Annotated in this window: 53 protein-coding genes; 36 read left to right on the top strand and 17 right to left on the bottom strand. The window is 61.2% G+C overall.

Annotated features, from left to right (window positions below):
- Positions 1 to 113 precede the first annotated feature (113 nt).
- The 3 genes from KTJ78_RS13030 (at position 114) to KTJ78_RS13020 (ending at position 4,890) form a co-directional block, all read left to right on the top strand.
- Complete coding sequence (locus tag KTJ78_RS13030; RefSeq protein WP_369808103.1) at positions 114 to 1,871, top strand: sigma-70 family RNA polymerase sigma factor; 1,758 nt, start codon at positions 114 to 116, stop codon at positions 1,869 to 1,871.
- A 329-nt stretch (positions 1,872 to 2,200) separates the two neighbouring features.
- Positions 2,201 to 3,742: a SpaH/EbpB family LPXTG-anchored major pilin gene (locus tag KTJ78_RS13025; RefSeq protein WP_217136527.1), complete on the top strand. Its 1,542-nt coding sequence runs from the start codon at positions 2,201 to 2,203 to the stop codon at positions 3,740 to 3,742.
- Positions 3,743 to 3,882: 140 nt separating this feature from the next.
- On the top strand, positions 3,883 to 4,890 hold the full coding sequence (locus tag KTJ78_RS13020; RefSeq protein ID WP_217136525.1) for a class C sortase: 1,008 nt from the start codon (positions 3,883 to 3,885) through the stop codon (positions 4,888 to 4,890).
- A 9-nt stretch (positions 4,891 to 4,899) separates the two neighbouring features.
- Here KTJ78_RS13020 and KTJ78_RS13015 read toward each other — a convergent pair whose 3' ends face one another.
- Complete coding sequence (locus KTJ78_RS13015) at positions 4,900 to 6,345, bottom strand: PucR family transcriptional regulator (RefSeq protein ID WP_217136523.1); 1,446 nt, start codon at positions 6,343 to 6,345, stop codon at positions 4,900 to 4,902.
- A gap of 121 nt (positions 6,346 to 6,466) precedes the next feature.
- Here KTJ78_RS13015 and KTJ78_RS13010 point away from each other — a divergent pair, with 121 nt between their 5' ends.
- The 4 genes from KTJ78_RS13010 to KTJ78_RS12995 all read left to right on the top strand — a co-directional run bounded on the left by KTJ78_RS13010 (position 6,467) and on the right by KTJ78_RS12995 (position 10,524).
- A complete protein-coding gene (locus tag KTJ78_RS13010) occupies positions 6,467 to 7,570 on the top strand; it encodes a zinc-binding dehydrogenase (protein WP_217136521.1) in 1,104 nt (367 codons plus the stop codon).
- 12 nt (positions 7,571 to 7,582) lie between these two features.
- A complete protein-coding gene (locus KTJ78_RS13005) occupies positions 7,583 to 9,007 on the top strand; it encodes an APC family permease (RefSeq protein ID WP_217136519.1) in 1,425 nt (474 codons plus the stop codon).
- Positions 9,008 to 9,082: 75 nt separating this feature from the next.
- Complete coding sequence (locus KTJ78_RS13000; protein ID WP_217136518.1) at positions 9,083 to 9,625, top strand: YaeQ family protein; 543 nt, start codon at positions 9,083 to 9,085, stop codon at positions 9,623 to 9,625.
- 65 nt (positions 9,626 to 9,690) lie between these two features.
- Positions 9,691 to 10,524, top strand: coding sequence for an endo alpha-1,4 polygalactosaminidase (locus tag KTJ78_RS12995; RefSeq protein ID WP_369808102.1), 834 nt, complete (start codon positions 9,691 to 9,693; stop codon positions 10,522 to 10,524).
- Here the strand turns inward: KTJ78_RS12995 and KTJ78_RS12990 are convergent, their stop codons facing one another.
- Entirely contained in the window at positions 10,525 to 10,977 is a 453-nt protein-coding gene (locus KTJ78_RS12990; RefSeq protein WP_217136514.1) for a DUF1801 domain-containing protein, read from the bottom strand.
- A gap of 175 nt (positions 10,978 to 11,152) precedes the next feature.
- Between KTJ78_RS12990 and KTJ78_RS12985 the strand changes: the two genes are divergently transcribed.
- Positions 11,153 to 11,863 (top strand): DUF1361 domain-containing protein, encoded by a 711-nt coding sequence (locus KTJ78_RS12985; protein WP_217136512.1) that lies wholly within the window; start codon positions 11,153 to 11,155, stop codon positions 11,861 to 11,863.
- Positions 11,864 to 11,878: 15 nt separating this feature from the next.
- On the opposite strand, the gene KTJ78_RS12980 is transcribed toward KTJ78_RS12985, so the two are convergent.
- Positions 11,879 to 12,901, bottom strand: a complete 1,023-nt coding sequence (locus tag KTJ78_RS12980) for an NYN domain-containing protein (protein ID WP_217136509.1) — start codon at positions 12,899 to 12,901, stop codon at positions 11,879 to 11,881.
- A gap of 44 nt (positions 12,902 to 12,945) precedes the next feature.
- Positions 12,946 to 13,257, bottom strand: a complete 312-nt coding sequence (locus tag KTJ78_RS12975) for a thiamine-binding protein (RefSeq protein ID WP_217136508.1) — start codon at positions 13,255 to 13,257, stop codon at positions 12,946 to 12,948.
- Between the two features lie 213 nt (positions 13,258 to 13,470).
- Here KTJ78_RS12975 and KTJ78_RS12970 point away from each other — a divergent pair, with 213 nt between their 5' ends.
- From KTJ78_RS12970 to trxA, 5 genes are all read left to right on the top strand, one after another.
- Positions 13,471 to 14,028, top strand: a complete 558-nt coding sequence (locus KTJ78_RS12970; protein ID WP_217136506.1) for an OsmC family protein — start codon at positions 13,471 to 13,473, stop codon at positions 14,026 to 14,028.
- Positions 14,029 to 14,186: 158 nt separating this feature from the next.
- Positions 14,187 to 16,925 carry an ABC transporter ATP-binding protein/permease gene (locus KTJ78_RS12965; protein ID WP_217136504.1) on the top strand — a complete coding sequence of 913 codons (2,739 nt, stop codon included), beginning with the start codon at positions 14,187 to 14,189 and terminating at the stop codon, positions 16,923 to 16,925.
- Complete coding sequence (locus KTJ78_RS12960; RefSeq protein ID WP_217136502.1) at positions 16,922 to 18,658, top strand: ABC transporter ATP-binding protein; 1,737 nt, start codon at positions 16,922 to 16,924, stop codon at positions 18,656 to 18,658. Before KTJ78_RS12965 ends, KTJ78_RS12960 begins: the two co-directional genes overlap by 4 nt.
- Positions 18,659 to 18,666: 8 nt before the next feature.
- Positions 18,667 to 19,011, top strand: coding sequence for a hypothetical protein (locus KTJ78_RS12955; protein WP_217136500.1), 345 nt, complete (start codon positions 18,667 to 18,669; stop codon positions 19,009 to 19,011).
- A 145-nt stretch (positions 19,012 to 19,156) separates the two neighbouring features.
- The gene (trxA, locus tag KTJ78_RS12950; RefSeq protein ID WP_217136498.1) at positions 19,157 to 19,540 is read left to right on the top strand and encodes a thioredoxin; all 384 of its coding nucleotides are present in this window, start codon (positions 19,157 to 19,159) and stop codon (positions 19,538 to 19,540) included.
- A gap of 9 nt (positions 19,541 to 19,549) precedes the next feature.
- Here trxA and KTJ78_RS12945 read toward each other — a convergent pair whose 3' ends face one another.
- Positions 19,550 to 19,816, bottom strand: coding sequence for a hypothetical protein (locus tag KTJ78_RS12945; protein WP_217136496.1), 267 nt, complete (start codon positions 19,814 to 19,816; stop codon positions 19,550 to 19,552).
- Positions 19,817 to 19,904: 88 nt separating this feature from the next.
- Here KTJ78_RS12945 and KTJ78_RS12940 point away from each other — a divergent pair, with 88 nt between their 5' ends.
- On the top strand, positions 19,905 to 20,369 hold the full coding sequence (locus KTJ78_RS12940; RefSeq protein WP_217136494.1) for a MarR family winged helix-turn-helix transcriptional regulator: 465 nt from the start codon (positions 19,905 to 19,907) through the stop codon (positions 20,367 to 20,369).
- 50 nt (positions 20,370 to 20,419) lie between these two features.
- Complete coding sequence (recQ, locus tag KTJ78_RS12935; RefSeq protein WP_369808101.1) at positions 20,420 to 22,276, top strand: DNA helicase RecQ; 1,857 nt, start codon at positions 20,420 to 20,422, stop codon at positions 22,274 to 22,276.
- Between the two features lie 4 nt (positions 22,277 to 22,280).
- On the opposite strand, the gene KTJ78_RS12930 is transcribed toward recQ, so the two are convergent.
- Positions 22,281 to 22,949, bottom strand: coding sequence for a tyrosine-protein phosphatase (locus KTJ78_RS12930; protein ID WP_254259698.1), 669 nt, complete (start codon positions 22,947 to 22,949; stop codon positions 22,281 to 22,283).
- A 283-nt stretch (positions 22,950 to 23,232) separates the two neighbouring features.
- Between KTJ78_RS12930 and KTJ78_RS12925 the strand changes: the two genes are divergently transcribed.
- Positions 23,233 to 24,660, top strand: coding sequence for a DEAD/DEAH box helicase (locus KTJ78_RS12925; RefSeq protein WP_217136577.1), 1,428 nt, complete (start codon positions 23,233 to 23,235; stop codon positions 24,658 to 24,660).
- On the opposite strand, the gene KTJ78_RS12920 is transcribed toward KTJ78_RS12925, so the two are convergent.
- Positions 24,657 to 25,313 (bottom strand): pentapeptide repeat-containing protein, encoded by a 657-nt coding sequence (locus KTJ78_RS12920; RefSeq protein ID WP_217136490.1) that lies wholly within the window; start codon positions 25,311 to 25,313, stop codon positions 24,657 to 24,659. The two genes, KTJ78_RS12925 and KTJ78_RS12920, sit on opposite strands and share 4 nt — an antisense overlap.
- A 172-nt stretch (positions 25,314 to 25,485) precedes the next feature.
- On the opposite strand from KTJ78_RS12920, the gene KTJ78_RS12915 reads away from it, so the two are divergent.
- A complete protein-coding gene (locus KTJ78_RS12915) occupies positions 25,486 to 26,001 on the top strand; it encodes a flavin reductase family protein (RefSeq protein ID WP_369808100.1) in 516 nt (171 codons plus the stop codon).
- A gap of 6 nt (positions 26,002 to 26,007) precedes the next feature.
- Here KTJ78_RS12915 and KTJ78_RS12910 read toward each other — a convergent pair whose 3' ends face one another.
- From KTJ78_RS12910 to KTJ78_RS12900, 3 genes are read right to left on the bottom strand one after another with little or no spacing between them, the layout of a single operon-like run.
- On the bottom strand, positions 26,008 to 26,868 hold the full coding sequence (locus tag KTJ78_RS12910; RefSeq protein WP_217136488.1) for a nitronate monooxygenase: 861 nt from the start codon (positions 26,866 to 26,868) through the stop codon (positions 26,008 to 26,010).
- A 15-nt stretch (positions 26,869 to 26,883) separates the two neighbouring features.
- A complete protein-coding gene (locus tag KTJ78_RS12905) occupies positions 26,884 to 27,522 on the bottom strand; it encodes a hypothetical protein (protein ID WP_217136486.1) in 639 nt (212 codons plus the stop codon).
- A 15-nt stretch (positions 27,523 to 27,537) separates the two neighbouring features.
- Positions 27,538 to 28,260, bottom strand: a complete 723-nt coding sequence (locus tag KTJ78_RS12900) for a glucosamine-6-phosphate deaminase (protein ID WP_369808099.1) — start codon at positions 28,258 to 28,260, stop codon at positions 27,538 to 27,540.
- A 209-nt stretch (positions 28,261 to 28,469) separates the two neighbouring features.
- Here KTJ78_RS12900 and KTJ78_RS12895 point away from each other — a divergent pair, with 209 nt between their 5' ends.
- Positions 28,470 to 29,888 (top strand): M23 family metallopeptidase, encoded by a 1,419-nt coding sequence (locus KTJ78_RS12895; RefSeq protein ID WP_217136483.1) that lies wholly within the window; start codon positions 28,470 to 28,472, stop codon positions 29,886 to 29,888.
- A 129-nt stretch (positions 29,889 to 30,017) separates the two neighbouring features.
- Here the strand turns inward: KTJ78_RS12895 and ppa are convergent, their stop codons facing one another.
- Positions 30,018 to 30,503: an inorganic diphosphatase gene (gene ppa, locus KTJ78_RS12890; protein WP_217136481.1), complete on the bottom strand. Its 486-nt coding sequence runs from the start codon at positions 30,501 to 30,503 to the stop codon at positions 30,018 to 30,020.
- A 63-nt stretch (positions 30,504 to 30,566) separates the two neighbouring features.
- On the opposite strand from ppa, the gene tilS reads away from it, so the two are divergent.
- The 12 genes from tilS (at position 30,567) to cls (ending at position 43,061) form a co-directional block, all read left to right on the top strand.
- A complete protein-coding gene (tilS, locus tag KTJ78_RS12885; RefSeq protein ID WP_217136479.1) occupies positions 30,567 to 31,607 on the top strand; it encodes a tRNA lysidine(34) synthetase TilS in 1,041 nt (346 codons plus the stop codon).
- 13 nt (positions 31,608 to 31,620) lie between these two features.
- Positions 31,621 to 32,178 carry a hypoxanthine phosphoribosyltransferase gene (gene hpt / locus KTJ78_RS12880; RefSeq protein ID WP_217136477.1) on the top strand — a complete coding sequence of 186 codons (558 nt, stop codon included), beginning with the start codon at positions 31,621 to 31,623 and terminating at the stop codon, positions 32,176 to 32,178.
- Positions 32,179 to 32,282: 104 nt separating this feature from the next.
- A complete protein-coding gene (gene ftsH / locus KTJ78_RS12875) occupies positions 32,283 to 34,436 on the top strand; it encodes an ATP-dependent zinc metalloprotease FtsH (RefSeq protein WP_217136475.1) in 2,154 nt (717 codons plus the stop codon).
- A gap of 10 nt (positions 34,437 to 34,446) precedes the next feature.
- A complete protein-coding gene (gene folP / locus KTJ78_RS12870) occupies positions 34,447 to 35,673 on the top strand; it encodes a dihydropteroate synthase (protein WP_217136473.1) in 1,227 nt (408 codons plus the stop codon).
- Positions 35,670 to 36,194 carry a 2-amino-4-hydroxy-6-hydroxymethyldihydropteridine diphosphokinase gene (folK, locus tag KTJ78_RS12865; protein WP_254259697.1) on the top strand — a complete coding sequence of 175 codons (525 nt, stop codon included), beginning with the start codon at positions 35,670 to 35,672 and terminating at the stop codon, positions 36,192 to 36,194. Before folP ends, folK begins: the two co-directional genes overlap by 4 nt.
- Positions 36,191 to 36,724 carry a DUF3180 domain-containing protein gene (locus KTJ78_RS12860; RefSeq protein WP_217136471.1) on the top strand — a complete coding sequence of 178 codons (534 nt, stop codon included), beginning with the start codon at positions 36,191 to 36,193 and terminating at the stop codon, positions 36,722 to 36,724. The genes folK and KTJ78_RS12860 overlap by 4 nt, the downstream gene beginning before the upstream one ends.
- Before the next feature lie 10 nt (positions 36,725 to 36,734).
- Positions 36,735 to 37,238 (top strand): PH domain-containing protein, encoded by a 504-nt coding sequence (locus KTJ78_RS12855; protein WP_369808098.1) that lies wholly within the window; start codon positions 36,735 to 36,737, stop codon positions 37,236 to 37,238.
- Entirely contained in the window at positions 37,235 to 38,854 is a 1,620-nt protein-coding gene (locus tag KTJ78_RS12850) for a PH domain-containing protein (protein WP_217136467.1), read from the top strand. The genes KTJ78_RS12855 and KTJ78_RS12850 overlap by 4 nt, the downstream gene beginning before the upstream one ends.
- A complete protein-coding gene (locus KTJ78_RS12845; RefSeq protein ID WP_369808097.1) occupies positions 38,851 to 39,549 on the top strand; it encodes a DUF2520 domain-containing protein in 699 nt (232 codons plus the stop codon). The genes KTJ78_RS12850 and KTJ78_RS12845 overlap by 4 nt, the downstream gene beginning before the upstream one ends.
- A gap of 61 nt (positions 39,550 to 39,610) precedes the next feature.
- Positions 39,611 to 41,155, top strand: coding sequence for a lysine--tRNA ligase (gene lysS, locus KTJ78_RS12840; protein WP_369808096.1), 1,545 nt, complete (start codon positions 39,611 to 39,613; stop codon positions 41,153 to 41,155).
- A 55-nt stretch (positions 41,156 to 41,210) separates the two neighbouring features.
- Positions 41,211 to 41,381 (top strand): hypothetical protein, encoded by a 171-nt coding sequence (locus KTJ78_RS12835; RefSeq protein ID WP_217136460.1) that lies wholly within the window; start codon positions 41,211 to 41,213, stop codon positions 41,379 to 41,381.
- Positions 41,382 to 41,576: 195 nt separating this feature from the next.
- Positions 41,577 to 43,061, top strand: coding sequence for a cardiolipin synthase (gene cls / locus KTJ78_RS12830; protein ID WP_217136570.1), 1,485 nt, complete (start codon positions 41,577 to 41,579; stop codon positions 43,059 to 43,061).
- Positions 43,062 to 43,117: 56 nt separating this feature from the next.
- On the opposite strand, the gene KTJ78_RS12825 is transcribed toward cls, so the two are convergent.
- From KTJ78_RS12825 to KTJ78_RS12805, 5 genes are all read right to left on the bottom strand, one after another.
- Positions 43,118 to 43,345: a helix-turn-helix domain-containing protein gene (locus KTJ78_RS12825; RefSeq protein WP_217136459.1), complete on the bottom strand. Its 228-nt coding sequence runs from the start codon at positions 43,343 to 43,345 to the stop codon at positions 43,118 to 43,120.
- A complete protein-coding gene (locus tag KTJ78_RS12820; protein WP_217136457.1) occupies positions 43,345 to 43,989 on the bottom strand; it encodes a hypothetical protein in 645 nt (214 codons plus the stop codon). Before KTJ78_RS12820 ends, KTJ78_RS12825 begins: the two co-directional genes overlap by 1 nt.
- The gene (locus KTJ78_RS12815; RefSeq protein WP_217136455.1) at positions 43,989 to 44,642 is read right to left on the bottom strand and encodes a hypothetical protein; all 654 of its coding nucleotides are present in this window, start codon (positions 44,640 to 44,642) and stop codon (positions 43,989 to 43,991) included. Before KTJ78_RS12815 ends, KTJ78_RS12820 begins: the two co-directional genes overlap by 1 nt.
- Positions 44,642 to 45,385 carry a hypothetical protein gene (locus tag KTJ78_RS12810; RefSeq protein WP_217136453.1) on the bottom strand — a complete coding sequence of 248 codons (744 nt, stop codon included), beginning with the start codon at positions 45,383 to 45,385 and terminating at the stop codon, positions 44,642 to 44,644. The genes KTJ78_RS12815 and KTJ78_RS12810 overlap by 1 nt, the downstream gene beginning before the upstream one ends.
- 404 nt (positions 45,386 to 45,789) lie before the next feature.
- Positions 45,790 to 46,725: an endonuclease domain-containing protein gene (locus tag KTJ78_RS12805; RefSeq protein ID WP_217136451.1), complete on the bottom strand. Its 936-nt coding sequence runs from the start codon at positions 46,723 to 46,725 to the stop codon at positions 45,790 to 45,792.
- Positions 46,726 to 47,472: 747 nt separating this feature from the next.
- Here KTJ78_RS12805 and KTJ78_RS12800 point away from each other — a divergent pair.
- The 4 genes from KTJ78_RS12800 (at position 47,473) to KTJ78_RS12785 (ending at position 52,083) form a co-directional block, all read left to right on the top strand.
- Positions 47,473 to 49,998, top strand: a complete 2,526-nt coding sequence (locus KTJ78_RS12800; RefSeq protein ID WP_217136449.1) for an ATP-dependent Clp protease ATP-binding subunit — start codon at positions 47,473 to 47,475, stop codon at positions 49,996 to 49,998.
- A gap of 76 nt (positions 49,999 to 50,074) precedes the next feature.
- Positions 50,075 to 50,587 carry an amino-acid N-acetyltransferase gene (locus tag KTJ78_RS12795; protein WP_217136447.1) on the top strand — a complete coding sequence of 171 codons (513 nt, stop codon included), beginning with the start codon at positions 50,075 to 50,077 and terminating at the stop codon, positions 50,585 to 50,587.
- A 27-nt stretch (positions 50,588 to 50,614) separates the two neighbouring features.
- A complete protein-coding gene (locus KTJ78_RS12790; RefSeq protein ID WP_217136445.1) occupies positions 50,615 to 51,277 on the top strand; it encodes a hypothetical protein in 663 nt (220 codons plus the stop codon).
- A 116-nt stretch (positions 51,278 to 51,393) separates the two neighbouring features.
- The gene (locus tag KTJ78_RS12785; RefSeq protein ID WP_217136443.1) at positions 51,394 to 52,083 is read left to right on the top strand and encodes a DedA family protein; all 690 of its coding nucleotides are present in this window, start codon (positions 51,394 to 51,396) and stop codon (positions 52,081 to 52,083) included.
- A 47-nt stretch (positions 52,084 to 52,130) separates the two neighbouring features.
- On the opposite strand, the gene KTJ78_RS12780 is transcribed toward KTJ78_RS12785, so the two are convergent.
- Positions 52,131 to 53,576 (bottom strand): helix-turn-helix domain-containing protein, encoded by a 1,446-nt coding sequence (locus tag KTJ78_RS12780; protein WP_217136441.1) that lies wholly within the window; start codon positions 53,574 to 53,576, stop codon positions 52,131 to 52,133.
- 133 nt (positions 53,577 to 53,709) lie between these two features.
- Here KTJ78_RS12780 and KTJ78_RS12775 point away from each other — a divergent pair, with 133 nt between their 5' ends.
- Positions 53,710 to 54,891: a CaiB/BaiF CoA transferase family protein gene (locus KTJ78_RS12775; RefSeq protein WP_217136439.1), complete on the top strand. Its 1,182-nt coding sequence runs from the start codon at positions 53,710 to 53,712 to the stop codon at positions 54,889 to 54,891.
- Positions 54,892 to 54,921: 30 nt separating this feature from the next.
- On the top strand, positions 54,922 to 56,082 hold the full coding sequence (locus KTJ78_RS12770; protein ID WP_217136437.1) for an acyl-CoA dehydrogenase family protein: 1,161 nt from the start codon (positions 54,922 to 54,924) through the stop codon (positions 56,080 to 56,082).
- Positions 56,083 to 56,160 lie beyond the last annotated feature (78 nt).

The raw sequence follows: 56,160 nt of genomic DNA, 5'->3' as shown, positions 1-56,160 counted from the left end.
TCAATCTGATAAATACCTGTGAGTGTATTACTCTCATATAGTCGCAATTTGGCTTGAATAGAGACTCTTGAGCACCCTGTTTCCGAGAAAAAAGTGGGAAACTCGCTGCTAGTATGTGCGATGTGATGGGAGACCAAGGGGAATTGGAAGAGCAGCCTATCTCAGACCAAGAGCTTTGCGACACTATTCGTCGCGGAGAAGCGTGGCCACTCGCCACACTCTGGCAGAGATACCACGGCATGGCTCTCTCTTGGGCGCGCCGTAAAGATCCAGTTCACGCCGAAGATGCTGTAGCTGATGCCTTTGACGCGGTTTATCAGAGTCTCCTGCAAGGCAAAGGGCCCACCGATTCGTTTGGAGGGTACTTATACAAGACGATCAACTCGCAGCTCGGGCGTTACTGGGAAACAGGTAAACGAGAAGGCGCTCCGCACGACGAAGAACGCTTCGATCCGCTTCTTGTCGCTGGTGATGAGCAGCTTTCAGAAGCCGAGCAGCGTAGTGCGGCGCTCGCGGCGCTCGAAGACTTGCCGCTGCGTTGGAAGCGAGTGATTCTCGAAGTTGATGTTGCCGGAAGGCCGGTGCAAGAGGTCGCTCTTGACCTCGATATGTCACCGAACTCGACCTCGGTTCTGCTGAAGCGGGCCAGGGAAGGGCTCAAGAAGTCGTGGCTCACGAAGATGCACCCGCCACGCGGTCTCGACGCCGATTGCGCAGCGTGCGTGGCCGACTTCAACGAGATTCGATGGGGGCGCAAGAAGAGCAAGCGTCGCGCCGAAGCCGAGATGCACCTCCACAGTTGCACCAAGTGCAACACGCGTTGGAAGAGCTTTGCCGAACAGGCAAGCATCATTGGCATGGTGAGTGCGGGTGTGTTGACCCTCGACAAAGCCGGGCGACGCAAGGCAGCAATTGCGTCGGCGATCGCGGTGACCGTGACCGTCGCCGGTGCCGTCGCTGTCGTCGCCGGAGTGGTGGGGCCGCTCGGCGGAGACACAGTGATCGAGCCGAAGAAACCTGTGTCGGTGGCCGAGACCCCTGACAAACCTTCGGCTGGTGAAGCTAAACAGGGCTCGACTGACCGTCACACCGGTGCTGGTGAGCAGCGGCCCGGAGGTGACGAAGATCAGGGCAGCGGGGAACCCGGAGCTTCTGCACCTGAGAACGGCGAGTCAACGACTCCGGGCCAGACAGTCGAGCGGCAACCAAATACGGGCGGATCGACGGGCCAGGATCAGGTGCTAGAAACACCCTTTGGCTACACAGAGTTCACGAACCAGGCCGAGGTCAACGTGAACGACCTCGATCTCGATGGCAACGGTAAGCCGGGTGCCGAAACGAATGAGGTGCGAACCCGTTGGGGGTCGGCGAGCTTTCTCAAAGTCGATGCCGAACACCCCGGTAAGGGCTTGGAAGGGGCCGAATTTCGAGTGCTCTCCAGCGAAAAAACTGTCGACTGTCGGCTCGACGACGACCTCACCCTGGTAACGATCGACGGTGGCTCGGAATATCGTGTTCGCTCCGATAAGAACGGTCTGATTGAGGTACCGGGGTTATGGGTTGGTGACGACGAACTCAATGGTGGTACCTACTCGAACGGTCTGTCGCAGCGCTGCTATGTGCTCGAAGAGGTTATCGCGCCGAAGGGCTATCAGCTTCCTGAAGGCAATTCAGCGCGAACTGAGATGATCATTGGACAAACTTCGGCCGAAACCGGAGGTGCACCGAAAACGATTACCAACGTTGCCAAGCCCGGCTTCTTGTCGATGACCGGAAGTACGGGGCTGTGGATCACGCTCGCTTGTGGCTTGTTGCTTGTTTCCGCGGGTGGCGTTTTCGTGACGAAGAGGCAGCGAAAGAACTCGGCGTAAAACGCCGAGAGAAGTAATTTTGAACACTCGTGACGCGGTTCGAAAAAATATTTTTTCCGAACCGCGTCACATTTGTTTCACCCCGCTCTCTTAATTGTCGAAGGGCTTTGCTCAAGAAGCTCTGAGATGGAAAAGGGGAGAGCAGTGGGGGCTGTATTGGCTGCTGGGAATACCAGGAAACATGCCGTGGCATCTCACGTTCTTTTCTCAACCGTTTGGGCACGTCGAGAACCTCGAATCGTGCTCTCTGTTTGAGCAAACTTGGGGGATTTCTTTGCCCCGAAAACCAAGGTCACCGAGGTGTTGGTGGTTGAGAAAGGAATGGATTGATGGCTGGTATGGGTGTGGGGCGCGGTTTGCGTCGTGGTTTGGCGGTGACTGCGGTTGCTGCGGTTGGTGCGGCTGGGTTGTTTGCGGGGGCTTCGGCTGCGCAGGCGGTCGAGATTAAACCTGATTTGCAGGGTTCGTTGACGGTGCATAAGTATGAGAACCCGGGTCAGGGTGAGATGCATCCTGATGGTTCGGGTACGAAGCCTTCGTCGAACCCGATTGATGGGGTGGTGTTTGAGTACTGCCCGATCGAGAGTGTTGATTTGTTTGATGGCACGAACGAGGGCTGGGATGCGTTAACGGTTCTGGGGAAGAATGCTGACGCGTTGAAGGGTGCCCGTTCGGGGCAGACGCTGGGTTCGTACTCGTTGGGTGAGTGCCATGAGCTTCCCGCGACGGTTGATGGTGTTGCGTCAAGTGGTGCCATTGATTTGGGTGCGTACCTGGTTCGTGAGACGAAGGTTCCTGAAAAGGTGACGAAGAAGTCAGAACCGTTTATCGTGACGATCCCGACGCCCGCGACGGGTGAGAAGGGTGATGGTGCGTCGTGGGTGTATGACGTGAATGTGTACCCGAAGAACGATGTGGGCGATAAGCCTTCGAAGACGATTCAGAATCAGCCCGAGAACGGGTTCGTGGTGGGTGCTGATGTTGATTACCGGGTGTCGCAGGTACTTCCCGCGGTGACTGATGATCAGTACACGAAGCTTGTGGTGACCGATACGCTTGATGCCCGTTTGAAGGGTGAGGGTATCCCGGTAGTGCAGGTGAACGGGGTAACGGTGACGACTGGGTACACGGCTGCGTGGACGGTTGATGGTGAGGGCCGGTCAGTGTTGACGGTCTCGTTTGATGAGGCGGGTCTTGCCGGGCTGAAAACGGGTGACACGGTGACGGTTGATTTTGTTGCGGTTGTGGAGTCGTTGGGTGATGGTGAGATCGCGAACCAGGCGTTTGTGAATGTGAATGATCTTGATCTTGATGGTGACGGGAAGCCGGGTACTCCGACTGATGAGGTGTGGACTCGTTGGGGTGGTCTGAAGTTGCAGAAGATTGATGCTGGTAAGGCTGGTAAGGGTCTTGAAGGGGCTGAGTTTAAGCTTCTGATCAGTGAGGTTGCTTCGGGGTGTGTTGCTGATAAGAGCCTGCCTGCGGTGACTGGTGCTGATGGGAAGGAACTGAAGCTGGTTTCTGGTGCTGATGGCACGATCACGGTTCCTGGGTTGTGGATTGGTGATGACGAGCTTCAGGGTGGCACGATGACGAATGGTTTGAAGGAGCGTTGCTACGTGCTTGTTGAGACGAAGGCTCCTGCCGGGTTTGTGTTGCCTGATGCTGATGGGGCTCGTACCGAGGTTGTTGTGAAGCCTGGTGCGGTGACGGAGTTTTCTGCGAAGGTGAAGAACGTTCAGCAGGAGGTGCCTGAGTTGCCGATGACTGGTGGTGCTGGTCAGGTGTTGTTGGTTGTTGGTGGTCTTGCGTTGGTGGTGGTTGCTGCTGGTTCGGTGATGATCACACGCCGCAAAAACACGGCCGCGTAGTCACAGCGACTCGTTGAGTGTGAAGGGTGCCCGCGCGGTACGCTTCTTCTAAGCAGCCGGTCTGACGAAGTAATCCCCCCCCGCTTCGTCAGACCGGCAAACCCTATGGAAACGTCAATACTTGTGTTTGAGGAGACAGCATGAGCCGCCACGCTAGTACAGCGACAGCCCAGGCCGGGCACAACGCTGAGCAGGGCGAAGCCCAAACCGCTTACTCGCCTAACGGTCGTGCTGCAAAACGACGTGCCGAGCGACGCCGTAAGCCTCCCTTTGGTGCTTGGGTGACCTTCGTATGCTGGGTGCTCGGGGTTGGGGTGCTCTTGTATCCCTCTGCCTCGGCGTGGCTATCGCAGGTGAACCAGTCATCGCTCGTTGGTGTTTACGACGAAGAGTTAGCGAACGTAAAGCCTGATATCGCCACCCAAATTCATCAGGCACAGCGGTACAACGAGGAGCTTTCATCAGGGGCGTTGCTCGAAGCCGGCGCAAACGTTGCCGTTGGCTCCGGCGAGCTGCGCGATAACGAGCTTCGCTACAGCGACCAGCTTGCAACCCGGAGCGGGGTCATGTCGAGGTTGCGTATTCCCTCAATTAAGGTTGACCTGCCGATTTACCACGGCACCGACGAAGATACGTTGCTCAAGGGGCTTGGGCACCTCGAGGGCACGTCACTGCCCGTTGGCGGCGAGAGTACGCGGTCGGTTATTACTGGCCACCGGGGGCTCGCAAGCGCCCGAATGTTCACCGATCTTGACCAGGTCACAGAGGGCGATACGTTTACTCTCGAGACGTTTGGCGAGGTGCTCACCTACCGTGTTCGAGACGTAGTTGTCGTTGAGCCGGATCAGACCGAGACGCTGCACCAAGAGCCTGGTGAAGACCTTGTCACCCTCATTACCTGTACGCCGCTCGGCGTGAACACGCACCGAATTCTCGTGACCGGTGAGCGCGTATCGCCGACCCCCCAGACTGATCTTGATGCTGCTGGCAGGCCGAGCGGGTTGCCGGGGTTTGCCTGGTGGGCTGTAGGGTACGGCGGCGCTATTCTGCTTGGTGCTGCCTACCTGGTTTGGTCAGCGAGAGGCCCTAAAAAAGCCGCGGATCCTGTCGCAGCTGCCCTTCCCGAAACCGATGGCGTCGAGGGCTGACCGCAAACGCTACCGGGCCTGCTGCAAGCTCCGTAACGCGAGCCAGATGGTTGCGCGGTCGTCGGCCGACTGGAGCGAGAGGCCAAGGAGCTGCTCAGCAAGGTCGATACGTTTTGCGAGAGTTTGGCGGTGTATCCCGAGCTGACGAGAAGCATCGCTCCATGAACCGTGGTACTGCACGAAGACAGTGAGCGTCTCGAGGAGTGTTTCGGCCTGAGGGCCCGCGTGAATCAGAGGATCGAGTACCGAAGCAAGCAATGTTTGCTGCGATGCAGTGAAGTGCGTGAGGGCGTGGCGCATCGAGCTGAGCTCGTGAAAGTGCAGAACGTGTTGGTCCTCGGTGCTCGTTGCCGAGAGTGCTTGACGAGCTTGCTGCAGACTCGCTTCGAGTTCGGCTTGCGGTAGAAGCGAGCCAATTCCCAGATGTAGCCTTTCGTCTCGATAAGCCCGAAACTCACGGGTCTTTTCTTCGAGTGAGGCAAGTACAGCCTCGGTGGCAAAACCAAAAACTTCTGACCCCGTTCCATAAAAGAGGTGCGGAAAGCCGCTCTGCGTAAGCCATCTCGCCACCATGTTTTCGACGTCAGTGTATTTCGTCTTTGACGAAAATACAAAGGCGGCGAGATGCGAATCGGTGATGGTCCAATCTGAGAGCAGCTCGCTCGCATCGGCCCCGCCGCGCACGAGCGTGTCTACGATAGCTTTGCGGCCGAGACGCTCGGTTTCTGACGGGTCGGTTGTGCGAAGCATGAGCGCGATGATGTTTGCTGCCAGTGCCGCGATAGACCTGGCCCTGTACGAGCTCGATCCGCGAGATGCGATGACGAGTCGGGCGCTCGTGCGCCCGCTCGACTCGATGACGTGCACCTGTAGGCCGGGGTAACGCACCTTCACTGGGCGATTGAGTACCACTGAGATTGCGTCGTCGATGTGCAGGCGACCCGCAGCAACGCTTGTGAGCACCTGGCCGTGCGCGTCGAGGAGCACTGCCCAGCCGTCGATGAGCGATGAGAGCTGGTTGAGTACACCCTCAACGCCACCCACGCTCGCAACCTTGGTGAGCACCCGTGCCGCGGTTGTGAGCATGCGGTCGTCAGCCGCGAGGTAGTTCGTGAGCACTGTTTCGAGCGAGGTGAAGAGATCGGACGGGGGAACCTTCGCGCCGAGCATGGCGGCAAATCCAGTCTCGGCAACAGCGGTTTCGAGCTCTGGGCTGTGCTCTGAAGAGGCGAGAATACATCGGCGCAGGAGGTCGCACTGTTCGCTGTCGGGGGTTTCAAGCAGCGTTTCGATCTGCTCGGCTGAGCAGGTGACGAGGGTGTGATGTACCTCAGAGCCCTTCACGATGAGCTCGTCAAACCGCACCACTTCGGCCACGGTTTCGTCGAGATCGTGCAGCCCGTGAATTGATTCTGGACTGAAGCGGGTGATGAGTTGTCTCAGGGTCAGTGCCATGCAACAGAGTGTACAAGATGATGATGGATGCTTTGCAGAATCATCATTATGTGCATTGTGCCTTCGGGGCATTGCTTTATAAGCTCAGGTGTCTTCACGCTCCAACAGAGAGGTTACAGTCATGAAAGCAGTCGTCTTCCGAGGGCCAGAACACGCCATCGAGTACACCGATGTTGAACTCGCAGCCCCGAAGCGGGGTGAGGTGCGGGTCAAGATCGTGGCAGCCGGAGTGTGCCACTCAGACTTGCACGTCAAGCGTGGCGAGTGGGAGGTAGCAGCACCGCTCGTTATGGGTCACGAGGGCTCGGGCATCGTCACTGAGCTCGGCGAGGGCGTCACGTCTCTCTCTGAGGGTGACCATGTTGTGCTCAGCTGGGTGCCACCGTGCGGCGAGTGCCGCTTCTGCAAGTCGGGCTACGAGGCCCGCTGCCAGCTCGTTGCCGACCTTGTTGCACCCCAGGGGGTGCTCTTCGACGGCACCTCGCGCATGAGCATCGGCGATGAGACCATTCAGCACTACCTCGGCGTCTCGTCATTCTCAGAAGAGGTCATCGTTCCTGCTTCAGGCGCAATCAAGGTGCGCGATGACGCACCGCTCGATGTGCTCGCACTCGTGGGCTGCGCTGTTGCAACCGGCGTTGGCGCCGTCACGAACACCGCGGGTGTCGAGCCGGGCTCAACCGTCGCCGTGATCGGTTGCGGCGGCGTCGGCCTCAACGTTGTCCAGGGTGCACGCCTCGCGGGCGCCGAGCGCATCGTGGCGATCGATCTTCGCGAAGAGAAAACCGAGATGGCAGTGCAGTTTGGGGCGACCGACCGCATCAACGCTTCAGATGGCGACGTTGTTGAACAGCTCAAAGAACTCCTGCCCGATGGTGTTGACTACGCCTTCGACGCGATCGGTCGTGTTGAGACGACCGAGCAGTCGATTCAGATGCTCAGCCTCGGTGGCGCATCGGTGATCGTTGGCTTGCCTCCCACAGGGGCAAAGGCAAGCTTCGAGCCGCTCGTGCTCGCCGAAGCAGACCAGCGCATCCTTGGCTCGAACTATGGGTCGGTGCGCCCATCAATCGATATTCCTGCGCTCGTCGATCGCTACATGGACGGCCAGCTGATTCTCGATCCGCTCATCTCGGGACGCGTGCCCCTCTCGCAGGCAGCACAGGCCCTCGAAGAACTGCAGGCCGGTAGCGCGCTTCGCACCCTGCTCATTCCGGAAGCATAAGGGGCGCCATACATGTCAACGACGAAACCTCAGGTTGATTCGGGCCTGCGCGAGGGGGTCATGTCGGGCCCTGAGCTCGCAGCCCAGGCCATCGCGAGCATTGCCCCGAGCGCCGTGATCGCCTTTACCGCCGCCGAGATTTTCATGGGCGCGGGCACCGGAACGCTCTACGCGTTCGCCCTCGCGACCATCGTGATCTTGTGCGTCGGCTACATCGTCTCGATGTTTGCGAAGCTCTTCCCATCGGCAGGCTCGCTCTACACGTACGTTGCCAAGGGCCTCGGCCCGGTTGGCGCCTTCACCGCTGGCGCTGCCCTCATGATCGGTTCGTGGGGCATCGCCACTGGCTCGCTTAACGGCTCGGTCTCGTTCTTCATGGACACCCTGCGCTTGCTCGGCTTCGACGGAGTGCAGGGAACCGGCTGGACCGTGGCACTCACGATTCTTATCGGTGGCACCGCGGTGTTCTTCACGATTCAGGGCATCAGGGCCTCGGCTCGCGTCTCGTTTGTGCTCGAGATCATCTCGATCGTCATCATTCTCGTGTTGCTCATCGCCGGCCTGTTCTGGGCGGTCAAGGCAGGCTGGAATCCGTCGCACTTCAAGCTCTCTGAGACGCCGTTCGAGGGCGTTGGCGCCGGTATGGTGCTCGCAATTCTCGGCTTTGTCGGCTTCTCGTCGGCCGATGCTCTCGGTCGCGAGGCGAAGAACCCGAAGGTCGCGATTCCGCGCGCCATCATGTGGAGTGCTCTTGGCGTTGGCATTCTCTACATCTTCTCGGCATACACACAGATCGTCGTTTTGGGCGATGACCTCGCGACTGTTGCCAGCCCGCTCGAAGCGATCAACGAGAAGATCGGTATGCCCGTCTGGTTCGGCCCGCTGCTCGTGTTCGGTGTTGCAGCTTCGTTCTTTGCCGTCGTTGTCGCACCTCTGAACGTCGTGGGCCGCATCATCTACGTCATGGGTAAAGAGGGCGTGCTGCCCGGAAGCTTCGGTCGCACGCACGAAAAGCACCTCACGCCTCACCGCGGTCTGCTCGTCGCCGGCGGCCTCACGATCGCCGTCGATGTTGTGCTCATCCTCTTCAAGAACGAGCCGATGGACATGCTGGTGTGGATCGATACCTATGGAACGTACGGCTATATGCTCTCGTATTCACTGGTTGCGATCGCTGGCGTTGTCTACCTGCGTAAGCAGGGCATCAAAAACCGTCTCGTACCCATCTTTGCCACCGTCTCGGTTGCCGCGATGGCGTACGTGTTCTATGCCAATATCTGGCCGGTTCCAGCGTTCCCGATGAACGTTATCCCGTACCTCTTCCTCATCACCATGGTGCTCGGATTTGTGCGCTTCGGCTATGCATCCAAGCGCGACCCCGAGATGAAGGGACGCATCGGTAACACCCACACCGAGATGATGGAGGGTATCGGCTAGCGTCGCGCCTTTGCTTCCGACGAGGGGCCGCTGCTCGAGAATTCTTGGGCAGCGGCCCCTTGCTACACTCGGTGCATGGCTATTGGCGCGACGATGTATACCTTCGACGTGCAGCTGGCAGATGTCGATCGTGGTGTGTACGAAGACTTTGCCCTGCGCGTTGCGAAGCACCCTTCTGAGACCGACGCGTTCATGGTGACGCGGATCATCGCGTACTGCCTCGAGTACGGTGAGGGCATCGCCTTTGGCTCAGGCGGAGTTTCGTCGACCGACGAGCCCGCGGTACTCGTGCGCGATCTGACGGGCGCGATTGTGACGTGGATCGAAGTTGGCGTTCCAAGTCCCGAACGTCTGCACAGTGCGAGCAAGGCGGCCGAGAACGTTGCCGTCTATACCCACCGAGATCCAGAAAAGCTTCTTGCTTCGCTCGCTGGGAAGAAGATTCACCAGGCTGAAACAATTCGAATGTATAGCCTGGAGCCCGGCTTCATTGACGCGGTTGCTGCCAACCTTTCCAGGCGTAACACCGTGTCGGTTTCACGCACCGAGGGGCAGCTCTACCTCGAGTTGCACGGTGAGTCTCTGCACACCGAGATCGGCGAGCACGCCATCGGCTGAGGCTGCTGGAACGTGCAAGGCGCCGTGCGAACGGTACGGCAATGTTCGCGTGCAATAATGACACGGTGAAACGCCCCGCAACACTCACACGCTCAGCGCTCGCAGCAGCTGTGTTGCTGCTAGCGCTGACGTCGTGCACCCATGCCGATGCACGGCCCATAGCAGCGGCCAGCGGCTTTCCTGAACGAGGGGTTGCCGATTACCAGCTCGGCGGCGCGTACGACCCGCCAGAGACAGTGACGATTGTGGAACGCGATAGTGCTGACGATCCGGCGCCTGGGCGGTACAACATTTGTTATGTCAATGGCTTTCAAACCCAGCCTGCCGAGGGCGAAGCCTGGCTTGAGCTTTCATCGAGCGTTGTTCTGCGCGACGATACCGGGAATCCGGTCTTTGATCCGGCATGGCCAGACGAGATGATTCTTGACACCTCGACCGAGGTGAAGCGTGAGGCGATCGTGGCTCAGCTCGAACCGGTATTAACCGAGTGCGCAGAAAAGGGGTTCGATGCGGTTGAATTCGATAACCTCGACACGTTCTCTCGCTTCGACGGCCTGGTGACCGAAGCGGGTAACCTGGCGCTCGCAACCTTGCTCGTCAACGCTTCACACGAACTTGGGCTTCAGGCTGGGCAAAAGAACACCCCGCAACTCGGTGAGAACGGCCGCGATCAGGCGGGCTTTGACTTCGCTGTTGCTGAGGAGTGTGTTCGTTTCGCTGAGTGCGACGCCTACACCGAGGTGTACGGCAAACGCGTGATTGACATTGAATACTTTGACGACCTTAAGGGGTCGCTCGAGGCGACCTGTGCCGACCCTGACCGCCCCGACATGACGATCGTGCGTGACAGAGATCTCGTGCCAGCGGGGAGCGCTGAGTACGCCTATCACGTGTGTTGATTAGCCATTCGCAGGGCTGAGGTTCTTGGTTGCGACGTCTGCCGCGCGTGCCTCGGCGAGGGTGTTGCTCAGGAGCTTGGTCAGCGCTGAACGGTCGATCGCGGCGAGGCTTGTGAGATACAGGCAAGCCTTGCTTGCGCGGTGCTTGCCAAGTCGGTCGAGCAGCTCGGGCCACCGGTCAGCGAAGCCGGCAGTGAGGTAAAACGTGTGGTTCGAGGGGCCGGGAGCGAAAGCGAGCAACGGTGCGATGCCGCTACGGCCGCCCTCGGTCTGGTACGTCATCTCGCCAAAGCCTATGATGCGGCCGGCCCAAACGATGGGGTCATGGCCAGTAAGGTTGCGCATGAGCGTGACGATTTCATCGACCTCGGCCCGGCGTTTACCGGTCGCCCGGTCAAGAACTGGTTCGACTGGGGCATCTGACGGGCTCATAGCCGGTGCCTTTTGTGCCATGACTCGTGCCTTCCTGAACCTCGGGGTAGGGCATTTGGATTTGAGTATATCGAGCTACCAGCACATCACGGGTGCGATTAAACTTGGCGAGGCCGGTTAGCGTCGCGGGGCGTGCGACCCCGGTACTCGCCGGTATCGGTGAGCGAGTGGAGAGGAAGCGCGAATGATCGGTGGCATGCTGATTGGGGCGGCCGCGCTCAACGTGTATGCGGTGCTGCTTGTTGTTTTTCGGGCGGTCGGCTTTCACACAAAGCTCTATCGACCCATGCTGTGGAACGTGTGGCTCTCGATTACCCCGATTCTCGTCATGGGTATTGGCGGCCTCGTCTCGCTGCTCCTGCTGGGTGTGAGCACGTCCCTCGGGGTGCTCAGCACAGTGTTGTTCGGCATCGCATGGTTGCTTCTCTTGCCGAACGCGAGCTACCTCATCACCGAGCTGAACTTCTCGCACCGACGAGAGAACGATCCGGTACCGCTCTGGTACGACATCATCCTGGTTATTTCGCTCGCGATGTCGGGCGTGCTGAATACGATTATGAATGTCTTTCTTGCGCACCTCATGTACGCGGCGAGGCTTCATGGAGACGCGGCTTCATCGCTCCTGAAGCCAGACGCGCTTGGCTTTGTTGGGCTCGTGCTCCTGCTACTCGGCTTCGGCATGTACCTCGGGAGGTATCTGCGGCTCAATAGCTGGGACATTCGCAGCCCGAAACGCCTCGCCGCAAAGGTGTGGGGTCACTTTCGAGAGCCCGCAAACCTCAGGGCGGGTGCCGCGTTCACGCTCACTTACGCGGTCTTTCTCGGTGTGATGTACGTCGCGGTAGCGGGAACTGCCGTGCTTGGGCTTGCGATGCTCGAAGAGGTGCGCAGCGCGGTGCTTCCGTGACCGCGCAGGCCTGCACTAAGCCTGTTCTTTGAAGCGAACGAGCCGTTCGTGGCCGCTCTCTTCAAGCTCGACGACCTGAGATCTTGACTTGAGGAAGTCTGAGAACGAGCGAAAGCCGAGCGCCTTCTCATTAAATGATGGGTCCATGCGGCGCATCTGTTGCTTCACTGCCGAGCTGTGCAGCCAACCCGAGTCTTCCTTCTCGAGGCCGAGCCAGAGTGCCCGTATGAGCAGCCCCGTGACGGCGGTATCGCGCTGCTCATCATCGTCTTCGTCGTGGAAGTCGGTGTCGCCCTCGTGCCGAGGCGAGGGGTCTTTCTGGGCCGCAGGCTCGCTCGCGTTCTGCGATCGCTTCTTCTGCGTGCCAGCGCTGGGATCCGCTGCGGTTTCGGTCGCGGCCTCTGACCTGGCGCGTGCCTCGGCCCCACCCTTGGCCCCCTTGTTGCGCCCGGTGTGGCTTACTGGCTGGGGAAGCTCGATGCCGGGTAACGACTCGTAGGTCGCAAACTCGTCAACGGCCGCAGCGAGCGACTTCGCGGTCGAGCCAGCGACTCCGATGCCCACGACGTAACGGCCGAGGCGCTTGCAGCGCTGCGCGAGCGGTACATAGTCTGAGTCGCCGGCGACAATGACCATGTGGCTGAGGTCATCGAGCCGAAACATGTCTTCAACCGCGTCGACCGCGAGACGAATGTCGGCCCCATTCTTTGCGTATGCGGCGGCTGGAAAGAGCTGCACGAGATCGACGGCGCGAGCGACCAGCTGATTGCGGTACTCGGCATTCATGGGTGACGACCAGTCGGCGTAGGCCCTCGTGAGCACGAGCGTGCCAAACGATGAAGCGTAGTCGATGAGGGCACCAACATCGACTCTTGCCGCGCTCAGACGCTCAGCGATCTCGGGGTCGTTCGGGTTTTGCGCAATGCTCTGCCGGTCTCGGCTGAAGGCATTGCGCCCGTGCACTCGGTCGTACCAAGAGATGATGATGTTATCGAAATCGAGATAAACCGCAACGCGTCCCTGCTCAGTATCAGCCATAGGTCTAGTGTGACAGGTGATGCTGTGAGGGTGAGACCGAGTGCCTAGCTCTCGAGGTCGTGCACGGCGCTTTCGAGGCGCACGAGTTTGCCCTCGAGCTCGCCCTCGTACCCCGGGCGAATGTCGGCCTTGATGACGAGTGAGATTCGTGAGCCAAACGGGGCAACGGCCTCTGTGGCGCGCTTGATGACATCGAAGACCTCGTCCCACTCACCCTCGATCTCGGTGAACATCGACGAGGTTTTGTTCGGGAGCCCTGAATCGCGAACCACCTTGACCGCGGCTGCCACGGCATCGTGTACCGAGCCATCACTGCGTCCGGTTCCTGAAGGGGCTACTGAAAAGGCGGCAATCATGTCTTCCTCGCACTCTGCATCGTTGGCTGGCTTGCTAGGGCTGCGATGGCGGCCCCTCGCAGGTACTGTAGCAGGGCTCGAAGCACGTGATGAAGTCCCGTTGTGTGACGGAGTGTGACGCTCTATAACCGTGTGTTACGCGGAGGCTTGATGAAGAGGGCTGTTCTTCTGCACACTGAACACCACAGCAACGATGAGCAGTAAGGAAGACCAATGACCACGAGCACCCTCACCACTGAAACGACCATTCTGCCGGTCACGAGCGAAGAGCGATCGGAGCGCCTCGGCGGCGTGCTGAGTTGGTCGAAGGGGCTCGCCGAAAAGCCCGGCAACGCCGGTCTCGCGGTGAGCGTCTCAGGCGAGAGCGCTGGTGCGGTCGCGACTTCGTTGCGTGCGAGGCAGCATTCATTGACCGTCGACGAACCGCCAACACTCGGTGGTGATGATCTGGCCGCGAACCCGGTTGAGTACGCGCTCACGGCGCTCATCGCGTGCCAGGTCGTCACCTACCGCTTGTGGGCTGAGAATCTCGGCATCTCGGTTGAGCACCTTGAGGTGACTGCCGAGGGCAACCTCGACACGAGAGGGTTCTTCGGGGTCGACGATGCCGTGCGCCCCGGTTTTCAGGGCATTGATGTCACGGTCAAGGTCACAGGACCAGAAAGCGCTGAGCGTTACGCCGAGCTGCAAGCCGCCGTCGAAGCGCACTGCCCAGTGCAAGATCTCTTCGCAAACCCGACGCCAGTGCGAGCTCACCTCGTGACGGCGTAACGTGCTCGGGCTTCGGCCCGGGTCAGGGCGGTCACTCGGTGGAGCGAGTGACCGCTTTTTTCTTGCGCGAAAAGCCGATCTAACTTAGGCTGACCTAAGTAAAGCCTGGAGTCTCTTGGACCCGGGCATCGACGGTTACTGCGGCGCGAGGAAGAAGCATGGCAAAGCGAGGAATACAGGGGGCCGTGTTGCGCGGTCTGGGAGCGCGCGACTACGAGGTGACCGTGACTGCGACCGAGCTTCTCGCGCCGCGGTTCTTGCGGGTGCACTTCACGACACCCACGCTTCTTGACGAGATTGAGATCGCACCCACCTCGTGGCTGCGCTTTTGGTTTCCCGACCCCGATGATGGTGATATCGAGTACCAACGTGGGTATACGATCAGCACCGCCGACCCCGAGGCAGGCACCTTCACCGCAGACTTTGTCTTGCACGATCCGGCTGGCCCTGCCTCGCTCTGGGCGCTCACTGCCGAGCCCGGCATGACCCTCACCGTCACCCCGCTCGGGTCGACGAAGTTTGAACTCCCTGAGCAGTTGCCCGAGGGGTACCTGCTCGTGGGTGACTCGGCCTCGATGCCTGGAATCAGTCAGATTCTCGCCACGATTCCCGCTGAGGTTCCGGTCGAGTTATACCTCGAAGAGCACCACCCTGACGATCGCCTTATTCCGCTGCATTCGCACCCGAGGCTCACCGTGCACTGGGTACACCGGGACTCGCCTGAATCAATGGCCGAGGCAATCGAGGCGCGTGACTGGTCGAACTGGTCGTCGTGGGCGGCCCACGAATCAGGATCGCTCAAGCGACTGCGCACGCGGCTTCGTGACGACTTTGGCTTCCCGAAGAGCGAGAGCTATCAGATCGCGTACTGGATTGAGGGTCGCGCGATGGGTAAGAAGCGCGAAGCGGTGAGCGTTGCCGATCTTATGCCGCAGGTCGAGCAGGTCGAGCAGGCGGCTGCGGCTGAGATGACCACGACTACCGCCTTGAGTGAGGCAGGCGCAGACGAGGCCGCCGTGGCCGACGTTGCCTTGAGCGGGGGTGTCGCAGCCGAGGCCGCCGTGGCCGCGCCGACCGAGGCGGCCCCAGAACCTGCAACTCCCGCAAAGCGCGGCACCTGGCGAGCGAATGCGGCCGGCACCCTGCTCGCACCGCTCAAGCCGATCTTCATCGTGGCCGGGGTCGTGCAGGGCATCGTCACGGTGCTGCAGCTCGCCCCGTACTTCTTGCTCGTTGAACTCGCGAGACTACTCATCTCTGGTGCAGAGGCGCAGCGGCTCTGGACGCTCGGCATCTGGGCGGCCGCACTCATGGCTGCGGGTGCCCTGCTGGCCTCGGCGCTGCTCCTGTGGCTACACGCCGTCGATGCGCGCTTTGAGCGAGACCTGCGTGCCCGGTTGCTCGGCAAACTTGGGCGGCTGCCGCTCGGCTGGTTCGAGCACCGTACCGCGGGTCAGGTGAAGCAACTCGTGCAAGATGACACCCTCGCCCTGCACTACCTCGTCACGCACGCGGTACCCGACGCCGTTGCTGCTGTCGTGGCTCCCATCGCGGTACTCGGCTACCTCTTTGTGGTCGACTGGCGGGTAGCCCTCGTGCTCTTTGTCCCGGTGCTCGTCTACATCGTTTCGGTGTACATCATGATCATGCAGTCGGGTGAAAAGACGAGCCAGGCGTCGAAGTGGGTCGAGCGCATGAACAGCGAAGCGGGCGGTTATCTCGAGGGACAGCCCGTGATTCGAATCTTTGGCGGATCGGCCGCATCAACCTTCAAAGCACGCCTGAGCGAGTACATTGCCTTCTTGAACGACTGGCAACGCCCGTTCATCGCCCAGAAGACGATCATGGATCTCGCGACGAGGCCCGGCACCTTTGTGCTCATCATCGTGCTCATGGGTACGGCCCTCGTGACCGGCGGATCGATGCAGCCCGTGAACCTGCTCCCGTTCCTGCTCCTTGGCACGACCTTCGGTGGTCGCCTCATCGGCATCGGTTTCGGGTTGTCGGGTCTTCGCTCGGGGCTGCTCGCTGCCCGGCGGCTGCAGGTCGCGCTCGACGAGCCAGAGCTTGAGACGGCTCCAGGGGTGAAGCTCCCTGCGGCGCGGAGCTCAGAGCAAGGCCGCCAGGCCAATACCGGGCGCGTGTGCTTTGACCGGGTGATGTTTGAATACCGCGCCGGGGTGCCGGTACTGCACGATATTTCGCTGACGCTCGAGCCCGGAACGATCACGGCGCTCGTTGGCCCGTCTGGCTCCGGCAAATCGACACTTGCGTCGCTGCTCGCAAGGTTTTACGACGTGAGTGCGGGCAGCATCACGATCGAAGGCCGCGATCTCAGATCGATGCAGCCAGACGAGCTCTACCGCCTCGTGAGTTTTGTGTTCCAAGACAGCCAGCTTGTGCAGGGCACGGTCGCCGAGAATATTGCGCTTGCTCGGCCGGATGCTTCGCGCGAAGAGATTATTCGTGTGGCAACGGCAGCACAGATCCACGACAGAATCGAACGAATGCCGAACGGTTACGACACGCTTGTTGGAGCGAGTGCCACGCTCTCTGGAGGCGAGAAGCAACGGCTCACGATTGCGAGGGCGCTGCTCGCTGACACTCCGGTCGTTGTGCTTGACGAGGCGACCGCTTTTGCCGACCCAGAGTCTGAATACCTTGTGCAGCAGGCCCTCAGCCGGCTCACCCGCGGGCGTACCGTGCTCGTGATCGCGCACCGGTTACACACGATCACCGAGGCCGATCAGATTGCCGTGCTCTCGAAGGGGCAGATTGCCGAGATGGGTAATCACGAGACGCTCTTGTCGCGCGGGGGAGTCTACGAGGCTCTCTGGCGGGCTGGGCAAAGCTCACCAACGACCGAGCCCGCTGCAAACCCGGAGGCTGCACGATGATTCGCACTTTTCTCTCGCTCGTTCCCGCAGGCTTGCGTCGCACCGTTCGGGCGCACACGGCGCTTACCGTAGTGAGCGTCATCGCGCGCGCGTTGGGCGCGGTGCTTCTCGTTCCGCTCGTCGCAGCGCTTTTCTCGGCCGAACCGGCAAAGGCTTGGCCGTGGGTAGGGCTGCTTGCAGCGGTCACCCTCCTTGGGTGGGTCATTGACTGGACCGTCGCGAAGCTTGGCTTTGCAATCGGCTTCACCCTGCTCGAAACGGGCCAGCAGCAGCTCGCTGACCGGCTCACTCGGGTGAAGCTTGGGTGGCTGAATCACGAGAACACTGCGAGGTCGCGTCAGGCGATCGCGGCAACGGGTCCCGACATGGTCGGACTTGTCACCTATCTCATCACCCCTCTGGTCACTTCGGTGCTGCTGCCAATCGTTATTGGCATTGCCCTGCTGCCCATTTCGATGGTAACCGGCTTCGTGGCCCTTGCGCTTGTTCCCGTCTTGCTCGGCACCTTCTGGCTGGCCGGCCGGCTCACCCGTGCGGCCGACCGCGAGGCCGCGGCTGCGAACAGTGCCTTTACCGAGCGTCTCGTCGAGTTTGCGCGCACGCAGCAGGCGCTTAGAGCTTCGAGGCGGGTTGCGCCGGGGCAGAGTCATGCGGGCGAAGCGCTTGAAGCGCAGCACCGCTCAATGACCAAGCTCATTCTCATGCAGATTCCCGGCGAGATTCTTTTCAGCATCGCAAGCCAGATCGCCCTCATCGCGCTCGCCGCGACCGTGGTGTGGCAAACCGTTTCGGGCAACCTGCAGGTGCCTGAGGCGATCGCCCTGATCGTCGTGATCGTGCGCTATCTCGAGCCGTTTACCGCGCTCGCTGAGCTCAGCGGAGCGCTCGAGGGGGCCAGCGGAATGCTCAGGGACATTCGCGCGGTACTTGAAGCACCGGCCGTGCAGCACGGCGAGAGCGAGGAGCCCGCCGCCGGTGCCGTCGAGGTCGTTTTTCACGACGTGAGCTTTGCGTACGATGCCGCAACCCCTGTGCTCGACAAGTTCAGTGTTCGTCTTGAGCCGGGCTCAACCACCGCGATCGTGGGGCCTTCAGGCTCGGGCAAGAGTACCGTTCTCGGGCTGCTTGCAGGCCTGTACGAACCCACCGCTGGAACGATCAAGGTGAACGAGACCCCGCTTGACGCGCTCACAGCTGACGCACGCGAGCGGCTCGTGAGCATGGTGTTTCAGGAGCCCTACCTCTTCGACGGAACGCTTGCCGCCAACGTCGCCGTGGGCAATCCAGCTGCGAGTGATGAAGAACTCGGCCGCGCGCTCTCGCTCGCAAGGCTCACCGAGGTTACGAACGCTCACCCTGATGGCGTTGCGCTTGCCGTTGGCGAAGGCGGATCGCGGCTTTCCGGCGGCGAACGCCAACGCGTATCAATCGCCCGTGCCCTGGCGAAGCCCGCTTCCATCCTGCTCATCGACGAGGCCACGAGCGCGCTCGACACCGAGAACGAGGCCGCGGTCGCCGAGGCGCTCACGGGCGACGAAACCCCGCGCACCAGAGTGATCGTCGCACACCGCCTCGCGAGCATTCGCGCGGCTGATCGCGTGCTCTTTCTCGAGGGCGGTCGCATTGTCGAAGATGGCAGCATTGAGGCGCTCATCGAAGCCGACGGAAGGTTTGCAGAATTCTGGCGCAGGCAGATGAGTGCGTCTGATTGGCGGGTTGGTGCCGTGGAATAATAAGCGGTATGAAGAAGAACACTGTGGCGCTCGCCCTCGCGGCAACCGCCTCGATTTCGCTGCTGACGGGCTGCGCCCCAGAACCCACGACGGGAACGGTCTCGGTGCAGCTGCGTGCACTCTCGAAAGACCTCGGGTTTGACGAGGTGATCGTTACGGTTGTTGGGCCCGATGACAAGAAGTTACACGCCGAAACGCTCACCGAGGGTGTTTCGATGAGCTTTGAAGACATTCCCTTCGGGTGGATCACGATTGATGCGGCAGGTGTCTGCTCGGTGGGCGGTGAACTCTCGGCTGAGTCATTAACGCTCGGCCTTGTGGTCGACGGTAAGCACTGCGAGGTCACGAACTAGGGTATCGACCGGTGGCTCCCAGGCTGAAGCTTTCGGTTGCTTGCAGTCGGTCCTGGCGCTGTAGTACCCTTGACCCCAGATACCCCCAGGGGTATCCCGAATGGAGGAGTCTGCCTTCACGGGGGAGCGAAAGGGAAGTGCGATCATGGCGACGCGAAACATTGGCCAACACGATTTTGCTGAGGTTGTTCAGGCCGAGGGCATGGTGCTCGTTGATTTCTGGGCGGCCTGGTGTGGCCCTTGCCGCGCTTTCGGGCCGACCTTCGAGAAGGCCTCTGAAGCGAACCCAGACATCGTCTTTGCCAAGGTTGATACCGAAGCGGAGCAGGAGCTTTCTGCGGGGTTGAATATCACGTCGATTCCGACGCTCATGCTCTTTCGCGACGGCATCCTGCTGTACTCACAGGCCGGCGCGCTTCCTGCTGCGCAGCTCGATGAGCTCATTGAGGGTGCGAAGAAGCTCGATATGGATGACGTGCGCAGGCAGATCGCCGAGGCTGAGCAGAAGGCTGCCGAGAAGGCTGAGTGACGTGATGCGCTAGCGTTTTGCGAAACGCGGCGCCAGCCCGAAGGCCATCCAGAGCCCGACTGCGTCGAGCACGATGCCGCCGCTGAAGAGCCAGACGGCGGTGTCGGGGTGCGAAAATGCAAGGCTCATGACCCAGAAGCCGCCAAAGACCAGCACGCTCGACATGATAAAGAGCAGCACTGAGGCGATGCTTGCTCGCGGCTGTTCGGGGGTTGCGAATGATGCTGATGCGGTGCGGCTCTCGGAGGTTTTGGTGTTGTCTGGCTGAGGCGACATGATGATCCTTGCGTTAATGATTGATGCACAAACTATTCATGCGTTATGTAATGGTACATTATTTTTTAAGACGCGAGATAATTGAGCAATGAGCACCAGCGATCCACTGTCTTTAGAACGACAGGTCTGCTTTGCGCTCACGGTCGCCTCGCGCAGCATCGTTGCGGCCTACAAGCCGGTGCTCGATCCGCTCGGTATTACGCACCCGCAGTATCTCGTGATGCTCGCGCTCTGGGGCAACGAGCCGCAGGCGCTGTCTGACCTGGGGGTTGAACTCAAGCAAGACCCCTCGACGCTTTCACCAATCATTAAACGGCTCGAAGCGCAGGGGCTCGTCACCCGTCAACGAAGCGCCGCCGATGAACGCAAGCTTGAGATCACCCTGACGAAGCAGGGCCGCGATCTCCGTTCACAGGCGCAAAGCGTGCCGATTGCGATGGCCGAGCGGCTTGGCATGAGCCCTGAGAAACTGCAGCAACTGCACGCCTCAATGATCGAGCTCACTGAGGCGAGCCACCGTTCGCTTGCCGGTGACGAGGGCGGCGCGCGCTAAGCAACCCTCGCTAAGCTGGCACGGCAGCCGTTTCAGCAGGAGGAACCATCGTGACGCTCACGCCCACCGCAACCGAGCACGCAGCCGCACGCGGCGCGCTCGAGACGATCTTTGGGTACCCAGATTTTCGCGGATCGCAGGAGTCGATCGTCGGTCACGTCATCGCTGGCGGTGACGCCGTTGTGCTCATGCCAACGGGCGGCGGTAAATCGCTGTGCTATCAAATTCCCTCACTCGTGAGGGAGGGCACCGGTATCGTGCTCTCTCCGCTCGTCGCGCTCATGCATGACCAGGTCATCGCCCTGCGGCAGGTAGGCGTGCGTGCAGCCGCACTGAACTCGGCCATGCCGCTGGAAGAACGGGAGGCGGTTGAAGAGGCCTATCTCACGGGGCAACTCGAGGTGCTCTACCTCGCTCCCGAGCGTCTTGGCAGCGGGAACACGGTTGACTTTCTTTCACGGGGTCGTATCGCCCTGTTTGCGATCGACGAGGCTCACTGTGTGTCGCAGTGGGGCCATGACTTTCGCCCCGACTACCTTCGTCTGGGGGAGCTCGCAGAGCGCTGGCCAGACGTTCCGCGCATTGCTCTCACGGCGACCGCGACGCCCGCGACCCACGCCGAGATTACCGAACGCCTTCACCTCGAGGGCGCCGAGCACTTTGTCTCAAGCTTTGACCGCGAGAACATTCGGTACCGCATTGTTCCAAAGGTGAATGCTCGGGCGCAACTCATTTCGTTCATTCAGCGTGAGCACTCGGGCGAGGCTGGCATCGTGTATGCGCTCAGCCGCAAACGTGTTGAACAGACAACCGCAGCGCTTCGCGATGCCGGCATCGATGCGGTGGCATACCATGCGGGGCTTCCAGCAGAGCAGCGCATGAGCGCACAGCAACGATTCTTGAGCGAAGATGGTGTTGTCGTCGTGGCGACGATCGCCTTCGGCATGGGCATCGATAAACCTGACGTGCGCTTCGTCGCGCACATCGATCTACCCAAGTCGGTCGAGGGTTACTACCAGGAGACCGGGCGTGCGGGGCGAGACGGTCTGCCGTCTGAAGCGTGGATGGCTTACGGGCTCGCCGACGTGGTGCAGCAGAGACAGTTCATCGAGTCGGGCGATGGCGACGCACAGACGAAACGCAACCAGGGCCAGCATCTTGATCACATGCTTGCGCTCTGCGAGAGTGTGACCTGCCGACGTCAGTACCTCCTGCAGTATTTCGGAGAGCAGAACGTTCCTGATGCGTGCGGCAACTGTGACGTTTGCCTCGATCCGCCAAAGCTCTGGGATGCGACGATTCCAGCGCAAATGCTGCTCTCAACCGTGATTCGTACCCAGCAGGAGCGCGGCAGACAGTATGCCGCTGGCCAGCACATCGATGTTTTGCGCGGGGTGAGTTCTCCGAGGGTGACCGAGATGCGCCTCGATGAGCTTTCGACCTGGAACATTGGAGCAGAGTGGTCGCAGGCCCAGTGGCGGGGCGTCGTGCGGCATCTTGTTGCTGTGGGGCTGCTCGAAGCCCAGGGCGAGTGGGGCGTTCTTTGGCCGAGCGAGACCGCCAAGCCCGTGCTGCGCGGTGAGCAAGCGGTCATGATGCGAGAAGAAGTCATCTCACGGGCAGATAAAAGCGTCTCGCGAAGTTCGGGGCCTGCAAAACGTTCGGCCGCTGCAAAAGACCTCGATGAAGATCAAATCGCGATCTTCGAACGGTTGCGTGAGTGGCGAGCGGCCGTTGCGAAGGAGCAGCAGGTACCCGGTTATGTGGTGTTTAACGACGCGACACTATCGGCGCTCGCGTTACACCAGCCCGAGAACGACGAACAGCTGCTCGCGATCTCGGGCATTGGCGAGGTCAAGCTCGAGCGCTACGGTGCCCAAGTGCTTGAGGTGCTCGCCCAGGAATAATGGGTTAGGCGGCACCCGAGACAAGAGGAAGCTGATCGACCCTCGCACCGTGGCGCAACAGGTACGCTGCAGGGCCGCCGAACTCGTCGACGAGATCGAGAGCATCTTCAATAGCCCAGGCGGGGCTTTCAAGATGCAACTGCTCAGTCTCAGCTCTGCTTTTTCCTTCGAGGTCGAGTGTGGTGATCATGCGCGCGACCGCGGCGGCACGTTCGGTGCGTACCTCGGCACTTGAAAGAACGTAGTCGGCGATGATCTCGTCCCTCGCATCACCCAGGAGTGCGCGGAGTATCGCCACGACAAGCCCAGTACGATCCTTACCCGCGGTGCACTGCACGACGGCGACACCGGGGTGTTCGAGCACGCTGACAACAGCTTCGGTGATACGAGTCCCACGGTTGACAATGAGGTCTCGGTAAACCCCCTCGAGCGTTCCTTCGCCAGGAAGTTCACCCTGATACAGGCCGATTTCTCGTACCGGGATGGTGTGCGTTTTAGGGCCTCGTTCACTCGGTTCACGAAGATCGATGGCCAGGCTAACACCGTGGGCCTTCAACGTCATCTCGCCTCGCGGCGTGAGGCCGTCGAGCGAAGCCGAACGTACCAGCCAGGGATGTTCGGGTGAGCCGATACCGCGCACGTTATAGGTACCCTCTGCATAGATCGTATTCATGGTGTGCACCTTTCTCGTCTCTTCTCAGGGTGAGTCATGAACGTTTCGCGTCAGTGGTAACTCAGTGAAGTATCGCTGTCGAATGTGCGAACCCCGCATGAACAAAGGGTCTCCGTATTCAGGCGCTGTTCGGGCTTGGTACAGCACGAACAGAGCGGAAGACTGGGGCGGCGCGCTAGACTTTCAGGGCAGAGGGGTCACGAAGATTACCCTCACGATGCATACCCCGTGAAAGGTCCGTGTGACGAACCCTACTTTTATTGATCTTGGCGTGCCCGAATCTATGGCCGCGGCGCTCGCAGCCGACGGCAAAACCGAGGCGTTCCCGATTCAGCGCGACACGCTGCCAGACACGCTTGCGGGGCGTGACGTTCTTGGCCGTGGGCGTACGGGCTCGGGTAAGACGATCGCGTTCGGTATTCCCCTTGTGGCGCGTCTCGCCGTTAACGCCGCTGAGCTTCGTCAGCCGAACCGCCCGAGAGGCCTCGTGCTGGCTCCTACGCGCGAACTCGTCACTCAGATTGCCGATACGATCTCACTGCTCGCAAAGCCTGCTCGGGTACGGGTCACCACGATTTTTGGCGGCGTTTCACAACGCAGGCAAGAGGACGCTCTCGCGCAGGGTGTCGATATTGTCGTTGCTGCGCCGGGTCGACTTGATGATCTTATGAAGCAGGGAGTTCTGACCCTCGACGGCGTTGAAATCACCGTGCTCGATGAGGCCGATCATATGGCCGACATGGGGTTCTTACCCGTGGTCACGCGCATTCTGCAGAAGACCCCGCGAAATGGTCAGAGGCTTCTGTTCTCGGCAACGCTCGATAATGGTGTCGACAAGCTCGTGAAGCGTTTCCTCACTGACCCGGTCATGCACTCGGTCGACCCCGCCGAGTCGCCGGTCGCTCAGATGACCCACCACGTGTTCGACGTTGCTGGTAAAGATGAGAAAGAGGATCTCATCGAGGCGCTTGCCTCGGGAACTGGCAAACGCATTCTCTTCACCCGCATGAAGCACCAGGCAAAGCGCCTTGCGCAGAAACTTACGAAGGCAGGTATCCCAGCGGTCGAGCTGCAGGGCAATCTCTCGCAGAACGCACGCGAGCGAAACCTGAAGGAATTTGCAACCGGCGAAGCGAAGGTACTCGTGGCGACCGACGTCGCTGCTCGCGGCATTCACGTCGACGGCGTTGAGCTTGTCGTGCACATTGACCCGCCGGTCGAGCACAAGGCGTACCTGCACCGCTCGGGCCGCACGGCTCGTGCAGGTTCAGAGGGCGACGTCGTAACGATCTGTCTTCCTGAGCAGCGCAAAGAGATGGCGCAGCTCATGCGAGCTGCAAAGATTCAGGCGACACCCCGCAAGGTTACGCCTCAGGACCCCGAGGTCATCGAGCTTATCGGAGAGGTCGCCGAGCGGGTCGATCCTCGCGAGGTTGAAGCACGAAGGCAGAAAGCGATGGGCCAGAACGGTGCGGGCCAGGGCAAGTCACAGGGTGCGAATGCTCAGCGCAAGCGCCAGCGCCGTGGTGGCCAGGGCGCGGCTGGTGGCAACGGTGGTGGCCAGGGTGGTAACGGTGGCGGCCAAGGCCGCGGCCGCGGCGGGCGTGGCGGTCAGGGACAGGGCGGCAGCGGACCTGCCGGCGGCCGGAATGGTAGCCGACCCCAGGGCTCGCAGCGCCAGGGTAACCAGCGCCGCGGTTCGGGCCGCTAGCCCAGAACGCTGATACCGAGGTGGCGCGCAAACAGGTGCGCCATCTCGGTCGCTTGCAACGACGAAACCGTCACCCCTTTCAGTGACTCGATGCCTTCAATGCCAGCAAAATCGAGCCCCCGCAGGTCAACGTCACGTGAGGTTGCCCCGCGAAGGGAAAGCTTGTCGGCCGTGACGCCTGAGAACGAGACCCTTGTGAGTGTGGCGTTGTCGAGCACGAGCTCTTCAATATGGCAATCGCGAATCGAGAGATCGCTGATGCTTGATGAATGAAGATTGAGCAAACCAAGCTTTGACCCCTCAATGGCAAGCTCTGAGATCTCGGCGTCAAACATCTCGACGACGCCTAGGCGGGAGCTATGTACCTCACAGTTGCGCCAGGTCGTCGAGCGCGCGCTGAGCACAGGGGCGCTGAGGAGCTCGAAGCGGGTCTCGATAAATCGCGCATACCGAACATCGGTGTTGTGTGCGTTACAGCGGAGAAATTCGCAGAGCTCAAACGATGAGCCGGCGAGGTTGAACGCTTCAAGGTCGCACCCGTCGAAACTGAGCGCCTCGTAGCTCCCGCGGTCGTGCAACTCGCTCTCGGTACCTGAGGCGAGGGTGTGCAGGTTGAGTGGCGTGAGCCGAGGGGCGATGGGGGCTTTGGTCATGGGAGCATCGTACGGGGTGCCTCTGACACTTTTCTAGCGCACAGCACACCGTTTGCTGCTACTCGTTCTTGCCGTCAACACTGCCAGCGGGCAGTGAGCCCCCGAGGGTACAGTTGTACGGGTACATGAGTGGCGCTGGGCGCCCAGCCGTTCAAGGGGAGAGTGGGTCAACGTGAGCTATCCGGCAACACCAGACGATATTCAGCGGTTTAAAGACGCGTTCCGATTGCACCCAGCGGGCGTCGCGCTCGTAGCGGGCAACACCGCTGAAGGTTTGGTCGGGCTGACGCTCTCGAGTATTGCTTCGGTCAGCGCTGATCCGCCCGTGCTCTCGTTCTCAGTGACGCGCTCGACGGGAAGTGCGGGAGGCATTCTCTCTGCTGGCACCTTCGTGGTGCACTTCTTGACTGACGAGCAAGCCCAGCTCGCGATGAACTTTGCGCGCACGGGTTCACCACGGTTCACCGAAGAGCAGGGGTGGCAGACACTGCCGACCGGCGAGCCGTACCTGCCGAGCGCCTCGATGGCGCTTCGGTGCACGATTCGAGAGACCCTTCCCGTGGGCCCATCGGTGCTCATTCTGGCAAACGTGCTCGACACGTATCAGGGCGAGCCTGCGACACCGCTCATCTACCGAGACCGCACGTTCTTCTCTGGCGAAGGCCTCGAGGCATTGTCTGTCGAGTAAGGGCCGTTACAGGCGAAACGAGTCGACGACCTGGGCAGCGGTACGCACTTCGGTGAGCGCGCCAATGCCCATGCCAGCGTTGACCGGGCTCTCGCGAATGACCCGCTCTGGAAAGCGTTCGGGCCATGGCAACCCCAGCGCGATGTCGAACTCCCGCGTGATGTGAGTGTCACCCTCGCCAGCTGCGAGCAGCGTAGCGCGGTTCGTGTCGTTCGTGAGCGACTCGGGACATGCGGTGAATGCGGTGCCTATCCAGCCTCCTGCCGCGCCCTGGCTCATCGCGGCGGCTAGGTCGTCTCGGGTTGAGATCGCTCCAGCCGCGAGTACCGGTACTCGGCCCGCAACCCTGTCGAGCACGGAAGTGAGGAGCGAGTCACGGTCATGCTCAGGGGCTCCGTGACCGCCAGCTTCGAGGCCGCGCGCCACGACCGCGTCAATGCCACTCAGGACCGCCTGTTCGGCCTCTGCTGCAGTGGCGACCTGCGTTACTGTAGCGATGCCAAGGTGATTGGCGCGTGCGATCCACTCGGGAGCCTCGGCGCCAGCTGAAAAATCACCGAAGCTCACCGAGAGCAGCGTAGGTCGTGCGTCGAGGGCACGGTCGAGCATGGATGGGTCTTTAGCGATGCCCCAGTCAACGAGGCCAATGCCAAAACGGCCGTCGCCTCCTGCACCACGGTAGAGAGCGAGCTCACGGGTGAGCGCCTCGAACGAGCCAGAGCTGCCCATCCCGAGCGTGCCAAGCGCACCAGCTCTCGACACTGCCGCAGCGAGCCTTCCACCTGCAACCCCTCCCATTGGGGCATTGATGATGGGAACGTCTGCTCCGAGTCTCTGCCACCAGGATGCATGCAATTGACTGAACATTGGGCGACTCCTTCGTTATGTTTGGAGGGCTCCGAGACGATCGCCGAGTTCGGCAACGAGGGCGTCAAGGCCTCTGTTGCGGCGCTCGAGCAGGGCAGCGAGCTGGGCGATCGATGTGTCAGAGGGGTCTCGTTCAACCTCGAGCGACAGATCACGAATTTCATCGAGGTGAGCCGCCGCATCGGCGCTGTGTAGCAGCAAATCTTGGTGATCATCGCTGGAAGCCAGGAACGTCGTCCACGTGCCGAGCGCCGCAGAGAGCTTGCGGCGCTCATGGAGCACGTCAACGCGCAGCGCGTGCAACTCGGAGGCGAGATCTTGCGCCCCAGCATCGACGCGCAAGTGGAATGCAACGATGTGGCCACGGCTGATCTCGCTCTCGCTCTCATCAGCGATGCCGTGCAGCAGTTCGGTGAGAGCGAGCCGGGTTACAGGGGCCCAACGCCTCGCATTTGAGCGTGCGAGCACCTTATCGATCACGAGCACCGTGAACAAGAACGTCACAAACCCCGCGACGATGCCACCCACAATAACGAGTTCTTGCCAAAACGTTGTGCGAATATCGAGCCACAGCACCACAACGATGAGGGCCGTCGCGAGCACAAAGGTTACGATTTCAAGCGCTCTGCGTTGAACCTGCTTCGGGTGTCGCACGGTCGTGCCTTTCTGCTACAGGAGTGAGGCGGCTGCCTCGTCAAGGTACCAGGTCACGTTTGAGTGGCGGCGCAGAACGCTGCCGGGCAGATCAACCGATTCAGGCCCTTTCAAAGCTGCGGCAACAGCGGGAGCCTTCGCCTCGCCGGTCGCGACAACGATGAGTTCACGGGCCTCGAGAATGGTGCCGAGACCCTGTGTAATGGCCTTCGTGGGCACCTGAGTGATGCTGTCGAAGAAGCGAGCGTTGTCGGCAATTGTTTCAGGCATGAGGTCGATTTCGCGCGTGCGCGAGTCGAAGGGAGAGCCTGGTTCGTTGAAGCCTAAGTGCCCATTGCGCCCAATGCCAAGAATCTGCAGGTCAATGCCACTGGCAGCTTGAATAGCCTCGTCATATTCGAGTGCATTGGCAGCAACATCGCCCAGGCCACAGGGCACTCGCACGAGGCTCGGGTTGAGCCCAATAACCTCGGTGGCATCGCGTGCGATGACGCTATGGTAGCTCTCGGGATGCTCAGTCTCGAGGCCGCTGTACTCGTCGAGAGCGAAACAGACGACGTGATCCATCGCGATGCCGCGTTCTTTGGCAACGGCTGCCCACCCTTGATAGACCGGAATCGGTGATGAGCCTGTCGCGAGACCGATGACAGGGTCAGGCTTGCCCTCGATGACGGCCACGATCTGCGCACCCGCAGATTTGCCGAGCTCGGCTAGCGACTGAAACACCTGAATGGTCACGGTGAACCTTTCTGATAAGGGAGTGCAGACGGTTCGTTCCTGCACGATCTTGCACTCCATAGCCTAGATGGATTTGGCTGGGAAGTGACTCGTGCAACACCGGGCGCCACTCGAAAAGGCGCACCTTCTGTGCGGTAAGTGTTTCCTTGCGTTTCAGGGCAGGGTGATAGTGTGGCCGTGAATTCTTGTGACTCAAGTTCGGGGAGACTATGTCAAACACTACGCTGAAGACCTCTCGTCGAGGCGCCTGGAAACGCCGCCTCGGGGCGATAGCGATCTTCTCGGTGATGGCAACCACCATTGCTATTCCTCACATAGAAACACCTGCATACGCTGCGAACGATGATCTCGACCTGCCCACTTGGGCTGACGTGCAGAAGGCAAAAGACGACACTTCGGCGGGCAAGAAAAAGATTGGCGAGATCGAAAGTCTCATCAAAGAGGTTGAGAACCGGGTTGAAGAAGCGCGGATGCGTTCAGCAGATGCTTCTCAGATAGCGGTCGAAGCCCAGCAAGAGTATGAGCGTGCGCACGCTCAGGCTGAGGAGCTTGAGAAGCAAGCATCTGAAAGCCAGAAGAAAGCAGAGGAAGCAGCCGAGCAAGCTGCGGCACTCGTCTCGCAGATGTATCGCTCTGGCGGCATTGACCGCAACGTTGAGCTCTTTCTCGAAACCGACGGCGATACTGCCGATGCTTTGCTTGATCGACTCGCGATGATGTCGAAAGCAACCGAACGAAACACCTCGATTTCGCAAGAAGCCGAGCATGCCATGAACAACGCAAAGCAGCTTGGCGAACAGGCTGAAGACGCGCAAAAAGAGCGTGAGCGTTTGCACGACGTTGCCGAGAAAGAGGCGATGCAGGCTGCTCAAGCGGTCGAAGTCGAGCGCCAGAACCTCTCGAAACAGGAGGAGCAGGAGAAAGTGCTGAAAGCACAGCTTGCTGCTCTCAAAGATACCGAGACAAAAACAGTTGATGGTTACCAGGAACGTCTGCGCGTTGAAGAGGAACGTCGTCGTGCCGCTGAAGAAGCGGCACGAAAAGCAGCTGAAGCACGACGTCTTGCCGAGCAAGAAGCCGCGCGTAAGGCTGCGGAGCAGGCCGCTCAAAATGGTGGCGGCGGTGGCGGTGGCGGGAACACCGGTGGCGGCAACACTGGCGGTGGAAACACCGGGGGTGGCGGCAATACTGGCGGCGGCAACACCGGTGGCGGCAACACTGGCGGTGGTAACACCGGCAGCAGTGGCTGGGTGCACCCTCTTGGCGGAGCTGGCTACCGAGTCTCGACCGAGTGGATGGGCTACTACGGCCACACCGGTATCGACCTGGCAACTCCGGCATGGACGCCGATTTATGCCGCCGCGAGCGGAACCGTGGTGCTCTCGGGCTGGTGGTACGGCTGCGGTAACGCGGTGCGCATCTCACACGGAAACGTGACAACGAGTTATTGCCACATGGTGCAGTCGCCTGCGGTCTGGGTGGGCGAGAACGTAGGCGCAGGCCAGATCATTGGCTATGTTGGCACGACCGGTAACTCAACCGGTAACCACCTGCACTACGAGACCATGGTCAATGGGATCTACACCAACCCGCGCTACTTTATGAGCGATCGTGGAATCTGGTTCTAGAGGCGCCGCTTGAGACGGCTAACACCCGAGACATACGCACAGCGCCCCGGTTCACGAAGAACCGGGGCGCTGTGCGTATGTCTCGGGCAAACCGTGCGCATGAGCGCTGGTTGCCCGCGGTAAAGCCTGTTACGCCGTCTTGGCGCGCTCGATCGCCTCAAGAATAAGCTGCTCTGCGTCAGCCGCAGTGCCCCAAGCATCGACCTTGACCCACTTGCCGGGCTCGAGGTCTTTGTAACGCTCGAAGAAGTGCTCGATTTCTTTGCGGGTGTACTCGGGAATGTCGTTCACATCTTGAATGTGGGTCCAGCGAGGATCTTTGTGCTGCACGGCGATGACCTTGTCGTCGCCCCCAGCTTCGTCGCTCATGCGCAGCACGCCTACGGGGCGTACCTTGATGCCAACACCGGGAAAGACGGGGTAGTCGAGCAGCACGAGAACGTCGAGCGGATCGCCGTCTTCGCCCAGGCTGTTCTCGAAGAAGCCGTAGTCTGCCGGGTATACGAAGCCGGTGTACAGAACGCGGTCAAGGTATACGCGCCCGGTCTCGTGGTCGATCTCGTACTTGTTGCGGCTTCCCTTAGGAATCTCTACTACCGCATCGAATTCAGCCATGCTGGCTCCTCTCGAATCGTGAACAAACACCATAAGAGTAGCCGATAGCGGTACCTTAGATGCATGAGTACTGCTCCAAATGATCGACTTCCCAGGCTGACACCGGCGGTTGCCGAGACCCGTCTCGCGGTTCGAGAGGCCCTCGACGAGGCCGCCTTGCCCGCTCAATCACTCGTCTTGGTGGCCCTTTCGGGCGGCCCAGACTCGTTTGCTTTGGCCGCTGCCTCGGTCTTCGAGGGTGAAAAAGCTGGCCTGCGCGTTGGCGCCGTGATCGTCGACCACGGGCTCCAGGCTGAGTCGGCTGAGGTCGCAGAGAAGACCGCGACGCTCGCACGAAACCTTGGCCTTGACCCGGTCATCGTGACCCGCGTAGAGGTAACTGACCACAGTGATGGGCCTGAATCAGCCGCCCGCTCTGCGAGGTACACGGCGTTTCGCAACGCAGCCCGTGAAACGGGAGCGGTGCGCATTTTTCTCGGGCACACGAGAGATGACCAGGCAGAGCAGGTACTCCTTGCCCTTGCACGCGGATCAGGCTCGCGTTCGCTCGCCGGCATTCCCCCAAAGCGCGGGCTGTTTGTTCGCCCGATCCTCGGCGTCTCAAGCCAGACCACCGCTCAGGCGTGTGAAGACGCGGGCATTGACCCCTGGCAAGATCCGCACAACGAAGATCCGGCGTACACCAGGTCACGGGTGCGCCACCGCGTGATTCCCGTGCTTGAGGCAGAGCTTGGGCCCGGCATCGTCGATGCGCTCGCTCGCACCGCCGAACTTGCGCGCGAAGACAGTGAGGCGTTCGACGAGATGATCAGTGAGATCATCGAAGAGATTGTTGAGCCAGCTGAAGCGGGCATTGCGGTGCACTCTGGCGCGCTCTTTGCGAACCCCGCAGCGCTGCGCAACCGCATCATTCGCTACGTTGCCAAAGCCGAGTTTGGTGTGCAGCTCACCCGACAGCACACACTTGAGGTTGCTAAGCTCGTGACCGACTATAAAGGCCAGGGTGCGTTGCACCTGCCCGGCATTCGCGTGAAGCGCGAGGGCGCATACATCGTGATGAGCGCGGCGCCCGGGGCAGAAGACCACCCGGGAACGATCCTCTAGGAAGAAGGAACGCATGGATTCAGAGCAACTGTCGGGCGAACTCGCGACAATTCTGTATACCGAGGCCCAGCTTAAGGCACGGCTCGAAGAGCTGGCCCGTGAGATTGAAGCCGACTACCCGGGTGAGCCACCGCTGCTCGTTGGGGTGCTCAAGGGCGCGATCATGGTTATGGCTGACCTCTCACGCGAGCTGCGCTTTCACGCTCAGATGGACTGGATGGTTGTCTCGTCGTACGGGGCAGGAACGAAGTCGAGCGGCGTTGTGCGCATCTTGAAAGACCTCGACGCTGACATTACTGATCGTGACGTGCTCATTGTCGAAGACATTGTTGAGTCGGGGCTCACGCTTTCATGGCTCAAAGAAAACTTCTTGAGCCGCGGGGCACGCTCGGTCAAGATCGTGACGATGCTTCGCAAACCCGAGCTCGCAAAGGTTGAAATCACGGTTGATTATGTTGGCTACGATATTCCGCCAGATTTCGTGGTCGGGTACGGGCTCGACTATGCCGAGGACTACCGAAACTTGCGTGACGTTGCGGTATTGGCACCGCATATGTACGAGAAAAAGTAACGTTCGGTTCGCCTACGGCAGAACTCCAGCAGATTTCCATGCCCGGCGGGGTAATCTCGAAACTATTACCCGCCGGGCATATTCGTTGACGAAAGGCGCTCATCTTGGCCGAAACAACACAGGGCAAAGGCAAGCAGCTCTTTAAAGGGCCGCTCATTTATTTCATCCTTGCGCCCCTCATTGTGCTGCTCGGATGGTCGCTGCTGGCCGGCGGAGGCATGAAAGAGGTCTCGACCCAGGACGGTCTTGCCTACATCACCGACGGCAAAGCCAAGAAGGTCACCATGATCGATGGTGACCAGCGAGTGAACGTTGAACTCACGAAGGCCGACAAAAAAGACGGCAAAGAGGTCTTCTTCTACTACGTTTCGCAGCGAGGAGACACCGTCGTTGAGGCGGTTACCGACGCCAAACTTAAAGACGGCTACACCGACGAAGTGCCGAAGCCGAATCCGTGGCTCTCGATGCTCGGGTTCCTCTTCCCGCTGTTGCTCATTGGTCTCTTCTTCTGGTGGATGCTTTCATCGATGCAGGGCGGCAACAAGGTCATGCAGTTCGGCAAGTCGAAGGCGAAGCTCATTGCCAAAGAGACGCCGCAGGTAACTTTTGCTGATGTTGCCGGGGCCGACGAGGCCGTCGACGAGCTGCACGAGATCAAAGACTTTTTGCAAAATCCGACCCGGTACGAAGCAGTCGGCGCCAAGATTCCGAAGGGTGTGCTGCTCTACGGCCCTCCCGGCACGGGTAAGACGCTGCTCGCGAGGGCGGTCGCTGGCGAGGCTGGCGTGCCTTTCTACGCAATTTCGGGCTCAGACTTCGTCGAGATGTTCGTCGGCGTTGGTGCGAGCCGTGTGCGTGACCTGTTTAAAGAGGCGAAGCAGAATGCCCCGGCCATTATCTTTGTCGACGAAATCGACGCGGTCGGCCAGCGCCGCGGCCAGGGCATGGGCGGCGGTCACGACGAGCGCGAGCAGACGCTAAACCAGCTGCTCGTTGAGATGGACGGCTTCGAACCAGGCATCAACATCATCATGATCGCCGCGACGAACCGCCCAGACATGCTTGACCCTGCACTTCTGCGCCCAGGCCGTTTCGACCGCCAGGTCGGCGTTGACGCGCCCGATATGAAGGGCCGCCTACAAATTCTCGAGGTGCACGCAAAGGGCAAACCGCTCTCGAAGAACGTTGACCTTGAGGTCGTCGCCCGAAAGACCCCAGGCTTCACCGGTGCCGATCTCGCGAACGTGCTCAACGAGGCGGCGCTGCTGACCGCTCGCTCCCACGCACAACTCATTGACAACCGTGCACTCGACGAGGCAATCGACCGCCTTGTTGCAGGGCCCCAGCGACGCACGCGCATGATGAATGATCAAGAGAAGCTGGTCACTGCCTACCACGAGGGCGGTCACGCGCTCGTCGCGGCCGCGCTGAACTACACCGACCCGGTCACGAAGATCACGATTCTGCCGAGGGGCAGGGCACTTGGCTACACCATGGTCATGCCGCTTGACGACAAGTACTCGGTGAGCCGCAACGAGCTGCAAGACCGCATCGCATACGCACTTGGTGGTCGAGTTGCTGAAGAGATCGTGTTCCACGACCCGACCACGGGCGCGGGCAATGACATCGAGAAAGCGACCTCAACGGCTCGCCAGATGGTGACCGATTACGGTATGTCGGCGACGCTTGGACCGGTCAAACTCGGCCAGGCTCAAAGCCCCTCATACCTTGGCGAGTTCGGCTCAAGCCGAGACTACTCAGAGGGCATTGCCGTTCAGGTTGACTCTGAAATTCGCGCCTTCCTCGAGCAAGCGCACAACGAGGCATATGAAGCGCTCAACCTCAACCGTGACGTACTCGATCGTCTCGCACTCGAACTACTCGAAAAAGAGACTCTCGATCACAACCAGATCGCTGAGATTTTTGCCGACGTGCAGAAGCTGCCAAAGCGTGAGGTGTGGCTCTCGAACGAAGACCGGCCTGTCTCGCAGCGCCCTCCCGTTGAGGTGCCTGAAGCGGTTCGCACCGATGGTGAAGCCGTGACGATTGCAAACCTCGACACCGATACCTCGAGCAAGCCGCAGGCACCGAAGGGTGTGGCCGAGCAGCAGGCTTCGACTGCCTCGGGTGAAGCTCCCGCAGGTGAGCAGCCTGAGGCTCACCCGCAGAGCGAAAACCCACCCGCTGCGAGCAGTGGTGGGGCTGTGCCGAAGAACCTCGGTGTGGTCGAAGACCCCGACACCGACTCGGGCCGGTAAGCGGTCTCGCATGGCGACCAAGGTGCTCGGCGTGCTCAACGTTACGCCAGACTCGTTTAGCGATGCGAACCGGTTTGCCGAGCACGAGGCCGCCGTGAAGCGCGGCATCGAGCTCGCGTCACTTGGCGCTTCGATCGTCGATGTTGGCGGTGAGTCGACGCGGCCGGGGGCAACGATGATCGGTGCCGCTGAAGAGCAGCGTCGGGTGCTTCCGGTCGTTCGCGACCTCGCCCGCGAGGGTATCTGCCTCTCGGTCGACACCTTGCGCGCGAGTACTGCCGAAGCCGCCGTGCTCGCTGGCGCACGCTACGTTAACGATGTCTCTGGCGGCGAGTACGACCCGGCCATGGTCGACACGATCGCGAGGCTCTCGGCTAACATCGACGGGGTTCACTACATCATCGGGCACTGGCGGGGTATTCCTGACCCAGAGCATGACCGCTCGAATTACGACGATGTTGTAGCCGAGGTTGCTGCGACGCTGAACGCAAACGCACAGCGGGCCCTCGAGGCGGGTGTCGCGCGCGAGAACATCGTGCTTGATCCCGGCCTCGGTTTCGATAAGACGGCAGAACAGTGCTGGGAGATCTTGCGCCGGCTCGACGAGATCACGGCCCTCGGCTACCCGGTGCTCATCGGAGCATCGCGCAAGCGAATGCTCGCTGAGATCGCAGGTGCCGATAAACCCGCCACCGAACGCGACCTCGCCACGAGCGTCGTGAGCGCTTTGAGCGCCAGGGCCGGAGCCTGGGGCGTTAGGGTGCACGACGTCGCAGCGACAGTCCAGGCGCTCGCGGTGACCGAGGCCTGGGGGAGTGCAGGCACCTCACCGACTCATGACGTGCCTCGCGCAGACCCGACACCCGTCACGAGAAGTGCGCTTAGCACGATTCGACTCACGGGGCTCGAAGCTTTCGCGCACCACGGGGTATTCGACTTTGAGCGGGCAAACGGCCAGAAGTTCGTTATTGACGCCGAGGTCGAGGTTGATCTCGCAGACACCGCCGACGACCTCAGCCGCACAGTGCACTATGGTGAACTCGCCGAGGCAATCGTTGCCTCGGTCGAGCGTGACCCGGTCGACCTCATCGAGACCGTTGCAGAACGTCTCGCGGGAGTCGCCCTCTCGTTCGCCGGGGTGCGGCGCACCACCGTTACGGTGCACAAACCAGAGGCACCCATCACGGTGCCCTTCCACGACGTTTCCATTACGGTCACGAGGGAGCGTGCACGATGAGCGCCACCCCCATGAAACAGCTGACCACGGTATTGCTTGCGTTCGGCGCGAATCTCGGCGACCGTGAAGCGACGATCCGCGAAGCTCAAATGATGATCGAGAACGCGGCAGGCGTGAGCGAGTTCAAAGCCTCTCCGCTGCGCGAGACGATCGCGTACAGAATTGAAGGCCCCGATCCCGAGGCGCCCAAGTATTTGAACGGCGTTGCGACCCTTACGACGACCCTTGGCGCGCACGAACTGCTCGATCTCGTGCAGAGCGTCGAGCAGCACCACGGTCGCACCCGGGAAGTCATCTGGGGTGATCGAACCCTCGACATTGACATCATCGTCTTCGGCGGCAAGGCCATCGCTGATGAACGGCTCCGGGTTCCGCACCCGCGTGCACACGAGCGCGACTTTGTGCTCTCGCCGTGGAATGACCTTGACCCCCACGCTGTGCTCATGGGGCACGGGCGCGTGAGAGACCTCCTTGAAGCAGCAGGAGACACCACGAATCCCTACGAAGGGGCTTCGGCATGAACCCCGAGGCGCGCAAGCTGAACCCCCTTACCCTCGTGGTCTTTGGCATCGTGGGCGCAGGTATCGGCCTGCTCCTGCAAACGTATCGCTCGGGCGTAGGGGTTGCGCCTTTTGCGCCGCCCCTTTCGTTGCCCGCTTCACTCCTCGTTATCGCGGTCTTGCTCATCGTGCTCGCTTTTCGGCTCAAGCGCGCGATTGTCGACACGCGCACGACCACGGTGAACCCCTTTCACGCAGTGCGGCTGCTGGCTGCCGCATGGGCATCGCAGTTTACGGGAGCGCTCTTCGCGGGCTTTGGGCTCGGCCTCTTCGTGATGATTGCGGGCCGAGTGACGCAGCTCGCTGCCGGGGTGTGGCTGCCCATGGGGCTCACAACCCTCACCGCTCTGGTGCTGCTCATCGCGGGGGTGTTCGCCGAACGGGTCTGCCGAATACCGCCTGATGACGGGGCCGAGAAGAGCGCGTCAGATGAGCGCACGGAAGGCCCAGAACACGGAACTGCGCAAGCATACGAACGGCCAAAAGACTAAACTAAGCCACGTGCAAACTCTTGAACCTCAATTTCAGTCAGACGCCCGTGAGTGGCAACGCGTTTCGCCGAAGTACGCCGTAGCAGATCTGCTCGTCAACCTCATCACCGGGGGCATCGTCATCGGCGTTCTCGTGTTTGTGTTCGCGGTCGCAGCCGATGAATGGCTCATCTGGTACACCCTCGCGGTTGCCGCGGTCACGATTATCGTGCTCATCTCGTCGGCGCTCGCGTTTCGCCGCGTGAAGGCCATCGGCTACATGCTGCGCGAAGACGACCTCATCTTCCGCCGCGGCATTATGTTCGAGCGCATCATTGCGGTGCCCTACGGCCGCCTTCAGCTCGTTGACGTCACCCGCGGCCCACTCCTGCGCATGCTCGGGCTCGCCTCGCTCAAGTTTGTGACGGCAGCGCCCGCAACCGGTGTGCAGCTTCCCGGCTTGAAAACGAAAGACGCCGAGCGGCTGCGCGACCAGCTCGTGGCACTCGCTGAGACGAGGCGGTCAGGCCTGTGACCCACGACGCTCACTCTGAGGCTCCCGAACCGGCAGCCGCCCAGGTTGCGGTCGAGCCAGACACCTGGCAAAGACTGCACCCGCTCACACCGATCATCGATGGCGGCCTCGTGCTTCTCATCGTTATCGGCGTCATCATCGCCAATATGCGCGACGCATTCATCAACCGTTTCGTCGGCAGCACGTGGAGTAACGAATACACGTCAGATGGTGAATGGGGCGAGCCAAGCTGGTTTGAGAGCAACATCATTCTCGTCGTAGCGCTCAGCGTGCTCGGCCTCATCATCATCGTGCTCGGCTTCGCCTGGCTCAGCTGGTTCTTCCACTCGTACCAGATCAACAGCAGCGCGGTCGAGATGCGTAAGGGCATTCTCTTTCGCAAGCACCGCAGGGCTCCGCTCGACCGTATTCAGTCGGTGAACCTGCAGCGTCCGCTCATCGCGAGGCTCTTCGGCCTCACCAAAATTCAGGTGCAGACCGGCGGATCAGACGGCGAGGTTGCCCTCGCATTCCTGTCGCACGGGGTCGCCAAAGACGTGCGGCAGCAGATCCTGCGCACGGCGGCCGCCGTTTCAGCGGGCAAGCCAGCGCCCGGAACAGAAGCCGCGAAGGAATCCTCGGGCAGTGCCCTCGCCGAGGAGCTTGACCGCCGCGCGCAAGAGTTCGTCGACGACGACATTGATTACGACGATGAGAACGCGGTCTCACTCGTACAGGTGCCAGCCGGCCGCCTTGTCGGCTCGATCGTGCTCAGCCACGAGGCGATATTCCTATACCTCGCCGTGATCCTGCTACCGTTCCTCGCGGCATCGCTCAGCTGGTACGTGCTCACTGCACTGATTCCCATCGTGATCGCCTTCGCTGGCATCTTGATTAGCCGCTTCAATAAGGGCTTCAACTTCACGATCTCGCAGTCGGGCAACGGTATTCGCACGGGATCGGGTCTCACCTCGACCTCGACCGACACGATTCCCAGGCACCGTATTCACGCGATCGACATCTCTCAGCCGCTCTGGTGGCGCCCCTTCGGATGGTGGCGCATTCGCCTCACGACCGCTGGCAGTACCGCCGCGAGCGCGGGCAATAGCAACCAGGGAGTGCTCGAAAACGTCGTCTTGCCGGTGGGCAAACGCGAAGACGTTCTCGCGATTGCCACGCTCATCTCGCCGCACCTGAGCGATCCTGGCGAACAGCACTGGGTGCTTGACGCGCTCGACGGGCCCGGAACCGGCTTCACGAAGGCCGGTCCGCGCTCTGCCTTGCTCCTACTCTTTGGGCGTCGCCGGGCCGGCATCTCGATTGCCCACGGTGACACGTTGAACGCCACCGTGCGCATTCGTCGGGGTGCCTTCACGAGGCATCTCGTCATGTTGCCGATCGCACGCGCGCAGTCGATCATGCTGCACCGGCCGATGGTGCATACTTGGCTCGGCCTCGCGACCATTGTGCTGCACACCGTCATGGGGCCCGTGAGCGCCCAGGTGCGAGGACTCGCCCGCAGTGATGCTCAGCAATGGTGGAACTATCTCGCGAACACCGCAGTGAGGGTTCAGCGCGGCGACGAGGCCCCGAGGCGCGCGCCCAGGCACGCGGCCGTGGAGGAGCCCGAACAGTGACGGGCGCTGCCGGGCGCCTCGGCATAGGCATCATCGGCGCGGGGCCTGTGGGTCCCGTGCTCGGCCGTGCACTCGCGGGCGCCGGGCACGAGATTCTTGCGATCAGCGCGGTGAGCGACGAAAATCGCGAGCGTGCAGAGGCACTCTTGCCGGGCGTTCCGATCCGCACCCCCGATGAAATCGTGCGTGACTCGCAGCTCGTGATCTTCGCGATACCCGCGGGTGAACTCGAAGCGCTCGTGCACGGGCTCACCGAAACCGGGGCGTGGCAGCCGGGGCAACTCGTCATGCACACCGCGGCAGCGTTCGGGTACGGGGTGTTTGCGCCAGCGATGCAGAGCGGAGTGATCCCGCTCGCGTTTCACCCCGCGATGGTGTTCAGCGGCACGAGCCTCGACCTGGCCAGGCTGCACGAGGCCACCGTCGCGGTCACGGCCCCCGCGCCGGTTCTGCCCATCGCGCAGGCACTCGCCGTTGAGATCGGTGCCGAGCCCGTGGTCGTGGCCGAAGAGGCCCGTGCAGAGTACGCCGACGCGACCACGGCACTCGGCGAGCTCACCGCCTCGCTTGCGAGGCAAACCGTTGCGACGCTCACCGACCTCGGGATCGAGATGTCGTCGCGAACCGTCGCGAGCATCGCGCGCGCGGCGCTCGACGAAGTCTTGCTTGAAGCCCCACGCGATGAGGGGCTGTAAGAACAGCTAGACTGGTCAGGTCTGATACCCAAGGCGTTACGCCCGACCTCAAAGGATGCCAGTGACTGACACGACTCAGCCAGAAGAACTGAATGCGAGCGAGTTCGAACAGGAAGTGTTCGAACAGAAAGCCGTACGTATGGCTAAGCGTGACAAACTCAACGCCCAGGGCGGCCTTGGCGGCGGGGCATACCCCGTTGCATTGCCCATCACGCACACGATTCCTGCGGTGCGCGCTGAGTTCGGCAAGCTCGAGGAAGAGGCCGATTCGCGCTCTGGCGTGACCGTCGGCGTTGCTGGCCGTGTTGTGTTTCAGCGCAACACTGGCAAACTCTGCTTTGCCGCGCTGCAGTCGGGTGACGGCACCCGCATCCAGGCGATGGTGAGCCTCGCTGAGGTGGGCGAAGAGTCACTCGCAAGCTTCAAAGAGCTCGTTGATCTGGGCGACCACCTCTTCGTCCAGGGCGAGGTCATCTCGAGTCGTCGTGGCGAGCTCTCAATCATGGTGACCGAGTGGCAGATCGCTTCGAAGGCGATCGCGCCCCTTCCCAACGTATACAAAGAACTGAACGAAGAGACGCGGGTGCGCCAGCGCTACCTCGACCTCATCGTTCGCGAGCAGGCCCGCGTGAATGTCGTGACGCGTGCACGCACCATGGCGAGCCTGCGTAAAACGTTCGCCGAGCGCGACTTTCTCGAGGTCGAAACCCCGATGCTGCAGGTCATGCACGGCGGCGCCGCTGCACGCCCGTTCGTGACTCATTCGAACGCGTTCGACACCGAACTCTTCCTGCGCATTGCTCCCGAGCTGTACCTCAAGCGTGCCCTCGTCGGCGGCATCGAGCGCGTGTTCGAGATCAACCGAAACTTTAGGAACGAGGGCTCAGACTCGACCCACAGCCCAGAGTTCGCGATGCTCGAGTCGTACGAGGCGTACGGCGACTACAACTCGATCGCAGACCTCACGCAAACGCTGATTCAGAACGCTGCGCTCGCGGTGAACGAGGGAACCGAGCGCGAGGGTTCGCACGAGGTGCTGTGGGCTGACGGAACGCTCTTCGATCTTGGCGGTAACTGGGATCGCATCTCGATGTACGGCACGCTCTCAGAGGCGCTCGGCCGCGAGATCACCCCCGCGACCCCCGTTGACGAACTGCAGCAGATCGCCGACACCGAGGGCGTTCAGGTGCCCCACGCCAACCACGGCAAGCTCGTCGAAGAGCTCTGGGAGCACTTCGTTAAGGGCGGGCTCACGCGCCCGACCTTCGTCATGGACTTTCCCGTCGAGACGAGCCCGCTCGTGCGCCAGCACCGCGACATCGAGGGCGTCGTCGAGAAGTGGGATCTATACATCAACGGCTTTGAACTCGCGACCGGCTACTCAGAGCTCGCCGACCCCGTGATTCAGCGGGAGCGCTTCGTCGAGCAGGCTGCTCTCGCGGCCCAGGGCGACGACGAAGCACACCCGATCGACGAAGAGTTCTTGCGCGCACTCGAGCACGGCATGCCACCCGCTGGCGGCATGGGAATGGGCATGGACCGACTACTCATGTCACTCACGGGCCTCGGCATTCGCGAAACGATTCTGTTCCCGCTCGTGAAGTAGCGCCGCAAGGCAATCGCCACCGTTCTTTTCAGGAAAGCCAGGTACAGTCACCACTATGGATGTCTTTTTAGATGGAGTGTGGGCGATCACGCCGACCCTGCTCATTGGTCTCTTCTTCGCATGGGTCTTGCGTCTGATCTTGCGTGCCGACCGGAGCGAACGCCGCGTGTTTCAAGACATTGAGAACGAAGAGCGCGCGAAGGCCGGCTTGCCGCCGAAACAGTAGCGCTTCACCGTCTCAACGCCGTCGCAGCCAAGCACCGCCTCACCGCGGGACGCTGGTTGCGGCGGCGTTTGCGCGTTTACGAGCGAAATTGGGCGCTCACGGCGTCGCGGCCTAGGTTACTATGGTGCATGGACATAGGGGCGTCGGTTGCCCACGAACTGGGCGAGGAGACGCTACACGGTGATACCTTTTGATATGCAGGGGCTGAGCTCATTCGCGCTTGCCTGGACCATCACACTTACGGTGGTCGACAACCTGCTTCGCATCACCGCGCTCTTCGTTGTGCCGCGCAACCGCAGACCAACCTCGGGCATGGCCTGGCTCATGGCGATCTTCTGGCTGCCGATCCCCGGCTTCCTGCTCTTTCTCGTGATCGGTAGCAACCGCCTGCCGAAGCACCGCACCGAGAAACAGGAGACGATTAATGGCCTCGTGACCGGCATCGCCGAACGCGAGAACAACAAGCTCGTCTCGAATCACGATGACCTTCCCGCCGCACTCGTGCCGGCGGTCAAGCTTGGTACGAGGCTCGGGGCCCAGCCGATGCTCTCGGGCAACGCGGCATCGATGAGCATCAACTATGAGCAGTCGCTGCTCGACATCGCGAAGGCGATCGACGAGGCCGAGACCTTTGTGCACATTGAGTTTTACATTCTCGCCCTCGATGACACCACTCGGGTGCTCTTCGACGCGATGCGTCGCGCAATCGAGCGCGGGGTAGAGGTGCGTGTGCTGCTCGACCACATCGCGTCGGTGCGCAACATGTACGGCAAAGAGACTCGCGAAGAGCTCGACGACATGAACGCGCAGTGGTCGTACATGCTTCCGGTTCGCCCGTGGCGCGGAGAGTACCAGCGCCCTGACCTGCGCAACCACCGCAAGCTCGCGATCATCGACGGCAAGGTCGGGTTTATGGGCTCGCTCAACATCATCGATGCCTCGTACAACCTCAAAAAGAACCTGCGCCGTGGGCTCCTCTGGCGCGATCTTATGGTTCGGCTCGAGGGCCCCGTCGTGCTCGGCCTCGAAGCGGTCTTCCAGGGCGATTGGTACATCGAGACCGGCGAGTTTCTCGAGCATCTTTCGCCGTTTGAAACCTTCGTTGACGACGAGACAAAGCAACCGGGTGATCTCGACTGCCAGATCTTGCCGAGTGGCCCCGGCTACGCGAACGAAAATAACCTGCAGGTCTTCGTTGCGCTGCTCTACACGGCCCAGCACCGTATCAGCATCACGAGCCCGTACTTCGTGCCTGACGGATCGATCATGAACGCGCTTCGGGCCGCGACCGCGCGTGGCGTCGAGGTTGAGCTGTTCGTGTCAGAGATCGGCGACCAGCCGCTCGTGTATCACGCTCAGCGCTCGTACTACGAGGAGCTGCTGCGTGCTGGCGTGCGAATCTTCATGTACAAGCCGCCGTTCATTCTGCACGCGAAACACTTCACGATCGACACCGAGGTCGCCGTCGTGGGCTCTTCGAACATGGATCAGCGCTCGTTCGGCCTCAACATGGAGGTCTCGATGATCGTGCACGGCACCGAGTTCGTGAGCGACCTCGACGAGGTTAATGACTACTACCGTGAGAACTCGCGCGAACTGCTCGCCGAGGAGTGGTCGCAGCAGCCCCTGCGTTCGCAGCTCTTCGACAACCTGGCTCGCCTCACGTCGGCGCTACAGTAGCCCGTTGCGGATCGCGGGTCGCGGCTCGCCGATTGCGTACTCGTGCCGGCGCGAGGCTATGCCTGCGGAGCTTGGCTCAGCAGATCGCCAACGTCGCAGTTCAAGGCCCGGCAGATGGCCGTGAGTGTCGTAAAACGAATCGCCTTGGCCCGATCGTTTTTGAGCACCGAAAGATTCACAACGCTCACCCCGACGAGTTCGCTGAGCTCGGTGAGTGTCATCCCTCGTGCCTCAAGCAGCTCATCGAGGTGGCAGCGAATCGCGTGAGTCTCTTCGGGTGGCACTAGATGAGCCCCTCACTGTCGCGCTGTAACCGCACACCCCGGGCCCAAAGCATCGCGACGAGCCCGAGTACCACGCCGAGCGCGAGCATCGGCCAGTCGGTGTCTTGCAAAGGGGAATAATGGCCTGCCACCAGCCACGACCCGGCCGCTGAAGGGGCCTCGCCGCTGCTCGGCAGGCCGAGCTCTGTGAGCGCGACCTCTGAGGCGAGCGCGGTGAACCACGGAATGACGACTGAGCCCACGAGGCTGAGACCAGAAATGACCGCGAGAAACACCTGCCCTGTGCGAGCAAAGGGGCGCTGGCCGACGAGGCGACGCGTGAGGGCGATGACTCCTAGGCACCCGGCGATGACGGTCGCAAAGGGAATCGCGGTTGCGACACCGGTCAGCACGCGGGGCAGAATGAGGGGCTCGAACCCCTCGACGAGCGCATCGTCGTGGGAGACGCGACTGCCCCCGATACCACTGAGTCCGGCAACCTCGTTCGTTTCGGGCATGGCAATGGCGGCTGTGAATGAGAATGATCCGTCGACCGGGCTTGTGACGCTCCAAGAGGTGACGAGCAGTGCGTAGAGCAGGGCGATGAACCCTACAATGCTTGCCGCGGTGATGAGTACGGTCGCGAGTGATTTCTGGATGATCATTAGACGAGTCCTTCGACTTCTTCTTGCATGCGCAGGGCCCTGGCGAGCGCGATATCGAGCAGGCCGAGCGAACACACGATAAAGAGAATAATTGCGTACCATGCCCACCATATGGCGCCGGCAGGGGTTTGTGAGCGAACGTCGAGGGCTGCTTCGACGCCGTTTGCGGCGAGGTGCCAGCAGGCGTAGGCGGTAGCCGCCCCGATTGCGAGCCCGAGGGTGAGGGTTCGCACGAGCCTGCTTGTCGCCCGAGAGAAGAAGGATCCGCGCAGGAATGTCCAGGCGATACCGCCCGTGCAGACGATGCCGCACAGACCCGTCAGGCACGCGACGATGATTGTGGCACCGAGCGCAATGGTCGAGAGCGGATTCAGCTGCGTGACGAGTACGTTGATCGTCGTGAGCGTTCCCGAGACCGGTTCGGTTGAGATCGCTCCTTCGGAACCGAAAGCGGTGAGGCCCTCCGCGGTTACTGCGGCGTCGTTGACGGGCAGTCGCCACATGATCCCGTCCGGTGTGAAGAAGCTGCGAAATGTTGTGACGGTGATAGTGATGACGCTCACAGCGGCGAGTACGCCCATGACGAGAATCGTGAAAACATCGGGCCGGAGCCTACGCTGCTGTTGGAACTCTGACTTCGTATTGTGTGACATTAGATGAGTCCTTCGGTTTCTCGGTGAAGCTTTGCGCCGACGGCGAATGCGTGAGCGGTAATGGCACCCACGATGGCAAAGAAGATCCACGGCAGAACCGAGAATGAGACTGCCTGCGTGAGTTCGCTGAGCCCTGCCCATCCGTGCCCGCTGTCGAAACCTCCGGCTCCTGACCCGACTCCCGTACCGATTCCCGCTCCGATTCCCGTGCCGATTCCCGTGCCGGTTCCCGCGACGGTTCCCGCGACGGTTTCGACCGCCGTCATGAAGGTGAGCATGGGTTGTGCGATAAAGGTCATGAGGGCAATGATCCACGTCGCGCCGATTGCCACAGCGGTACCTCGGCTGAACACGCTGCCGCGCAGCACATTTCGTGCGACGAAGCCGAGGCCCACCGCGATGCCGATGATGCCGACGATCAAGAGTGCCGGTCCTGCGATCGCGGGTGCCAAGGCCGATGCGGGCAGGTCGCTGACGGTGAGTGAGATGCTTTCGACCGTGGCGGTGACCCCGGAGCTGAGCGTTTGCGGGCTGGCCCCGAGCACCTCGGTTTTCACCGCTACCTCACCCGTGCCGACAATCTCGACGATGCGGGCGACGCTCACAGCAACCCCCGCAGCCGCCCCGAGCACGCCAAGCCCGAGAAACGCCCACAGCGAGACCCGGTCGGCCGCGCCGAGATGGTGGGTTACTTCTGCCGCGACCGTCGCCTTCGTTTCGGCGTCCTGTCTGTGCTGCCGCATGTTATCTCCATATCGATATTCGATAATAACGTTAATCGATATGTTGGCGGATCGCTGGCCGTCCTGTCAACCCCGAATGTTGTCGCGCCTCCTTCGTTTATTGGTGGGCTTATTGTTGCTTGTTGCTTGTTGCTTGTTGCTTGTTGCTTGTTGCTTGTTGCCGACGTGCTTGCTGGGGCTGGTAGCACGTTGACGTTTTTGTGCTCGGGTTTTGAAGATCTACTTGACGAAAGGCAGGGTGTTTTCGGCTGCACACCCTGCTTTTACGTCAAGCAGCGTCTGAAATAGCAGGCACAGAGGCGCGACAGGGTACTGGTAAGGACTTGCGCGGGTTCGACTTGCTCGGGTTCGACTTGCGCGAACTGGACTTGCTCGAGTTCGGGCGGCTCGGTTCTTGCCGTCAGTTACGGAAGGGCAGTGGTGAGCCTACGAATAAACCCCTGTGGAGCTCGAAGGTCACGAGCGGTCGCACGCAACACCCTCCAGCCAGCTGCGATCATCAGCTCGTGCCGCTCGACGTCGAAACGCGCTTGCTCCTCGCCACCGCTGAAGTGATACTGGCCCTCGTATTCGATCGCTACCCGGAACGTCGGGTAGCCAAGATCTGCGTGCAAGGTGAGGCCTTCAACCTCAATGGTGCAGTTGACTTGAGGCTCCGGCAGCCCCGCTTCACGAATACGTAGACGCAGTGCGCTTTCCGCCGGAGAATCGACGGGCCAACGAAGTAAGGGAAGAGCCGCGGCTCGGGCAACCGAGCCGACCGATCTTTGATGCTGTGCGGAAGCGCCATAGAGATCGGCGAGCGTCGCCAGAGGTGGGGAACGTTGGCCGCCGCCTCTGTCCATACGCTGCCCTGTAAGCAGAGCATCGCCGAGAGCAACGAGTCGCTCATGACTGACCCTGCCCGCGAGCATGCACCACGTATCGGCCGGTGAGGTTACCGGAAGCCCCGCAACTCGATAAACCTCAATAGTTTCAGGCCGGACCGAGTGGCCTGCGACTCCCACCCGACGCAATGCACGGGCTGGAAGCTCGGTAACGATATCGATGGGCGGCGGGTTGCGTGCGCTCCGTTCTCGTGTTTGCGGCAGGGGAAGCCCGTAGAGTTCGGCAGCAGTGAAGCGGGAAAACGCATCTGCCGGCCTCAGTACTGGCAACAGCGCTCGGCAGCGCAGTTCGAGTGAGTGCAACGGCATAAGTGATGGATTCACGACAATGCCATGGGAAGCTCGCGGCATATCTTTACTCTGAACGCGGCCTTTCGTTGCACCTCGCGAGATCACCTCAGAGACTCGCAGCGCGTCTGCGTCGAAATGAGGGAAAGGAGCACGTCGGTTCATCGTGGTTCCTACGATGCCGTAACCGTTGGTGTGGGTTCGCTTATTAACAAACTCAGCGGTACTTATGGTGCTGTGAACGGTGAATGTCTTGCAAGTTTTTGGGGTGGGGGGCATCGCAAAGGATATTGCTCACCCTTTTACAGATCCTTGCTTTTGCGCATTCTTGCGAAGTGAGTATCGGTAATATCTGACGCCCTTTTGGAAAGGTTTCTCTTATTCGAAGCGATGTATTGCCGGGGAATGGGTTGTGCTCGCCGAAAGCTACGTGCTGCCCCATAAAGTCTGATTTGTTTGACGAAAAGCAGGGTGTGCGCTCGAAAACACCCTGCTTTTCGTCAAGTAAACGGCGAAAAGGTGAGCAGAGGTGCCGCGAGGCGCAAAAGAGTGCCACGGCTCGTTGAAGGCATGCCGTGCGGCGCAACAGAGCGTCACGGGTTGCAACACCATGCCATTGCGCACTGCAGAGGGTCAGCGGGCGCTGGAGGGTGTTAGCGGCCGCGGCAGAATTACAGCGGGCGCGACAGCGCAAGGCGGCCTGCGCCACAGGGCGTCTGCGCTCAGCGTCGGTTGTGGCAGCAGCGCGGCCAGCCTGCCCAAGCCCGAAGTCGAAAGCGCCAAGCGCCAAGCGCCAAGCACCGAAAGCCCCGATCACGCCGACGGCGAACATTTGCCCACGAAGCAGGTCTAGCCCGTACGCTGGTGGCATTGGGAGACGTGTACGTTGCACGTCGCGACGAGGAGAAACACATGTTCGAGAGATTTACCGACCGCGCACGCCGCGTTGTCGTGCTCGCGCAAGAAGAAGCGAAGTCGCTCAACCACAACTACATTGGCACCGAGCACATTCTTCTGGGACTCATTCAGGAGGGCGATGGCGTCGCCGCGAAGGCGCTCGGTGAACTCGGCATCTCGCTCGACGCTGTGCGCGAGCAGGTCATTGACATCATCGGCCAGGGGCAGCAGCCGCCGGCCGGCCACATTCCGTTCACACCGCGCGCCCGCAAGGTGCTCGAGTACTCGCTGCGCGAGGCTCTGCAGCTCGGCCACAACTACATTGGCACCGAGCATATGCTGCTCGGCCTGCTGCGCGAGGGCGAGGGCGTTGCTGCCCAGGTGCTCATTAAGCTTGGCGCCGATCTCAACCGTACCCGCCAGACCGTGATTCAGATGCTCTCGGGCTACCAGGCGGGCAACAAAGAGACGGTCTCGGTCGGCGCGACCGAGACGCCCACCCAGGAGAAGGGCTCGAAGGTGCTCGACAACTTCGGGCGCAACCTCACCCAGGCAGCCCGAGACGGCAAGCTCGACCCGGTCATCGGCCGCGAAAAAGAGGTCGAGCGAGTCATGCAGATTCTCTCGCGCCGCACGAAGAACAACCCGATCCTGATCGGTGAGCCCGGCGTTGGTAAGACTGCCGTCGTTGAGGGCCTTGCGCAGGCCATCGTGCGCGGCGAGGTTCCCGAGACGCTGAAAGACAAGCAGCTCTACGTGCTTGACCTCGGCTCGCTCATCGCCGGCTCACGGTACCGCGGTGACTTCGAGGAGCGCCTCAAGAAGGTTATGAAGGAAATTCGTGACCGCGGCGACATCATCATCTTCATTGACGAGATTCACACGCTCGTCGGTGCGGGTGCAGCCGAGGGCGCGATTGACGCAGCCAACATCCTGAAGCCCATGCTCGCGCGTGGTGAGCTGCAGACCATTGGTGCGACGACGCTTGACGAGTTCCGCAAGCACTTCGAGAAGGATGCCGCGCTTGAGCGACGCTTCCAGCCGATTCAGGTCAACGAGCCCTCGATTCCGCACTCGATCAACATTCTCAAGGGCCTGCGTGACCGTTACGAGGCACACCACAAGGTTTCGATCGCTGACGACGCGCTCGAGGCGGCGGTAACGCTCGCTGACCGGTACGTGCAAGATCGCTTCTTGCCAGACAAGGCTATCGACCTGATCGACGAGGCAGGCGCCCGCCTGCGTCTCTCGATTCTGTCGAGCCCGCCCGAGCTGCGCGAGTTCGACGAGCGCATCGCGGTCGTTCGTGCCGACAAAGAGAAGGCAATCGAAACGCAGGACTTCCAGAAGGCAGCCGAGCTGCGCGACGAAGAGAAGAAGCTTATCAACGAGCGCCTGCGCCGTGAGAAAGAGTGGCGCAAGGGTGAGGTCGAGACCGGCGGCATCGTCGACTCGGGCCTCATCGCCGAGGTGCTCGCAAACGCGACCGGCATTCCCGTGTTCAAGCTGACCGAAGAGGAGACCGCGCGTCTTCGCTTCATGGAAGAAGCGCTGCACCAGCGCGTCATCGGCCAGAATGAGGCGATCTCGGCGCTGTCGAAGTCGATCCGCCGCCAGCGTGCTGGACTCAAAGATCCGAAGCGCCCCTCGGGCTCGTTCATCTTCGCCGGGCCCACGGGCGTTGGTAAGACCGAGCTTGCGAAGGCACTCACTGAGTTCCTGTTTGACGACGAAGATGCGCTCATCTCGCTCGACATGTCAGAGTACGGCGAGAAGCACACCGTTTCGCGCCTGTTCGGTGCCCCTCCCGGGTTCGTCGGCTTCGAAGAGGGCGGCCAGCTCACCGAGCGCGTGCGCCGCAAGCCATTCTCGGTCGTGCTCTTTGACGAGATCGAGAAGGCTCACCCCGATATCTTCAACTCGCTGTTGCAGATTCTTGAAGAGGGTCGCCTCACCGACGGTCAGGGCCGCGTAGTCGACTTCAAGAACACCGTCATCATTATGACCACGAACCTCGGTTCGAAGGGTATCGCCGGTGGCCCCGTCGGCTTCCAGGTCGAGGGCAACGAGGCGGCAACCTACGACATGATGAAGGGCAAGGTGATGGAAGAACTGAAGAACCACTTCAAGCCCGAGTTCCTGAACCGTGTCGACGACACCATCGTGTTCCCGCAGCTGTCGAAGGAAGAGATTCTGCAGATCGTGCACCTCTTCATCAAGAGCCTGCGCGACCGTCTGCTCGATCGCGGCATCGACATCGAGGTTTCAGAGGCTGCTCGCCAGCACCTCGCCGACAAGGGCTACGACCCATCGCTCGGCGCAAGGCCGCTGCGCCGCGCCGTGCAGCAGCTCGTCGAAGATCCGCTTTCAGAGATGATCTTGAATGCCGAGCTCGTGTCGGGTGACACCGTGAAGGTCGACTTCGTTGAGAACGAGCTCACCTTCGTCGTTGAGCACGGGGCCGAGCGTGACGCGGGTGCTGTGAGCGCCTCGAACGCCGCGGCAACCGCTTCGACGGCAGCAACGCCCGACGTTATCTAACGCGACACTGAAAACGCCCCTGGTCTTAAGGCCGGGGGCGTTTTTCGTTGCATGAAGACCGGGTTAGACTGGAGTGATGAATACCGAGATCATCATTCGTCCAGCCCGCACGACTGACGTGCGCAAGATCAGCGAACTGATGGAGCCCCTCGTTGCCAGGCGAATTCTGCTCGGTAAAGATCTCGTCGTGCTGTATGAGCAGGTGCAGGAGTTTCTCGTTGCCACTGACCAGGAGGGCGAGATCATCGGGTTTGGTGCGTTGCACCCGATGTGGGAGCACCTGGGCGAAATTCGCACGATCGCGTCGGTCGACTCGTGGCTTGGCAAGGGCGTCGGGAGCGCGCTCATGCGTGGCCTCGAAGTGAAAGCGCGCGACCTGGGCCTCTCGAAGCTCTTTTGCCTGACCTTCGAGACCGAGTTCTTCACCCGTCACGGTTTCACACCGCTCGACGAAAACGACACGCTCGTCGAGGCCGATGTCTATGCCGAACTCCTGCGCTCGCCCGACGATGGCGTGGCCGAGTTTCTCGACCTTGCGCGCGTGAAGCAGAACACCCTCGGCAACACACGCATGCTCAAACGTATTTAATCAGCCTGCGCGGGTAGTCTGTCGTTCATGAGCGAGCCCTACGACCACAGCGACCCCGAGACGGGCACACCAACGCGCCTTCCGGCGAAGGTCTACCGCCGGCGACGTGTTGCGGTTGTGGCGGGTTTGCTCGCGGTGATCGTGATCATCGTCATGCTCGTGGTGGGCCCGCAGGGGGTTGCCGGTTGGTTCGGCGGTGGCGAGAAGCCCGAGCAAGCCGACTCGCAAGGCAGTGAGCAAAGCGCTGAGGCGAAGCCCAAGGGCGATAAGACATCGCCGAAGGATGCCGCGAGCTGCGACATGAAACAGGTTGCGGTCGAAGCAATTACCGACCAGTCGAGCTACGATTCGGGCGAATCACCCCAGTTTTCGCTGCGCGTGACAAACCACAACGATGTGCCGTGCGACCTCGACCTCGGTACGAAGACGATGGGTTTCGTGGTGACGAGCGGGGGCGAAACCTACTGGGATTCTCGCCACTGCCAAACGAACCCCGAGACGACGCTCGTGCGCATGGAACCCGACCAGTCGCTCGAAACAGAGGCATTGCCTTGGAACAGAACGCGAAGCACTCCCGAGACCTGCGACTCTGAACGCCCGGTGGCTCCTGGTGGCGGCGCTTCGTACCACCTCACGGCCGAAATCGCGGGCGTCGAGTCACCCGAGTCTGCCCAGTTTCTCATGTACTGACCCCGGTTTGCGTTGAAAGCAGCGGATCGCTGCCAAGCAGAGAGAAGCCCAGCTATTCGCAGGCTTACGCCCGACGAATTCCCCGGAACGCTCGATTAGACTAAACGATCGTGACGATGACTTCTTTAGCGGCAGCAGTGAGCACCCCGTTTCTTGGCCTGCTCGGTATCGACTGGCTTGACCCCGAGACCCTTCTTGAGGTTGGTGGATGGGCCGCGCTCATTCTCGCGATCGCGTTCGTCTTTCTTGAAACCGGTGTGATCGTTCTCGCGTTCTTGCCGGGTGACTCGCTGCTCTTCACGGTCGGGCTCTTCACTGCAACCGGCGTTATCGACGTACCCATCTGGATTACGTGCCTGTTCCTCTTTGTCGCGGCGTTTGCCGGTGATCAGCTTGGTTTCATGCTCGGGCGAAAGGCTGGCCCCGCTATCTTCAAGCGTGAGAAGAGCCGCCTCTTCAACCCCGAAAATGTCGAGCGCACGCACGAGTTCTTTGAGAAGCACGGCCCCAAGGCCATCATTATCGCGCGCTTCTTGCCGGTGTTCAGGGCGTTCGTTCCCGCGGCGGCCGGAATTGGCAATATGACCTATCGCCGTTTCATCGCCTACAACTGCGTGGGCGCTCTCCTGTGGGCGGTCGGTGTGACGCTGCTCGGTTACTTCCTCGGGAGCATTGAGTGGGTGCGCAACTACAGCGAGTACATTATCATCACGCTCGTCTTGCTGCCAGGCATTCCCATCTTGATTGAGGCCATCAAAGGCTTCAGTGCCTGGCGCCGAAACCGCAAGGTGACCGAGCAGGAATAAGCGGGGCGTGAGCGCTGCGAGACGTGAACCGGGGCTGTCGCAGGCTTTCAACCGTCGACGCGCAGTGCGAGCCACAACTGAGCGCGGTCGTCTGCGCTCTCGAGTGAGACGCCTATCATCGACTCGATGCGTTCAAGCCTCGCTCGAAGCGTGTTGCGGTGAATGCCAAGCACCTCTGCAGCGACACCGCGCTGACCATGCTGCTCGAGAAAGACGCGCAGGGTTTCCCTGGCTTCGTGGTCACAACTGGGGTCGTGTAGCGAGAGTGAACCCAGCACGGCGTGGCTTGCCGAGGGGCTCTCAGGGGCCGCGAGCAGTAGCTCGAGGAGCGCGTTCGATTCGGTTGCCCTGAACACACGCGGGGTGCGCGGGGTGCGATACAGACGCTCGGCGCTCGAGAGTCTCGGTACGAGGGCCTCGGCCGAACGGCGGCTCACCTCGGCGTGTTGAAGCTCGGTCTCAACCCCCACCGCGACGTCGAGGCCAGCGATGGTGATGTTTTCGATGGCCTCGCCAGCGAGCTCCGGGCTCACCACTTGCCAGGCGAGCACCACGCCCTGCGGTGTCGCCGGCTGTGTTCGTGCGTTTAGGGGGTACCTCGTGATGAGCCTCATGCTTCCTTCACGGTGCTGTGAACGCCAGGCAGAGATGGCTTCAGCCTGGCCCTGTACGACGAGCACGTGCACTCGCTCGGGTAGGGTGATGTCGGGATCAAGCAAGTGTACAAGCCGCTGGGGATCAGCGGCTCCCGTTACGATCGCCTTCGTTACGCGGCCCCAGCGCTCCCTTTCGATGACGGAGTTGTGCGCACGCGTACGGTCGTCAATGCTGAGCACCATTGCGGCCGAGGTGAACGCTGCCGCGCCCTCGGGTTCGAGCGGCGGGCCTGGGGCCACGAGTTCCCGCCCGGAGCCTACCGAGAGCCGTTGCGACTGCTCGGCGCCCTCGTCGAAGCCTTGGGTTGCAGCGATGCTGCGCCCGTCTCGGTCAATGAGTGCCACCTGTCTGTCGGTAAGTTGCGCGACAGCCGAAATGATTGCGGCTGGGTTTGAACCCGAGTGCGCGAGGTTCAACACGCGACGCTGCGCGAGCAGCGCCTCTCTTGCCTGGCCAAGGTCGTCGCGTTGACGCAGCAGCGAGACCTGTCTCGCGAGCGCCGCGGGGGCTAATGCTGCGGGGGCAAGCAAGAGGGTCAGCTGGTAGTCTCCCGCGGCTTGCGTGAGCGCGGTCGGTGGCTTTGCGTGGGGAGTGGCTGCGGGAGAGATCCACACGAGCGCCGGTGTGCGCGCCCTCGTGAGTGAGGCGACGAAGTCTCGCCAGGCCGTCTCGGGTGCGGCTTCGGTTACGACGATGAGTGCTTCGGCGTCGGCGTAACGGAGCGCTTCGCCAGGGCTGGCGTGTGCGACCCACGAGATCGGTGAGGTGAGCGAGGCGGCTTGCACGAGTTCGAGGCCGAGGTCGGCGGCTTCGAGCAGGTCGGTGACTGAGGCCATGGTGCTATCTTTGCACAGTTTTTGGTGTAATGCTGTGCACTATTGATAGGCGGATCGCGACCAGTGGCGGCGTACAGTGATTCTCGAAGGCCTGCGTACCGCGGGCGACGAAGCCCGAAAGGAACGATGCTCGATGCTAAGCCAGCAAGACCCAGCACCCGAAGCGCCCCGAGGGGCGCTCGGGGGAATTCGCGTTGCAGACTTCTCGAGGGTGCTCGCCGGGCCGCACGCGACCATGATGCTCGCCGATCTTGGTGCCGATGTCATCAAGATTGAGAGCCCCGCGGGCGATGGAACGCGGGCGTGGGTTCCACCTGCCAACGCGCTGGGGCAGAGCACCTACTTTGCGGGGGTCAACCGTGGCAAGCGTTCGGTCGTTATTGACCTCTCGACCGACGAGGGGCGTGCCACGGCGATGCACTACGCTACGACCGCCGACGTGGTCATTCAAAACTTTAAGCCCGGCACCATGGAGCGCTTCGGGCTCGGCTACGAAACGGTTGCTGAGGCGAACCCCGGTGTCGTGTATTGCTCGATCTCGGGGTTTGGCGACGGCGGAGGCAAAGATCTACCGGGCTACGACCTGCTCGTGCAAGCGGTCGGTGGGCTCATGAGCATCACCGGTGCCGAGGGAGGCGAGCCCCAAAAGGTGGGCGTTGCGCTCGTCGACGTGCTCACGGGGCAGAACGCCGTAATTGGCATTCAGGCGGCGCTTCGTGCGCGCGACGATGCCGACTCACCGACGCGGGGCAGGGGGCAGCACGTCAAGGTGAACCTGCTGTCAACGCTGCTCTCGTCGCTCGCCAACCAGGCATCATCGACGCTCGAGACCGGAGTATCGCCACAGCGCATGGGAAATGCCCACCCCTCGATCGCTCCGTACGAGACCTTCGAGACGGCCGATCAGACGATCGTGCTCGCGGTGGGCACCGACGGACAATTTCGAGCACTCTGTGAGGTGCTGGAGCTTGCGCAGGTTGCCGACGACGAGCGTTTCGTCTCGAACGAGCTTCGCGTCGCAAACCGTGCCGCCCTGGGCGAAATCATTACCGAGAAGCTCAGTGAGCAGCCGGCGCAGCACTGGATCGACGCCTGCATGGCCCGCAAGATTCCCGCGGGGCGTGTCAATAGCGTCGGTCAGGCGTTTGAACTCGCCGAGCAGTTGGGGCTTGGCGCCGTCGCCCAGACGGGTGAAGTGCGCTCGGTCGCAAACCCTATCGACCTGGGCCTCACCCCGGCGAGCTACACGCTTGCTCCGCCGCACCTCGGTGAGCACACCGGAGCCGACTGGCTGCCGGCCACGAACAACCGTTAACCCCGCACTACTCAACGAGAAAGATCATCGATGAATACGATCGACACCCTGTTTAATATTTCAGACTTTGTGACCGAAGAAGAGCGCGAGTGGCAGATGCGCGCGCGCGAGTTTGCTCAGACCAAGATTCAGCCGGTGATCGACCAGGCTTTCGAAGATCGCAGGCTCCCCGTCGAACTGCTGCCCGAGGTTGGTACGTTTGGCGCCTTCGGTATGTACATGGACGGTTATACGCTGCCAGGGGCCTCATCGGTTGCCTACGGTCTTGTCGCGATGGAATTTGAGGCCGTTGACTCGGGCTTTCGCACCGCGCTTTCGGTGCAGGGGTCGCTCGCGATGGGCGCCATTCATAAATTCGGTTCTGAAGAGCAAAAAAATGAGTGGCTGCCTCAGATGCACACGGGCGAAGCGATCGGTTTCTTCGGCCTTACCGAGCCGCAGGGCGGATCAGACCCGAACACGATGCTCACGACCGCACGCCGTGAAGGAAACGAGTGGGTTCTGAACGGGAAAAAGCGGTGGATCGGCCTCGCCTCAATCGCGAAGCTGGGCGTGATCTGGGCGAAGGACGAAGAGGGCATCGTGCGCGGCTTCATCGTGCCAACCTCGACCCCGGGCTTCACCGCGACACCGATCGAAAACAAGCTTTCGATGCGCGCCTCGTTGCAGTGTGAAATCGAGCTCGATAACGTGCGACTTCCCGCCGACGCCATCCTGCCTGGTTCGAAAGGCCTTTCGTCGCCATTTAAGTGCCTCAATGAGGCTCGCTATGGGATTGTATGGGGTGCCATGGGGGCTGCTCGGGCATGTCTTGAGGTCGCTGTCGAACGCTCGCAAACCCGCGAGGTATTCGGGCAACCGATCGGCAGCAAGCAGATCACGCAGGCCAAGCTCGCCGACATGTTTGTCGAGTATGAGAAGGGTATGCTGCTTGCGTTGCACCTCGGTAGGCAGAAAGATGCAGGCAAGCTCACGCACGGTCAAATCTCGGTGGGCAAGCTGAACAGTGTGCGCGAGGCAATCAAGATTGCCGGTACCTGCCGTTCGATTCTTGGTGGCGACGGTATTACGACTGATTTCCCGGTGATGCGTCACATGGCAAACCTCGAGTCGGTGCGCACGTACGAGGGCACCGATGAAGTGCATCAGCTCGTTATTGGGCGTGAGCTCACGGGTATGGCTGCGTTCTAGGAGCGAGTCTCCACAAGGGGTGGGGGGGGGGGGGGGGGGGGGGGGGGGGGGGGGGGGGGGGGGGGGGGGGGGGGGGGG

Source organism: Leucobacter chinensis (assembly GCF_019049105.1).
Classification (GTDB): Bacteria; Actinomycetota; Actinomycetes; order Actinomycetales; family Microbacteriaceae; genus Leucobacter_A; species Leucobacter_A chinensis.
Note: the sequence above shows the minus strand (reverse complement) of the source record. Positions and strands in the feature narration are given on the sequence as shown.

Excerpts from the sequence above, each read along its gene's own strand:
- KTJ78_RS12940 (WP_217136494.1), top strand. The coding sequence starts at position 19,905 with ATGAGCACCAGCGATCCACTGTCTTTAGAACGACAGGTCTGCTTTGCG.
- KTJ78_RS12815 (WP_217136455.1), bottom strand. The coding sequence starts at position 44,642 with ATGTCACACAATACGAAGTCAGAGTTCCAACAGCAGCGTAGGCTCCGG.
- hpt (WP_217136477.1), top strand. The coding sequence starts at position 31,621 with ATGGATTCAGAGCAACTGTCGGGCGAACTCGCGACAATTCTGTATACC.
- KTJ78_RS13000 (WP_217136518.1), top strand. The coding sequence starts at position 9,083 with ATGGCTATTGGCGCGACGATGTATACCTTCGACGTGCAGCTGGCAGAT.
- trxA (WP_217136498.1), top strand. The coding sequence starts at position 19,157 with ATGGCGACGCGAAACATTGGCCAACACGATTTTGCTGAGGTTGTTCAG.
- tilS (WP_217136479.1), top strand. The coding sequence starts at position 30,567 with ATGAGTACTGCTCCAAATGATCGACTTCCCAGGCTGACACCGGCGGTT.
- KTJ78_RS13010 (WP_217136521.1), top strand. The coding sequence starts at position 6,467 with ATGAAAGCAGTCGTCTTCCGAGGGCCAGAACACGCCATCGAGTACACC.
- KTJ78_RS12990 (WP_217136514.1), bottom strand. The coding sequence starts at position 10,977 with ATGGCACAAAAGGCACCGGCTATGAGCCCGTCAGATGCCCCAGTCGAA.
- folK (WP_254259697.1), top strand. The coding sequence starts at position 35,670 with ATGAGCGCCACCCCCATGAAACAGCTGACCACGGTATTGCTTGCGTTC.
- KTJ78_RS12965 (WP_217136504.1), top strand. The coding sequence starts at position 14,187 with ATGGCAAAGCGAGGAATACAGGGGGCCGTGTTGCGCGGTCTGGGAGCG.
- KTJ78_RS12985 (WP_217136512.1), top strand. The coding sequence starts at position 11,153 with ATGCTGATTGGGGCGGCCGCGCTCAACGTGTATGCGGTGCTGCTTGTT.
- folP (WP_217136473.1), top strand. The coding sequence starts at position 34,447 with ATGGCGACCAAGGTGCTCGGCGTGCTCAACGTTACGCCAGACTCGTTT.
- ppa (WP_217136481.1), bottom strand. The coding sequence starts at position 30,503 with ATGGCTGAATTCGATGCGGTAGTAGAGATTCCTAAGGGAAGCCGCAAC.
- KTJ78_RS13020 (WP_217136525.1), top strand. The coding sequence starts at position 3,883 with ATGAGCCGCCACGCTAGTACAGCGACAGCCCAGGCCGGGCACAACGCT.
- KTJ78_RS12800 (WP_217136449.1), top strand. The coding sequence starts at position 47,473 with ATGTTCGAGAGATTTACCGACCGCGCACGCCGCGTTGTCGTGCTCGCG.
- KTJ78_RS12895 (WP_217136483.1), top strand. The coding sequence starts at position 28,470 with ATGTCAAACACTACGCTGAAGACCTCTCGTCGAGGCGCCTGGAAACGC.
- cls (WP_217136570.1), top strand. The coding sequence starts at position 41,577 with ATGCAGGGGCTGAGCTCATTCGCGCTTGCCTGGACCATCACACTTACG.
- KTJ78_RS12780 (WP_217136441.1), bottom strand. The coding sequence starts at position 53,576 with ATGGCCTCAGTCACCGACCTGCTCGAAGCCGCCGACCTCGGCCTCGAA.
- KTJ78_RS13030 (WP_369808103.1), top strand. The coding sequence starts at position 114 with ATGTGCGATGTGATGGGAGACCAAGGGGAATTGGAAGAGCAGCCTATC.
- KTJ78_RS12945 (WP_217136496.1), bottom strand. The coding sequence starts at position 19,816 with ATGTCGCCTCAGCCAGACAACACCAAAACCTCCGAGAGCCGCACCGCA.
- KTJ78_RS13005 (WP_217136519.1), top strand. The coding sequence starts at position 7,583 with ATGTCAACGACGAAACCTCAGGTTGATTCGGGCCTGCGCGAGGGGGTC.
- KTJ78_RS12860 (WP_217136471.1), top strand. The coding sequence starts at position 36,191 with ATGAACCCCGAGGCGCGCAAGCTGAACCCCCTTACCCTCGTGGTCTTT.
- KTJ78_RS12970 (WP_217136506.1), top strand. The coding sequence starts at position 13,471 with ATGACCACGAGCACCCTCACCACTGAAACGACCATTCTGCCGGTCACG.
- KTJ78_RS12775 (WP_217136439.1), top strand. The coding sequence starts at position 53,710 with ATGCTAAGCCAGCAAGACCCAGCACCCGAAGCGCCCCGAGGGGCGCTC.
- KTJ78_RS12835 (WP_217136460.1), top strand. The coding sequence starts at position 41,211 with ATGGATGTCTTTTTAGATGGAGTGTGGGCGATCACGCCGACCCTGCTC.
- KTJ78_RS12920 (WP_217136490.1), bottom strand. The coding sequence starts at position 25,313 with ATGACCAAAGCCCCCATCGCCCCTCGGCTCACGCCACTCAACCTGCAC.
- KTJ78_RS13015 (WP_217136523.1), bottom strand. The coding sequence starts at position 6,345 with ATGGCACTGACCCTGAGACAACTCATCACCCGCTTCAGTCCAGAATCA.
- KTJ78_RS12820 (WP_217136457.1), bottom strand. The coding sequence starts at position 43,989 with ATGATCATCCAGAAATCACTCGCGACCGTACTCATCACCGCGGCAAGC.
- KTJ78_RS12770 (WP_217136437.1), top strand. The coding sequence starts at position 54,922 with ATGAATACGATCGACACCCTGTTTAATATTTCAGACTTTGTGACCGAA.
- KTJ78_RS12960 (WP_217136502.1), top strand. The coding sequence starts at position 16,922 with ATGATTCGCACTTTTCTCTCGCTCGTTCCCGCAGGCTTGCGTCGCACC.
- KTJ78_RS12795 (WP_217136447.1), top strand. The coding sequence starts at position 50,075 with ATGAATACCGAGATCATCATTCGTCCAGCCCGCACGACTGACGTGCGC.
- KTJ78_RS12785 (WP_217136443.1), top strand. The coding sequence starts at position 51,394 with ATGACTTCTTTAGCGGCAGCAGTGAGCACCCCGTTTCTTGGCCTGCTC.
- KTJ78_RS12975 (WP_217136508.1), bottom strand. The coding sequence starts at position 13,257 with ATGATTGCCGCCTTTTCAGTAGCCCCTTCAGGAACCGGACGCAGTGAT.
- KTJ78_RS12910 (WP_217136488.1), bottom strand. The coding sequence starts at position 26,868 with ATGTTCAGTCAATTGCATGCATCCTGGTGGCAGAGACTCGGAGCAGAC.
- KTJ78_RS12805 (WP_217136451.1), bottom strand. The coding sequence starts at position 46,725 with ATGAACCGACGTGCTCCTTTCCCTCATTTCGACGCAGACGCGCTGCGA.
- KTJ78_RS12955 (WP_217136500.1), top strand. The coding sequence starts at position 18,667 with ATGAAGAAGAACACTGTGGCGCTCGCCCTCGCGGCAACCGCCTCGATT.
- KTJ78_RS12810 (WP_217136453.1), bottom strand. The coding sequence starts at position 45,385 with ATGCGGCAGCACAGACAGGACGCCGAAACGAAGGCGACGGTCGCGGCA.
- KTJ78_RS12980 (WP_217136509.1), bottom strand. The coding sequence starts at position 12,901 with ATGGCTGATACTGAGCAGGGACGCGTTGCGGTTTATCTCGATTTCGAT.
- KTJ78_RS12925 (WP_217136577.1), top strand. The coding sequence starts at position 23,233 with ATGGCCGCGGCGCTCGCAGCCGACGGCAAAACCGAGGCGTTCCCGATT.
- KTJ78_RS12930 (WP_254259698.1), bottom strand. The coding sequence starts at position 22,949 with ATGAATACGATCTATGCAGAGGGTACCTATAACGTGCGCGGTATCGGC.
- KTJ78_RS13025 (WP_217136527.1), top strand. The coding sequence starts at position 2,201 with ATGGCTGGTATGGGTGTGGGGCGCGGTTTGCGTCGTGGTTTGGCGGTG.
- KTJ78_RS12790 (WP_217136445.1), top strand. The coding sequence starts at position 50,615 with ATGAGCGAGCCCTACGACCACAGCGACCCCGAGACGGGCACACCAACG.